General features: G+C 50.5%; 43 protein-coding genes and 1 pseudogene (1 of these 44 running past the window's edge). 23 read left to right on the top strand and 21 right to left on the bottom strand.

The window, feature by feature from the left end; all coding sequences use genetic code 11:
- Nucleotides 1-162 carry the final stretch of a sensor domain-containing diguanylate cyclase gene (locus tag WFP70_RS19335; RefSeq protein WP_337024117.1) on the top strand. Its footprint begins 1,410 nt before the window's first position, so the window shows 162 of its 1,572 coding nt (coding positions 1,411-1,572); its start codon lies off the left edge, out of view; the stop codon is at nt 160-162.
- Nucleotides 163-221: 59 nt separating this feature from the next.
- Here the strand turns inward: WFP70_RS19335 and bdcA are convergent, their stop codons facing one another.
- Nucleotides 222-935, bottom strand: coding sequence for an SDR family oxidoreductase (gene bdcA, locus WFP70_RS19340; RefSeq protein WP_337024118.1), 714 nt, complete (start codon nt 933-935; stop codon nt 222-224).
- 77 nt (nt 936-1,012) lie between these two features.
- Here bdcA and WFP70_RS19345 point away from each other — a divergent pair, with 77 nt between their 5' ends.
- The 3 genes from WFP70_RS19345 to fos all read left to right on the top strand — a co-directional run bounded on the left by WFP70_RS19345 (nt 1,013) and on the right by fos (nt 2,387).
- Nucleotides 1,013-1,603: a TetR/AcrR family transcriptional regulator gene (locus WFP70_RS19345; protein ID WP_337024119.1), complete on the top strand. Its 591-nt coding sequence runs from the start codon at nt 1,013-1,015 to the stop codon at nt 1,601-1,603.
- A 99-nt stretch (nt 1,604-1,702) separates the two neighbouring features.
- Nucleotides 1,703-1,912 (top strand): hypothetical protein, encoded by a 210-nt coding sequence (locus WFP70_RS19350; RefSeq protein ID WP_034827661.1) that lies wholly within the window; start codon nt 1,703-1,705, stop codon nt 1,910-1,912.
- Nucleotides 1,913-1,988: 76 nt separating this feature from the next.
- Entirely contained in the window at nt 1,989-2,387 is a 399-nt protein-coding gene (gene fos / locus WFP70_RS19355; RefSeq protein WP_058962481.1) for a fosfomycin resistance glutathione transferase, read from the top strand.
- 20 nt (nt 2,388-2,407) lie between these two features.
- On the opposite strand, the gene WFP70_RS19360 is transcribed toward fos, so the two are convergent.
- Nucleotides 2,408-3,652 carry a DUF2254 domain-containing protein gene (locus tag WFP70_RS19360; protein WP_337024120.1) on the bottom strand — a complete coding sequence of 415 codons (1,245 nt, stop codon included), beginning with the start codon at nt 3,650-3,652 and terminating at the stop codon, nt 2,408-2,410.
- A gap of 230 nt (nt 3,653-3,882) precedes the next feature.
- On the opposite strand from WFP70_RS19360, the gene WFP70_RS19365 reads away from it, so the two are divergent.
- The 4 genes from WFP70_RS19365 to WFP70_RS19380 all read left to right on the top strand — a co-directional run bounded on the left by WFP70_RS19365 (nt 3,883) and on the right by WFP70_RS19380 (nt 5,377).
- The gene (locus WFP70_RS19365; protein WP_337024121.1) at nt 3,883-4,158 is read left to right on the top strand and encodes a hypothetical protein; all 276 of its coding nucleotides are present in this window, start codon (nt 3,883-3,885) and stop codon (nt 4,156-4,158) included.
- Nucleotides 4,159-4,370: 212 nt separating this feature from the next.
- On the top strand, nt 4,371-4,616 hold the full coding sequence (gene ycgZ / locus WFP70_RS19370) for a regulatory protein YcgZ (protein WP_058962457.1): 246 nt from the start codon (nt 4,371-4,373) through the stop codon (nt 4,614-4,616).
- A gap of 117 nt (nt 4,617-4,733) precedes the next feature.
- Nucleotides 4,734-5,054 (top strand): hypothetical protein, encoded by a 321-nt coding sequence (locus WFP70_RS19375; protein ID WP_237449445.1) that lies wholly within the window; start codon nt 4,734-4,736, stop codon nt 5,052-5,054.
- A 59-nt stretch (nt 5,055-5,113) separates the two neighbouring features.
- On the top strand, nt 5,114-5,377 hold the full coding sequence (locus WFP70_RS19380; RefSeq protein WP_337024122.1) for a biofilm development regulator YmgB/AriR family protein: 264 nt from the start codon (nt 5,114-5,116) through the stop codon (nt 5,375-5,377).
- A 26-nt stretch (nt 5,378-5,403) separates the two neighbouring features.
- Here WFP70_RS19380 and WFP70_RS19385 read toward each other — a convergent pair whose 3' ends face one another.
- Complete coding sequence (locus tag WFP70_RS19385; RefSeq protein ID WP_337024123.1) at nt 5,404-5,604, bottom strand: hypothetical protein; 201 nt, start codon at nt 5,602-5,604, stop codon at nt 5,404-5,406.
- Nucleotides 5,605-6,078: 474 nt separating this feature from the next.
- Here WFP70_RS19385 and WFP70_RS19390 point away from each other — a divergent pair, with 474 nt between their 5' ends.
- Nucleotides 6,079-7,161 carry a hypothetical protein gene (locus tag WFP70_RS19390; RefSeq protein WP_337024124.1) on the top strand — a complete coding sequence of 361 codons (1,083 nt, stop codon included), beginning with the start codon at nt 6,079-6,081 and terminating at the stop codon, nt 7,159-7,161.
- A gap of 372 nt (nt 7,162-7,533) precedes the next feature.
- Here WFP70_RS19390 and WFP70_RS19395 read toward each other — a convergent pair whose 3' ends face one another.
- The 3 genes from WFP70_RS19395 to WFP70_RS19405 all read right to left on the bottom strand — a co-directional run bounded on the left by WFP70_RS19395 (nt 7,534) and on the right by WFP70_RS19405 (nt 10,128).
- A complete protein-coding gene (locus tag WFP70_RS19395; RefSeq protein ID WP_045816870.1) occupies nt 7,534-7,932 on the bottom strand; it encodes an H-NS family histone-like protein in 399 nt (132 codons plus the stop codon).
- A gap of 584 nt (nt 7,933-8,516) precedes the next feature.
- Nucleotides 8,517-9,713, bottom strand: coding sequence for a type II toxin-antitoxin system HipA family toxin (locus WFP70_RS19400; RefSeq protein WP_337024125.1), 1,197 nt, complete (start codon nt 9,711-9,713; stop codon nt 8,517-8,519).
- 58 nt (nt 9,714-9,771) lie between these two features.
- Nucleotides 9,772-10,128, bottom strand: a complete 357-nt coding sequence (locus WFP70_RS19405) for a helix-turn-helix domain-containing protein (RefSeq protein ID WP_337024126.1) — start codon at nt 10,126-10,128, stop codon at nt 9,772-9,774.
- Nucleotides 10,129-10,567: 439 nt separating this feature from the next.
- Between WFP70_RS19405 and WFP70_RS19410 the strand changes: the two genes are divergently transcribed.
- The 4 genes from WFP70_RS19410 (at nt 10,568) to WFP70_RS19425 (ending at nt 15,137) form a co-directional block, all read left to right on the top strand.
- Nucleotides 10,568-11,797, top strand: a complete 1,230-nt coding sequence (locus tag WFP70_RS19410) for an MFS transporter (protein ID WP_337024127.1) — start codon at nt 10,568-10,570, stop codon at nt 11,795-11,797.
- Between the two features lie 27 nt (nt 11,798-11,824).
- Complete coding sequence (locus WFP70_RS19415) at nt 11,825-12,889, top strand: sugar phosphate isomerase/epimerase family protein (RefSeq protein ID WP_337024128.1); 1,065 nt, start codon at nt 11,825-11,827, stop codon at nt 12,887-12,889.
- Entirely contained in the window at nt 12,886-14,037 is a 1,152-nt protein-coding gene (locus tag WFP70_RS19420; protein WP_337024129.1) for a Gfo/Idh/MocA family protein, read from the top strand. Before WFP70_RS19415 ends, WFP70_RS19420 begins: the two co-directional genes overlap by 4 nt.
- Before the next feature lie 119 nt (nt 14,038-14,156).
- The gene (locus tag WFP70_RS19425) at nt 14,157-15,137 is read left to right on the top strand and encodes a LacI family DNA-binding transcriptional regulator (protein WP_337024130.1); all 981 of its coding nucleotides are present in this window, start codon (nt 14,157-14,159) and stop codon (nt 15,135-15,137) included.
- A 4-nt stretch (nt 15,138-15,141) separates the two neighbouring features.
- Here WFP70_RS19425 and WFP70_RS19430 read toward each other — a convergent pair whose 3' ends face one another.
- From WFP70_RS19430 to WFP70_RS19450, 5 genes are all read right to left on the bottom strand, one after another.
- Nucleotides 15,142-15,987, bottom strand: coding sequence for a sugar phosphate isomerase/epimerase family protein (locus WFP70_RS19430; protein WP_442956360.1), 846 nt, complete (start codon nt 15,985-15,987; stop codon nt 15,142-15,144).
- Nucleotides 15,988-16,197: 210 nt separating this feature from the next.
- Nucleotides 16,198-17,943, bottom strand: coding sequence for an ABC transporter ATP-binding protein (locus WFP70_RS19435; RefSeq protein WP_337024131.1), 1,746 nt, complete (start codon nt 17,941-17,943; stop codon nt 16,198-16,200).
- The gene (locus WFP70_RS19440) at nt 17,940-19,655 is read right to left on the bottom strand and encodes an ABC transporter ATP-binding protein/permease (protein ID WP_337024132.1); all 1,716 of its coding nucleotides are present in this window, start codon (nt 19,653-19,655) and stop codon (nt 17,940-17,942) included. The genes WFP70_RS19435 and WFP70_RS19440 overlap by 4 nt, the downstream gene beginning before the upstream one ends.
- A gap of 46 nt (nt 19,656-19,701) precedes the next feature.
- Nucleotides 19,702-20,799 carry an ABC transporter substrate-binding protein gene (locus WFP70_RS19445; protein ID WP_337024133.1) on the bottom strand — a complete coding sequence of 366 codons (1,098 nt, stop codon included), beginning with the start codon at nt 20,797-20,799 and terminating at the stop codon, nt 19,702-19,704.
- A gap of 15 nt (nt 20,800-20,814) precedes the next feature.
- Nucleotides 20,815-22,941 carry a TonB-dependent siderophore receptor gene (locus WFP70_RS19450; RefSeq protein WP_337024134.1) on the bottom strand — a complete coding sequence of 709 codons (2,127 nt, stop codon included), beginning with the start codon at nt 22,939-22,941 and terminating at the stop codon, nt 20,815-20,817.
- 343 nt (nt 22,942-23,284) lie between these two features.
- Here WFP70_RS19450 and WFP70_RS19455 point away from each other — a divergent pair, with 343 nt between their 5' ends.
- The gene (locus WFP70_RS19455) at nt 23,285-24,127 is read left to right on the top strand and encodes a helix-turn-helix domain-containing protein (RefSeq protein ID WP_337024135.1); all 843 of its coding nucleotides are present in this window, start codon (nt 23,285-23,287) and stop codon (nt 24,125-24,127) included.
- Nucleotides 24,128-24,209: 82 nt separating this feature from the next.
- Here WFP70_RS19455 and WFP70_RS19460 read toward each other — a convergent pair whose 3' ends face one another.
- Together WFP70_RS19460 and WFP70_RS19465 are read right to left on the bottom strand one after the other, a co-directional pair.
- On the bottom strand, nt 24,210-24,497 hold the full coding sequence (locus tag WFP70_RS19460) for a DUF1330 domain-containing protein (protein WP_034827637.1): 288 nt from the start codon (nt 24,495-24,497) through the stop codon (nt 24,210-24,212).
- Nucleotides 24,497-25,177 (bottom strand): GntR family transcriptional regulator, encoded by a 681-nt coding sequence (locus tag WFP70_RS19465; RefSeq protein WP_337024136.1) that lies wholly within the window; start codon nt 25,175-25,177, stop codon nt 24,497-24,499. The genes WFP70_RS19460 and WFP70_RS19465 overlap by 1 nt, the downstream gene beginning before the upstream one ends.
- A 519-nt stretch (nt 25,178-25,696) precedes the next feature.
- Here WFP70_RS19465 and WFP70_RS19470 point away from each other — a divergent pair.
- From WFP70_RS19470 to WFP70_RS19495, 6 genes are all read left to right on the top strand, one after another.
- Nucleotides 25,697-26,299, top strand: coding sequence for an amino acid synthesis family protein (locus WFP70_RS19470; protein WP_034827626.1), 603 nt, complete (start codon nt 25,697-25,699; stop codon nt 26,297-26,299).
- Nucleotides 26,271-27,098 carry an alpha/beta fold hydrolase gene (locus WFP70_RS19475; RefSeq protein ID WP_337024137.1) on the top strand — a complete coding sequence of 276 codons (828 nt, stop codon included), beginning with the start codon at nt 26,271-26,273 and terminating at the stop codon, nt 27,096-27,098. Before WFP70_RS19470 ends, WFP70_RS19475 begins: the two co-directional genes overlap by 29 nt.
- 3 nt (nt 27,099-27,101) lie before the next feature.
- Nucleotides 27,102-28,043 (top strand): flavin reductase family protein, encoded by a 942-nt coding sequence (locus WFP70_RS19480; protein WP_337024138.1) that lies wholly within the window; start codon nt 27,102-27,104, stop codon nt 28,041-28,043.
- The gene (locus tag WFP70_RS19485) at nt 28,040-29,077 is read left to right on the top strand and encodes an LLM class flavin-dependent oxidoreductase (protein WP_034827619.1); all 1,038 of its coding nucleotides are present in this window, start codon (nt 28,040-28,042) and stop codon (nt 29,075-29,077) included. The genes WFP70_RS19480 and WFP70_RS19485 overlap by 4 nt, the downstream gene beginning before the upstream one ends.
- A gap of 11 nt (nt 29,078-29,088) precedes the next feature.
- Nucleotides 29,089-30,555, top strand: coding sequence for an aldehyde dehydrogenase (locus WFP70_RS19490; protein ID WP_337024139.1), 1,467 nt, complete (start codon nt 29,089-29,091; stop codon nt 30,553-30,555).
- A gap of 273 nt (nt 30,556-30,828) precedes the next feature.
- On the top strand, nt 30,829-32,229 hold the full coding sequence (locus WFP70_RS19495; RefSeq protein ID WP_337024140.1) for a purine-cytosine permease family protein: 1,401 nt from the start codon (nt 30,829-30,831) through the stop codon (nt 32,227-32,229).
- A 604-nt stretch (nt 32,230-32,833) separates the two neighbouring features.
- Here the strand turns inward: WFP70_RS19495 and WFP70_RS19500 are convergent.
- Both WFP70_RS19500 and umuD read right to left on the bottom strand, forming a co-directional pair.
- A pseudogene (locus WFP70_RS19500) lies at nt 32,834-33,090 on the bottom strand (Y-family DNA polymerase); the annotation flags it as partial.
- Nucleotide 33,091: 1 nt separating this feature from the next.
- Nucleotides 33,092-33,532 carry a translesion error-prone DNA polymerase V autoproteolytic subunit gene (umuD, locus tag WFP70_RS19505; protein ID WP_337024141.1) on the bottom strand — a complete coding sequence of 147 codons (441 nt, stop codon included), beginning with the start codon at nt 33,530-33,532 and terminating at the stop codon, nt 33,092-33,094.
- Nucleotides 33,533-35,027: 1,495 nt separating this feature from the next.
- Here umuD and WFP70_RS19510 point away from each other — a divergent pair.
- Nucleotides 35,028-35,198: a general stress protein gene (locus WFP70_RS19510; RefSeq protein WP_337024142.1), complete on the top strand. Its 171-nt coding sequence runs from the start codon at nt 35,028-35,030 to the stop codon at nt 35,196-35,198.
- A 64-nt stretch (nt 35,199-35,262) separates the two neighbouring features.
- On the opposite strand, the gene WFP70_RS19515 is transcribed toward WFP70_RS19510, so the two are convergent.
- Nucleotides 35,263-35,442 carry a hypothetical protein gene (locus WFP70_RS19515; protein ID WP_337024143.1) on the bottom strand — a complete coding sequence of 60 codons (180 nt, stop codon included), beginning with the start codon at nt 35,440-35,442 and terminating at the stop codon, nt 35,263-35,265.
- 166 nt (nt 35,443-35,608) lie between these two features.
- Nucleotides 35,609-35,794, bottom strand: a complete 186-nt coding sequence (locus tag WFP70_RS19520; RefSeq protein WP_337024153.1) for an SOS response-associated peptidase family protein — start codon at nt 35,792-35,794, stop codon at nt 35,609-35,611.
- 389 nt (nt 35,795-36,183) lie between these two features.
- Here WFP70_RS19520 and WFP70_RS19525 point away from each other — a divergent pair, with 389 nt between their 5' ends.
- Both WFP70_RS19525 and WFP70_RS19530 read left to right on the top strand, forming a co-directional pair.
- The gene (locus WFP70_RS19525; RefSeq protein WP_337024144.1) at nt 36,184-36,585 is read left to right on the top strand and encodes an SRPBCC domain-containing protein; all 402 of its coding nucleotides are present in this window, start codon (nt 36,184-36,186) and stop codon (nt 36,583-36,585) included.
- 8 nt (nt 36,586-36,593) lie between these two features.
- A complete protein-coding gene (locus WFP70_RS19530) occupies nt 36,594-38,147 on the top strand; it encodes a UbiD family decarboxylase (RefSeq protein WP_337024145.1) in 1,554 nt (517 codons plus the stop codon).
- A 397-nt stretch (nt 38,148-38,544) separates the two neighbouring features.
- On the opposite strand, the gene WFP70_RS19535 is transcribed toward WFP70_RS19530, so the two are convergent.
- The 4 genes from WFP70_RS19535 to WFP70_RS19550 all read right to left on the bottom strand — a co-directional run.
- Nucleotides 38,545-40,344 (bottom strand): tannase/feruloyl esterase family alpha/beta hydrolase, encoded by a 1,800-nt coding sequence (locus WFP70_RS19535; RefSeq protein ID WP_337024146.1) that lies wholly within the window; start codon nt 40,342-40,344, stop codon nt 38,545-38,547.
- A gap of 556 nt (nt 40,345-40,900) precedes the next feature.
- The gene (locus tag WFP70_RS19540; protein WP_337024147.1) at nt 40,901-41,338 is read right to left on the bottom strand and encodes a PTS sugar transporter subunit IIA; all 438 of its coding nucleotides are present in this window, start codon (nt 41,336-41,338) and stop codon (nt 40,901-40,903) included.
- Nucleotides 41,331-42,776 carry a sugar porter family MFS transporter gene (locus tag WFP70_RS19545; RefSeq protein WP_337024148.1) on the bottom strand — a complete coding sequence of 482 codons (1,446 nt, stop codon included), beginning with the start codon at nt 42,774-42,776 and terminating at the stop codon, nt 41,331-41,333. The genes WFP70_RS19540 and WFP70_RS19545 overlap by 8 nt, the downstream gene beginning before the upstream one ends.
- Nucleotides 42,777-42,891: 115 nt before the next feature.
- On the bottom strand, nt 42,892-43,099 hold a 208-nt coding region (locus WFP70_RS19550; RefSeq protein WP_337024149.1), incomplete at its 5' end, for a TIM barrel protein.

A 43,099-nucleotide genomic window follows, 5' to 3' on the forward strand; every position in this document is an offset into this window, starting at 1 on the left:
CGGGTGACGCTGAGCGCGGGATGTGCATCGCTGAACTCTGAGAGAGAAAATCGCTCGGCTCAGTTGTTGATCAGGCAGGCCGATATGGCGCTCTATTCCGCTAAGCAGGCGGGCAGAAATCAGGTGAAGAGCGATGAGTCATATCTGAACACTCACAGCTGAAAGAGCAAATGCAGCCAGGTTTTAGTGGGGCAACCTGGCTCAAATTCATAGATGACATCCTACGCGCCAAATCCGCCATCAATCGTGTGCATAGCGCCTGTCACGAATGATGCTTCCGGACCGGCAATCCAGGCAACCATTCCGGCCACTTCTTCAGGTTTACCGTGACGCTGAATGGCCATGAAACTGTGCATCAGCTCCTTCATCGGGCCGTCTGCCGGATTCATATCGGTGTCGACGGGACCCGGCTGGACGACATTCACCGTAATACCACGTGGTCCAAAGTCACGGGCCAGACCGCGCGCTAATCCCTGCAGGGCCGATTTACTGACGGCATAGGCTGCGCCGCCTGGCATTGGCATCCGGTCTCCGTTGACGGAACCAATGACGATAATGCGACCGCCTTGTGGCATCTGACGGGCGGCTTCCACCGCAGCGTGATAAGGTGCGTGAATGTTGATGCGGAATAAGTGATCTATGGCATCGCTTTCCAGCTCTAACGCATCACCAAAAATTGCCACGCCCGCATTCACCACCAGCACATCCAGAGGCCCGGAATCGCGTACCAGCTTAGTCACGGCATCGCGATCGGCGCTATCCGCCTGAACCGCTTTACTGCCTGTGTCTTCCGCCAGTTTTTCTGCCACTTCGCGCGAGCCGGCGTAACTGAACACCACCGCAGCACCCTCGGAGGCAAAACGCCGCACGATGGCCGCACCAATGCCCCGACTACCGCCCAACACCAGTACCGGTTTGTTAGTAAATACCGCCATTAGAGTGTCCTCAATTGTATTGTAGTGGTCATTACAATATTATTGAGTCAGTCAGGTTGTCAAAGGATTATGTAGTGATGACTACAAAAATTAGCCGTACGCCAGGCCGCCCACGCAAGTTTGATGCGGAACAGGCGGTATGCATTGCACAGAATTTGTTTCACTCGTGTGGTTACGACAAGGTGAGTGTGGGGGATTTGACCAAAGCCTTTGGCATCAATCCGCCCAGTTTTTATGCCGCCTTCGGCAGTAAACTCGGGCTTTATCGCGTGGTGCTGGATCGTTATGCCCAAAATGGCGCTATTGGTCTCAAGGCGCTATTGCGTCACGATCGCCCGGTGGCGGAGTGTCTCTCTGCGGTACTGGATGAAGCTGCAAGTCGCTATGCTGCCGATCCAGAAGCCACCGGATGTCTGGTGCTGGAAGGTATTCATTGCGACGATCTCTCCGCGCGTGAGGTTGCCTGCGGTTTTCATACGGCAGCCGAGAAGATGTTCCACGCCTATATTGCTGAACGCTATCCGGAACAGGCCGTGCGGATAACAGATTTTATGGTGACGATCATGTCGGGCTTGTCGGCTCGCTCACGGCAGGGCGCAAGCGTGGAGCGTTTACGGGAGACAGCACGCATGGCTGGTCAGATGCTGGCGCAGTTACTTCCGGTTTGAGGCGGTCACTGCTGTTGTTGCTGACGCAGTTAAGAAATGAATTTCCGTTTTCATGGCTCGGAAGTGTCTAATGCCTAAAAGGCAAAAAAGGAGACAGTAATGTCTGAGCAAAACAAATACGCGGAAGGAAAAGCCATTTGCAATGAGATCGGCGGCGCAGTGCTGGAAGTTCTGGGCAGAAAAAGCGAGTTCGCCGTTCAGTCGCTGATTGATGTCTTGCAGGAAGCGCAAAACGATGGTCATCACTATGATGCCGAGCGTGAGCAGGGCATGGAAATGGCGATAAGAATTCTGCAGAAGTTTGCTTAGCGACCCACGTGGCAGCCGCTTTCCATCTCATCGCCTGTGATAAATTAACCCTACAACTTCTTGTATTGAGTTCAATATGCTGACCGGTCTGAATCACATCACTTTAGCTGTAAGCAATGTCTCTGCGAGTTTCACCTTTTATGTTGAGACGCTGGGATTCACTCCCCGCGCACAATGGAAGAACGGCGCTTATCTCTCGATAGGTGAGCTTTGGCTGTGCCTCTCACTGGATGCCGTTTCCATCGGTAAAGATTACACGCACTATGCCTTCAGCATTGAAGATGAAGTGTTTGAAGCTTTTGCCGAAAGGCTGAAAGCTTCAGGCGTAAAAGAATGGAAGGTCAACAAAAGTGAGGGCAAATCACTCTATTTCCTCGATCCGGACGGCCACAAGCTGGAACTCCATGCCGGTGATCTGGAAAGCAGATTAAATGCATGCATGGCACAACCGTATGAGGACATGACGTTTTATTAGTCACTTGCCCATCCCTGACATTAAGGTTGATGAAGGCCTTTGGCCAACGTTCTGAGTCTCTCTATATCCGTCTCAATCGGTATAGCGGCACTGGCAAAGGCAATGGCTCGCTCCGCGTGACGCCTGGCGTCAGACCCATACCTGGCAGCATTAAATTGTGCCAATGCGATAAACGCTTTCTGCAGTCGAATTTGTACTTCAATCATGCCTGCACCGTCACGTGCAATAGCGGCAAACGCGTCATCGAACATATCCTGAATGGATGGTTTTTGCAGAAAGAGACGAGGAAAGCGGGTATCGCCAATGTCAGGTTGCACGCGCAAGCAAAAGAGCCTGACCAGTCTGCCAATAATATCAATGGCAGTCCCGGGATCGTTGACTGCCGGAGAGAGTGCTCGTGACGCAATCTCAGACAAAACGCACAACCCGAAGCGCGGGTCCTGATCAAACGAACGCTGCTGGTCAACTGTGAATGCATCTTTTACCGTTTCAGCAGCAAGACTTTTTGATGTCTTAAGCCAGGCCAGGGGAGTCGAGCAATGTATGAAGGCGCCTGGTTGAACCGCAATATACAGATAGATCCCTTGTGCTTCAGCGAAATCAGACAACATACTGAAATCAATATGTTGTAGATAACCCACTTCTTCAGCATAAACCGGTATCAATGAGTCCGGCAGTCCATCGGAGACATGCCAGGGAGAGCAGCCCATATAAGGGTCTTGTAACCGACTAACCAGCGCAGCCTGAGTGACCTCTTCGACACGTTGGGAAGTCTCTGCCATACGACCAAACTGCGCCAGATGCTGGATCCATCGCAACAACGTAATCACAATCATCACAATTACGACCAGCGTGACAAAGAATAGGATGACACGTCCTTGAGATCCGTAAGCCCCCATACTCAGTGCAACAATGCCCACCAGACTATAAAGAAAAGACCCGATGAACGTTGCCAGCACATTCTGCGTGGTCCGATCCTCTACAAGTAAACGCGTGGCGCGCGGCGTGACACTGCTGCTCGCTGTGTTATAGGCTGACACCATAATATTGAGTGAGAAGGTGGTGACCGCAAGCATGCTGGAAGCCAGAATACCCAGGATTTTATCCACGGCATCCGTGCCGATTAACCCGGTAATTCCTGAAGGAATAAAGGGTTTAATCACGATGGCGAGTAGGGCTGTCATCACCGCCAGAACAGCAAAGAGGGAACTTCTGAACCACAGTTTCCGCGTAAGCTGGCTCAGGATCCATTGTGTTTTTGTCATCGTGCTTTCCTTGTTATTGCAGGGTTCATCCACATAAATTCTTCATGGGTTTGTCAGTGTGCTCATCACTGACAGCAATGGCGTTAACGCCTGATAATGGCAAGAATATATTGCCTCTGGATAAACCCTGAATGGCGCATAAATTCTGCGCCAGGTTTAACCCAAATTTCTCATCAGCTACAATAGATCCTGAGGACTCAGCGTAAGCCCGATTCTCAGGAGGTAATACAATGGACAATTCAGATAAAATTTTAGGCGAGGCTGCTTATCAGATTCTTGCCCGCCGTGAAAAAATCAGTGTTATTCAATTAAATCAGGAACTGCATCGCATGGCCGACGAGGCTAATACGCCAGAGCGTAAACAAGCCGTTTTGGCTGCGATTGACTGGTTGAACGATTATCGGCAACCCTCGTCAGAAGATAAGCGCAGCAGCTCACCGTTACGGCGTCTGAGTGAAAGCTCTGACAGCATCACATTATTGCCAGTTGAAAATATTAAAAAGTAGCGAGAGTACTTAACTCAAATATTAAGATCCGCTCAAAATACTTGTCGTTACAGATGATTAAGATTTTTCTGTTTGGCGAATTCCCTCTTAGCCCACAGCACTTTTTGCAAAAAAATGGGCGCCTGACTTTTACTATATTTCTGTACAGATTTTGCAATAACTGTACAACTTTATCAGGCCATTTGCCTGACCCAACATGAGAGGGTTAACACATGCGTCAGAATGGATACACTCCGAACTCTTCAGAAGCTATTGCACAATATTTTAATAAAGCCTCTTTGCCTTCTCAGCAAGAAACATTGGGTCAGATCGTGGTAGAAATCCTGCGAGAGGGCAAGAATCTGAACCGTAAATCACTCTGCACCAAGTTACTTCGTCGTCTGGAAATTTCCTCTAACGCTGAAGAGGAACACCACTATCATCAGCTTATCGGACTGCTTTTCGATCGGGATGAGTGATTCAGTATTCAGGCCTAAGTTGTACAACATTACCGTTCTGAATTTTCATGGTATGAGAATGATTCCTGGCTCCGTGACAGAAATTGCAATTTGCAGTCTGTTTACAGCAGAATTGCCATGCAGATGCCGTTATCAGAGAAGTATATGAATAGAAGTGAACATCAGCAGTTAGTCGATGAAATTCTCGGTGAAGCCACACTGATTCTGCTCCAGCGAGCGGGGCCTGTTTCTTTCCGTGCACTCATCGAACAACTTCAGGTTATGGAAGACCAGTCAGATGATGCTGACAGGCGGCAATTGATCGCCCAGACCATTGTCGAGGTGAGAAAGAACATTGCCGAGGGAGAGCGGGCCAAACAACAACGAGCTGAGGGAATCAACTCAGTCCAGCACTTGTATACGGACTCGCATCACTCAGGTAATAACAGAAAGCACTGATTTTCACGTTGATTCTAATCGTGTTTAATCCATGACAACTTAAAGCTCGGAATCAAATCATGCATATTTCAGAAGACATTTTTTCTGCGCTTGCCGATCAGGAACTGGCTGAACGTTTCCGCAATGCGGGACCGGGTTTGAAAGATGAGGCGACAGTTTTAGGTGTCATCATCCGTAATGTGCTGGCATCTGAAGGACAGATAACGAACAAAGCCATTATCATCAGTTTAATTCGAGCACTTGAATCCGCTCAGGATGATTCGGAAGCCCTCATCTTGCGCCAGACCCTTGAAATTGTGGTGGGTGTCACTCCGGATGATTGATGCCTGATTTTTATAGCGAGCATGAATCAGTGCATCATTTTAGAAATTAAGCGGATAAGCGTTTCGTATTTCTCCTTTAAAACTGAATCCGCTTCATTATCTTTGAGTTTTTGCAGGGCTTGTGAAATCTCGTGCGGCTCTAAAGCTAAACCTTCCCGAATAAACGTTGACACAGTGCTCCCTAACAGCGCCAATATCTCTTGTGTGATCAGGCCATCATGCTTCACCGTAACTCCACGTTCTGTATAAAAATACAGTGTGGCATATCTGAACCCCTACCGATACCCTTAAATAATTGTGTTTCCAGCATTTCTTATTTTCAAATTGAAACTTGACACCACACGCTATTGTAAATAAAGAGTTTACTGGTTAATTACGCTGCGCTTATAAAGTTTATTCTCAACGTCTCTCATTCATGCATTTCTGGCAAAAATCGTCACTCTCTTAAAGATTAATGGATGCCATCATTTGACCCATCTAAACCTCCTTCCACTATGAACTCACCTTTTCCCCGTTGCTTCATGACTTTGTTTTCAACAAACAGATCGGGTGAAGTGTTATAAATTTTATTTGTACGATGAATAATAATGATTATCATTTACAGGGTTAAGGCTTAAAATTGCACGCATCATTAGCAAAGCCAAATTTACCCCTACAAAGAATGTGATGAATTCACACCCCATTTGATCGTTGGAGTGGTTATGAATGGAGATAAAAGCGCGCATCAGGGCGTAGCGAACTCACAGACGGACAGCCATTTTTCGCCCGCTACTACTGCCTCATCAAAATATGAAGATTGGCAACGGGCAGGGCATCAGGCTGCGCATCGATTACCGACGCCTGAAATGATTGCTTCACTGGCTGCTTTCCAGACGGAGAGCGAGTCAATGGCACCGTTAATGATCTGGCAACTGCTGCATGAACTCTCTTTTATCTCCGCTGAAGGTTGGCTGATTGCAGATGCGCGCCAGCGAGCAGGGATTGCCGACTGTTTTCAGTTTATGCTGGAAAAATGGCACGGCATTCTGGAGGAAGAAGGGATTGTGGAGCAGCGCGATCAGCGCTGGTTTGCTGGCGATTGTGCCCCGAGTCTGCCTTCCATCGAACAGCGTATCGACGATGCAAAAATTCGTCTGCGTCGTTGTCTCGATTGGCACGTTGAGGGAGAGGCTTTCCTCAACACATTATTCGCAGACCAGCACTCACTGTGTGAGGTGATGCGCTATCCCCAGTTGGCATCCATCCGATTATCACCGCACGAGAGCTGCCCCCTTTATCCAGCGATGCATCAAAAGAGCATGCTGGCGGATTACCTCGGCCAGATTACCGCCTCACTGCTACAAACGGCAATGCAGGGAAGTGATTGTCCACAGGTGCTGGAAATTAACGCAAGCACTGACCATGGTGACCTTCAACCATTGCGGGACTGGCCAGGTTGTCCATCGTCACAACTCGATGCCGTACTGGCAATCGACGTGCTTCACACAACTCAAGGCCTCGATGCCATGCTCCAGGGCATCTGGCATGCATTAAAACCCGAAGGTGTACTGATTGTGGTTGAACCCACACAAGATTCCTCGCTGAGGTGGATAACCGCCGCTGCAGTGCTGCAGCAGGCAACAGAAGGGCATAATTTGCCGTTCACGTTATCTCTTTCGCGTGAAGCCTGGCTGCAGACATTTGTGCACCACGGCTTTTGTCTGATGGGTGATTGGCCTCAGACGGGGACGCCACTTTCGTTTGCTGGTCATCAAGTGTTTATAGTGCAAAAGCCGGTTGAATGAGTGGTTGGTATGTTCGTGCTGCAATCAACCACTCTCCTGCCGCACATTGAGTCACATATTGGCTTTTATAAGGTTTTGAAAATAACAGTCTGGAATCGGATCGGGAATTTAACCTGGTTTTAAAGCGAGCTAAACCTGAGTAAGGCAGAACAATTTCAAGGCGGCGCACTCATTATTGTGCGTTATTAAAGTCAGGGACGGGCGATTTGATCATGACTATGACAATAGTTGATAGTTAACCCCGTCATTATCTTAATAAGGGGATTCCACGAAAGCGGGAGAGAGCGAAGATATCAATCAGTATTTAAGTTCTGGTGGGCGGAACACCCACCAAAAATGTTCGATAACTCAAATTAAACGGGGAAAGCCCGATTAGATAAGAAAATCATCGAGAGATTTGCCGGCATCAACAGCAGCTTTAATCACAGCGGGTGTGCGACCCTGACCGGTCCAGTGCTTCTCAACGCCTTCTTCCGTATATTTATATTTAGCCGGACGTGGAGCACGTTTAGCGCGAGTCTTACCCGTTGGCGTTAATGCGCCCAGCAGTTCGTTCGGGTCGATCCCGTCCTGCAGCAGCAGTTCACGATATTTAGCCAGTTTCTCTTCTTTTTCACGCACGGCGGCTTCGCTGGCGTTGTTTTCTTCACGGCGCTCTGACACAACAACAGTGAACTTTTCCAGCATTTCTTCCAGATCTGCAAGCTGCACTTCACGTGCCTGCGCGCGAAGCGTACGGATATTGTTTAACGCTTTAAGTGAATCACTCATGAACTTCTCCTGAATATTTTGTCGCTGAACGAAATAAATTAAGTGGTGCAGTTGATAACGAATTTAGGAAGAGTATATCGATGTTACTCTCTTTGCAGAAGTACAACACATCAAATATCAATAATAAAGCCCGTAAAGTGTCAATTTTTAGATATTTCTCAAAATTTCGGGGTGTGCCATGCGATGAGAAGTCGATAATTGCGCTTTGAACTCTATTTTAACCATCAGTGATTTTAGCGTTTGGTTATATTTTTAAGTATGTCGACGCAGAAAAACTTATGTTACCCGGTCACAATGATTGTCACGACCCTCGGTGCGGAGGAAGCTAACGTTAATGGCTACTTAATTAATGACCGGATAAAGCGTTCACTCGTGCAGATAACCTCACGATGCGTCACTGCAAATCATCTTAACGGTTTACAAGATAGCTATAATGGATAGGGGCTCAATTTTGCGTGGTGAGAGGTTACTCGTGTAAATTTCTGGCAGTGAATATCAAGCAAGCTAGATGTTTATATGCGTGTAAAAGCGCAATCATGAATCCATGGAGCGGTCAGATTGATGTCATTCCGCATCCTACGCTGTTAAAGCGCTCTAAGATTGGCTTGTATTTGCGCATCGATTGCTTTGATGACCGTAGCCGGAATCATATCTCCCAATGCGTTGGCGGTGTGAACAAATGTCCGGGCAACATCACTGACTTCCTCAATAATAAGATTCAGGTTTTTCTCGCTAATATCCACAGACTTGGCAGCCTTAAGCAATGCATTGCGAGAGATACTGCTGCCATAACCCACTACAGATGACTGGTGCTGGCCACCCGGACCGCTCTGAAAGGTCAGGTCGTACGCCGGTGAGACTTGCCACTCTTTATTTTCATTGAGTGTGAAAGCGAAATTCTTCGCGTGATCATCCTGGTTGTTCATGATGACGTTAAATACCATACGACGGGCCTGAACCTCACGCTGTTTTACTGAACGTGTCACCATCGCAGTTGCACGCAGAATATCGCTGTAATCAAGGCACGGCAGCCGAAAATCAGCTTGTAGCACTCCAGCCATGCTCAGAGTAGGGATCCGCATGCCATTGATACGATCAAAGCGTTTGACCCCAAAAGCGGACAAGCCATTCCCCAAGGCAAACCAGTGGCTTTCCGGAAAATCAATACCTGACATCCGTGCCATACGTGCATAGACTTCCTCCAGCGCACACACCCAGGATTCTTCCTGTGCGGCAGGGAATTTAATTAACCAGGGCTCGCAGCCTTCTGCAGGGTAAGAGCTCATCCTACCGCTGGCAGGATTAAACTCCAGCAACGCTTTAGGACGTGCTCCATGTGGTGAACCGCCCAGACGTACCAGTTCGGGTAATATATCGGAATCCAGGCCAGCCACTTCCACCTGAATTTCCCGCGCAAGAACAATCAAATCATCAATATTTTGCGCATTTCCTTGCTGGCCTGGCATATCTAATACCGGACGGTAGGTCAATCCACCCATGATGTTGCTGCCCAGCATTGCCAGCCGATCAAGTATGGACAAACGTGCGGGTTCGATACTGTTACGGCGTAACAGCCGATCCATCAATAAACGTCCCCAACCGTCGGGGAGCGAATCCGCGATAAAGCCCGGTATGCCTTCCTGATGACGTTCAAAATTTGCGTATGTTGTGTTAGCAAGTGGATGTAGCAGCGGCGAAAACTCAATGCCATGCTGAAGACTTTGCTCGGAATATTCGAACAGCCACTCGCCACGCTGCCTGCCTGCCGCCAGCACGCCCATGCTCCATTGTTCTCCCCAGCCTTCATACATGACTTCCAGGCGCTGAAGAGCCGAAAAACTAGGATTCATGGTTAAGGGGCCCTTGTTTGGAAGATGAAAGGGTTGATTTTTTTGAACTACGCTTCGTTGCTCTTTGCCGGCCTGGGGCGTTGAGCGCTTCAACCTGCGCAATGCTTAATGCGGGTGGCGTAAACAAATTCATCATTTCTCTTTCAAGACGAAGTGCAAACACGACCTTCATAAAGTTTTCAAGCGTCACTTTACCGTTATTTTCCAGCTTTTTCAGTGCGGAAACTGAAATCCCGGCGTTATCAGCCAATTCTTTCTGCAGCATATTGCGCTTAAGGCGATATGCTTTGAGACGCTGCCCAAGTTCAGCAATCATCTCAGATTCACTGAAGAGGTTAAGAGACATTTTAAAACCTCCTGGTATCATAAAATAAGATTATGAGCTCATTATAAGGCTTTTAAAGTATAAATTGTAGTGGCGTTGGTTAAGGGTATTTATAAAGCCTTTTAATGGCTAAAATCTTGTTTAAGGGCTTTTTAAATCACTATTAAAGCGGCTCACTACATTTCAGCCTCACATAAAAACCGTCTTAAGTAATAAACCGCTCAGATCCAAGCTTGACCTGTTTTGCGCCTGAAGTTGCTCGAGTGTTTTAAAAACCCAAAGAAACTCATCGTAATGCGACTCAGTCCTAATTTGATCAACGCCACCTCCCACACCAGCCATCAATCCTCTCTTTCCACCTAAGTAAAAAATTTGTGATCAACCACGATGATTTCCATTATGTAATCGATTACTTTTGTTTTCTCGCATTTTGTAATCGATTACTTTCTGGGGGTTGGATATGGTTGCTGCAACACAAGGCACCGCGCAAGACCAGGCAATACAGCGCATACTGGTTCCACGGCTGTCACTGATGATGTTTCTTCAGTTCTTTATCTGGGGCAGTTGGTCGGTCACGCTGGGATTGGTGATGACGCAGCACAACATGTCCTTGCTGATTGGCGATGCTTTCTCGGCGGGCCCGATTGCTTCCATTCTTTCGCCGTTTGTTCTCGGCATGCTGGTGGACCGATTTTTCCCTTCACAAAAAGTCCTGGCGGTGATGCATCTGGCCGGTGCAGTGATTTTGTGGTTTGTGCCTCAGGCGATGATTGCCGAGAACGGCGCGCTGCTGATCGGCTTACTGTTCGGTTACACGCTGTGCTACATGCCCACGCTGGCACTGACCAATAATATTGCCTTCCACAGTCTCGCCAGCAGCGAGAAGAGTTTCCCGGTAGTGCGCGTGTTCGGCACCATTGGCTGGATTGTCGCTGGCCTGTTCATCGGGTTCACGGGGATCGCCTCCAGTGTCAGCGTCTTCACGGTGGCGGCGATTTGTTCCGTGGCTCTGGCAATCTACAGCCTCACGCTGCCGCATACGCCCGCACCCGCTAAAGGTATGCCATTCAGACCGCGCGATCTGTTCTGTGCTGATGCGTTTGCCCTGCTGAAAATCCGTCACTTCTTCATTTTTTCGCTCTGCGCCACGCTGATTTCCATTCCGCTGGGCACTTACTACGCCTACACCGCTTCCTGGCTGGCCGACGCCGGTGTTGAAAACGTCAGCTCACTGATGTCCTTCGGCCAGATGTCTGAAATCTTCTTCATGCTGGTGATTCCGCTGCTGTTTCGCCGACTGGGCGTGAAATACATGCTGCTGGTCGGCATGTGCGCCTGGTTTGTGCGTTATGCACTGTTTGCCATGGGCATGGGCGAGGAGGGACGCGCGCTGATTTGGCTGGGGATTCTGCTGCACGGCGTCTGTTACGACTTCTTCTTTGTCGTCGGCTTCATCTACACCGATCGCATTGCGGGAGACAAAGTCAAAGGACAAGCGCAGAGCATGATTGTGATGTTCACCTACGGTATCGGCATGCTGCTGGGATCGCAGATTTCAGGTGCGCTGTATAACCATCTGGTCGCGGGTCAGGTATCGGCCGCCAGTTGGGGCATATTCTGGTGGATTCCGGCGATCGCGGCTGCCGTGATTGCCCTGTTGTTTATGTTCACATTTAAGTATCGCGATTGAGTTTTTGTTGTTACTGGAGGTGGTTTTTTGAAAACGTTAAAAGGTCCGGGCATTTTCCTTTCACAGTTTATCGGCGCTGATGCCCCGTTCAATTCACTGGACGGACTGGCGAAATGGGCATCCGCTTTGGGATTTCAGGCCTTGCAGATCCCGTGCAATCACCCGGCGATATTTGATCTGCAACGCGCAGCCACCAGCCAGACTTACTGCGATGAAGTGCTGGGATTGCTGAAGCAGTATGGCCTCAGCATCAGCGAGTTATCGACGCATCTGGAAGGGCAGTTGATTGCCGTGCATCCCGCGCATGATGCCGCTTTCGATAATTTTGCACCGTCACACCTACGCGGCAAGCGGGAAGCGCGCACGGCCTGGGCGATCGAGCAGGTTAAACATGCCGCCGCCGCCTCCAGCAAGCTGGGGCTGACTGCCCATGCCACCTTCTCCGGCTCGCTCGCCTGGCCCTATGTCTACCCGTGGCCGCCACACAACCCGCAGTTGCTGGATGAGGCCTTTAAGGAACTCGCCCGTCGCTGGCAGCCAGTGCTGGATGTGTATGATCAGCATGGCGTGAATGTGTGTTACGAATTACACCCAGGCGAGGACCTGCACGATGGCGCCACCTTTGAGCGTTTTCTTGAACAGGTAAAGCACCATTCTCGTTGCAATATCCTGTTTGATCCCAGCCATCTGCATCTTCAGCACATTGATTACCTGCAGTTCATCGATATCTATCATTCGCGTATCAAAGCCTTCCACGTCAAAGATGCGGAGTATCAGCGCAATGGCCGCAGCGGGGTGTATGGCGGCTATCAAAACTGGATCGATCGCGCCGGGCGTTTCCGTTCGCCAGGCGACGGGCAGATTGATTTCAAAAGCATCTTCAGCAAACTGGCGCAGTACGATTTCAACGGCTGGGCGGTACTGGAGTGGGAATGCTGCCTGAAAGATGCAGAAACCGGCGCACGGGAAGGGGCTGAGTTCATTCAACGCCACATCATTCCGGTCGCCGGCCGCGCCTTCGATGATTTTGCCGCGCAGGATGACAGCGGCAGTATCCGGGCGCAGCTCGGACTCAAGGAGGAACCTAAATGATTAATGTCGGGATTATCGGCAGCGGATTTATCGGCCCCGCGCACATTGAGGCTCTAAGGCGCCTTGGCAATATTAATGTTGTGGCACTGTGCGACTCCACGCTGGAGAAAGCACAAGCACAGGCGGCGCAATTGCACGTGCCGCACGCCTATGGTGACATTGTCACCTTTTTACAGCATCCAGACCTGCATGCTGTGCACAATTGCACGCCCAATCACCTTCATGCCGCCATCAATAAGCAGGTTTTACTCGCCGGTAAGCACCTGTTCTCGGAAAAACCACTTTGCATGACGATGGGTGAAGCGCGTGAATTAGTGGCACTGGCAGAACAGGCAGGCGTGGTCAACGGGGTCAGCTTTGTGTACCGACAGTTTGCGATGGTGCAGCAAGCCACGAGCATGGTGCGCAGCGGCGAAACGGGCCGCACCTTTGCCGTTCAGGGCAGCTACTTACAGGACTGGATGCTGGAAGAGACGGATTACAACTGGCGTGTGGAGGCCGACAAGGGCGGTGCATCGCGTGCAGTCGCGGATATCGGTTCTCACTGGTGCGACACCATACAGTTTGTCACTGGCCGCAAGATAGTGGCGGTGATGGCTGACCTCGCCATCGTCTGGCCCACTCGCAAAGCCAATCTGGCGGGTCAGGCCACCTTCAGCGCACAGACACAGCAGGCCCAGTATCAGGATTGTCCGGTGAATACGGAAGATCTGGGCTTTGTGCTGCTGCGTTTCGAAGATGGCAGTAAAGGCTGTTTGAGCGTGTCACAAGTGGCGGCGGGGCGCAAAAATCGCCTCTATATGGAGGTGAACGGCAGTCAGGCCTCGCTGGCGTGGGATCAGGAAGTGCCACAGCAGTTGTGGGTCGGTCATCGTCATCAGGCCAATCAAACCCTGACGGACGATGCAACATTGATGAACCGCGATGTTGCCGCCCGTGCCCGTTTTCCCGGCGGGCACATCGAAGGCTGGCCCGATGCTTTTCGCGCCATGATGCAGCAGTTTTATCAGGCGGTGGAGAAGGGCGAGATGCCGGCGCAAGATGAACGACACTTTGCTGACTTCAGCGACGGTACGCAGGTGATGGCCATCGTTGAGGCAATCGTACAAAGCCATCGCGATCAACGCTGGGTCGACGTCAGCATTTGATACACAGGCGCGTTCCGGCGCGCCTGATCTTCCGCATAAGCCACCCTGCCTAACTTATTGTCACGCGTCGATTTATGGTAGCCTGCAATTCAGAAACTGACGCAGGAAGTTGAGTCATCATGTCCATTCAGAAAATCGCGAAGCTGGCCGGTGTTTCCGTGGCCACGGTGTCACGCGTGCTTAATAACAGTGACACCGTAAAGGATAAAAACCGGGATAAGGTGCTGGAAGCCATTAAAGCCAGCAACTACCAGCCAAATCTGTTAGCCCGTCAGCTGCGCACCGCGCGGAGCTCCATGGTGCTGGTGCTGGTTTCTGATATCTCCAACCCGTTTTGCGCTGAAATTGTGAAAGGTATCGAAGAGCAGGCCGAGCAGAATGGTTATCGCATTCTGCTGTGTAACTCCGGATCGGACATCAATCGCTCCCGCTCAAGTCTGCAACTGCTGGCAGGCAAAATGGTGGATGGGGTGATCACCATGGATGCTTTCACCACGCTGACTGAACTGACACAGCTGATCGGCAACATGCCCTGGGTGCAGTGTGCCGAATACGCCGATGCCGGCGATATTTCCTGTGTGGGCATCGATGATGTCCATGCTTCGCGCCAGCTGGTGGCGCATCTGGTGGCCAGCGGACGCAAACGTATTGCCCTGATTAATCATGATTTGAGCTATAAGTACGCCCAACTGCGTCAGCAGGGCTATCAGCAGGAGCTGGAACAATGCGGTCTGTCATGGCAGGCGGTGAGTTACGCGAGTGAGCTGAGTTTTAACGCTGGCAAGCGCGCGATGGAAGCGTTACTCAGCGCAGATACGCAGCCTGATGCGGTATTTGCCGTCTCCGACACGCTGGCTGCCGGGGCGATGGCCGCTATCCAGGCCGCGGGACATCAGGTTCCGCAGGATATCGCTGTTGCGGGCTTTGACGGGTCGGAACTGGCTGAAATGATCTCTCCGCCTTTGACCACCATCGCGCAGCCCTCGCGCGATATCGGGCGGACCGCGTTCAGCCTGCTGCTACAGAAGATTGACGACCCGCAATCGCCAACTGAGCGCGTCATGATGGACTGGCGCCTGATCGTGCGCGCCAGTGCCTGATCGCTTAATGCGGCAGTTTTTCCAGCGCCGCACGCAGATTCTGATGTGAAGTGGTGATGATGCTCCAGGCATCCTTCGGCTTGTCGTGCTCGATGATAAACCACTTCACGCCGCTGGCTTTGGCGGCAGTGAGAATGGTTTTCCAGTCCAGCAAGCCTTCGCCCAGCGGCGCAAAATTCATCTCATCGTCGCGGATACCAATCGACGCATTATCCTTGGCGTGAATCGCATAGATCCGTCCCGGATACTCTTTCAAAAGGCGCGCCGGATCCTGACCGCCGCGTGAAACCCACGCCGCGTCCATCTCCAGTTTCAGATTTTCTGCCCGTGAATGATTGAAGATGATCTCCAGCGCGGTCACGCCATCGTACTTTTTCATTTCGAAATTATGATTGTGATAGGCGAGCTGCATGCCGTCTTTACGCAGTTTCGCGCCGAGTTTATCCAGGCGTTGTGCATAGTCTATCCATGCTTTGGTGCTGTCCGGGCGATCTTCCGGTTTGATCCACGGAACCACGATGGTGTGATTACCCACCGCTTTATTGAACGCCACGGTCTGTGCGTAGTCGCTCTCCAGTGCCGTTAATTGCACGTGGGATGAGGTGACGGTCAGGTGATTTTTATCCAGCAAGGATTTCAGCTCTTTGGCTGCCAGACCATGCGTGCCTACCAGCTCAACGTGCTCGAAGCCCGCTTTATGGGCCATGGCGAACTGTTCTGCCGGGGTGCCGACATTACGTAAGGTGTACATCTGCAGTCCAATTTCATCTTCAACACCTGCTGCTGACGCCTGCGAGGTCACAGCACTCACCATGGATAATATCCCGGCCAACACCATCAATTTTTTCATCTTAATTCAGCTCCTTATCATAAGTAATCGATTACAAATTAACTTAAAGTAATCGATTACAAAATTATGCGTACCGATTTTGTGATCTGTGTTCAGATTATGGGGTGATCAAATTCAAAGAGAATGGTGACGCCAGATTTTGAGGCGTCACCAGCGTCATCATGAGGGTGTACGTGCAACTGAACCTTACAGCAAACGATAGGCGAGTGCTTACTTTGTATGTTGATTCTCCAGCAATGCTGAAAGAGATGTGCCTTCAGCGGTTAACGCATCAAAGCTGCCCGCTGCTGCGATTCGTCCGTTGGCGAGCAGCAGAATGCGTTCGGCGGATTTGAGCATCGGGATACGATGCGCGATCATAATAAGGGTGCAGGTTTTAGGAAGAGACTCAAGGGCGGCAAGGATCATGCGCTCATTTTCCCCATCTAAACCGGCAGAGACTTCATCCAGTATTATCACCGGTGCGTCACTGACTAAAGCTCGTGCCAAAGCGATACGCTGACGCTGGCCTCCCGACAAGTTTTCGCCTCCTTTAGTGCAGATGGTTTGATAGCCCTGTGGCAATTTGCAGATGAATTCATTCGCACAGGCGGATTTCGCTGCCTGTTCAATCTGGCTAAAGGTGGCATCGGGGCGGCCCAGGCGAATGTTGTTCTCAATGGTATCGTTAAACAGCCAACTCTCCTGCGATACCCAGGCAATCTGCTGTCGCAACGTCTTCAGGCTAAATGCCGACAGGTCTGTGCCATTGAGTGACAGCGTGCCTGATGTCGGATCGTAGAAGCGCAGCAATAAATAGGCGAGGGTGGTCTTACCGCTGCCTGACATACCCGCGATGGCCACTCTTTCTCCCGGTTCAATGGTGAAGCTCAGGTTATTCAGCACTGGGGTATCGCTTTGCGGGTAACAAAAACTGACGTTGTTAAATTGCAGTCGATGCCCCTGAGGATTTATTGACGCCAGGCCGTCATGAACCTGTTCAGGTAACTGCTGGAGTAAAAAGATGCGCTCGGCACTGGCTCTCAATGCGCCCCATTGCCCGCCGACCTGCAAAACTTCCAGCAGAGGAACGATTGCCGCGGCGCCGATACTGAGGATAAACGGCAGCCAGGCGAGCGACAGTCCTGCGTCATGAGAGGAGTTAAGACTGGCCACAAGCAGTGCAATCAGTGAAAGCGCCATCAGGCCATCCCGCAATCCCTGCTCCAGTCCGTTACGCGCCCCGTATTTGCGTTGTGCGTTGTTTAATCTGGCGTTGGCCTGCTGCAACGTCATGCTGTAGCGACCTTCAGCACCAAACATCTGAATGTCTCTCCAGCCCTGTGCGAGTTCGGCAATATGGCTGTTTAACACGCTTTTGCTTTCTGCGACGGCTTTTCCCTGTTTTTTCGCCCATCGCGCCGAGAACAACGGCGCCAGGACAATCATCAACACACAAGGAAAAAAAATCACACACAGCCAGGGGCTCACGAACAGCAATATTACGAGGGCATTCCCAGGCATCAGAAACGCGGTGAGGTAGTCCACCAGCATGTGCGCATAAAAACGCTCCATCAGCTCGGCATCGCTGGTGGCTGTCGCCGCGATGTCCCCCATACGTTGCTTATGTGAACGTCCAGGCGAAGCGCGTGCGATGCCATCAAAGATGCTCATTTGCAGCGTTTCAATCAGTGCGAAGGCCAGGTCATGTGATAACCACGCCAGAGCCCAGCGGGCCAGGGCGGTCAGCACCACGCAGAAGGCCAGAACAGCGGTGAAGAACCACAAGGTATCGGGCGATGAACCGCTGAGCACCAGGGTGCAGATCCAGCCCGCGATAATCATGCAGGTGAAGGTTGTGCATTGCGCTACGATCCCTGCTGCCAGTGTGGAGAAGAGCCGAGACTGATGTGCCCTGAGGGGCGAAAGCAGCGCTCGCCAAAGTGATGGGGCAACGGGAGGCGTGTTGGTGTTCAAAGGATTGTCTCCTGCGATTGAAGCAGCGAAGCGTAATAGCCGTTTTCAAACCTCAGACGGGCGGGTGAACCCTGTTCGATGATGTCACCGTCCTGCAGCACCACGATGTGATCGGCTTGCGCAATGGTTTTCAGCCGATGTGCAATGCTAATGAGTGTGCAATGACCGCTGAGCGATGAGATGACCCGTTGGATGGCTGCCTCGTTGACCACATCAAGATTCGAGGTGATTTCATCCAGAATGAGAATGGGGGACTGTTTGAGTAGTGCGCGCGCGATAGCCAGTCGTTGCCGCTGCCCGCCGGACAACAGCCCGCCATTTTCACCCACCAGTGTATTCAGGCGCTGAGGCAGTGATTGAACCCATTCTGCCAGTTGCGCCTGCTGCAATGCCTGCCAGATTTCCGCTTCAGTGACGTCAGGGCGGCCCAGCCGTAAATTTTCAGCCAGGGTGCCGTCAATCAAGAAAACCTGCTGCGACACCCAGCTGATACGACGGCGAAATGCGGCAATCGAAAGCTCACTGATCGGCTCATCCCCCAAAAAAATCGCGCCTGATTGCGGTGCGATAAATCGGGTGATCAGCTGAAACAGCGTGCTCTTGCCCGACCCTGAAGGTCCGATAAAGGCGGTGTGGCGATTCTCTGCAATGGTCAGCGTCAGGTTGTTGAAAAGCGGCTGATGCTGGCCTGGCCAGCGATAAGTGATCGCCTTTAAATGCAGCGTGTTGCCAGCTGGCATCGGGTGGGGAAAGTCAGGGTCGTGGAGGGTGGCAGTGGAGGCGGCCAATTCCTGCATTGCCGGGCGCATCTCCTGCGCGGCCCACAAGGTATGGAATACCGTTTCCAGCTGAAGGATAGGGCGAAACGCCTCCCAGGTGATAAACAGCGTCAATAGCAACAGGGCGGGATCCACAGTACCCTGCATGGTGCGCCAGGCGTTGATGATAAGAAGCCCGGAAGTACCGAGTAGCGATACGAAGCGAGTGATACCGCCACGCATCATCGTCACTCGCAGGGCTGTCATGGATTCGCGGCGGAGTGATGCCGCGTGGTCTGCTATTTTGGCGCGAAAGCGTGGCACAGCATTACAGGCTTTGAGTGTCAGCATGCCGCGTAGCGCATCCATAAAATCCTCTGCAAACTGCTGCATGGCGGCAAATACACCCACAATATGCCGACGTTGCTGACGCATAAACAGATGATCCATCACCGGGCAGGCCACCAAAAAGAGCAGCATTATGGCGCCTGAGAGCAGGTCGAAACTGGCCAGGGTGATCACCGTGACGGCACCGCTGAGTAAAGCCAGTAGCAGTGCGGGCAGATAGCGGCTGTAAAATCCTTCCATCACTTCCACGCCCTCAACCAGCGTGGCCTGTAATTTTGCCGCTGAATGGTGTTGCATGATATCAAAGCCAGGTGTCAGCAGAGGGCGAAACAGCTGCAGACGCAAACGGGTGCGCACATTTGCAGCTAACTGCTCGGTTTGCATGGCCCTGAAACCCATCAACACGGCCCTGAGCAGTGCATTTCCCGCCAGCATCACAAGCAGCATCATGAGCGTAGTCGATGTAGATGCATTCAGCGCCATGATCGATTGCGTAAACAGCAGTGCCTGTAGCAGGTAGCTTACGGTAATCAAGATGCCTGACAGCAGGTTGAGTGTTAGCGCAGGAAGGATCTGCGCCGTCAGAAGCTTCGAGGGTGATTTCATCGTGGTTTCCCCGAGGGTAGCGCCAAACAGCGCTGCCCTGCAGTGCTTATTGCGCAGGTAGTGCCGTCCAGAATGTGCCCTTTAGCGGCACCGACAACCACTGGCTGGTTACGGTGTTTAGCGTCGCCTCAGGGTGCACATCAGCAAACAGCGCGGGATGAAACATTTTCGCCATGGCCTCGATCCCGACGAAATAGAGCGGGCTGTCGAAGAAGAATAACCAGACGCCACCCGTATGCCCGGCTTTCACCGCCGGTAAATGGGCGATTTCTGGCGCGGTCAGGAGGTGCTGACTGCTCTGGACGACCTGCTTTGCATCGGCTCCGGTGCCGATTTTTAATCCGTCGCGGCTCACGGCAGAGCCACCGCCCATCAGATAAAAATCAGGGTTACGTGACAGGATGTATTCAGGGTTCAGTTTGCCGATTGGCGCGCTCAGCATGTCGGCGCCAATGTTATGTCCACCTGCCGCAGCAATGAAATCGCTCATATTGCTGGGTCCCGAGGTAAAGCAGCAATCGCCTTTACCCGGATTGAGATGGAAAAATACCGAGGGACGCGTGCTGACATTCGCCAGGCGTTTTGCAACCTCATCCATATGCTGTTGCCAGAACGCGATCACCTGATCGGCCTGCGCCTCCTGACCGAGTAACTGACCGAGCATCTTCAGGCTTGGCACGGTGTTCACCAGCGGTTTGCGGAAGAAATCAACAAACACATAGGGGATGTGGGCCGCATCCAGAGCATCGAGTCCCGGTGGAATCGGTCCATACAGGGTGAAGATCACCAGATCCGGTTTAGCCGCGATTGTCGCCTCCATTGAAAAGGTACCGCTGTTCATGGTGCCCAGCACCGGTATGTGGCTGGCCGCGGGATACTGTTTTTTTATCGCCTCCCAGGTAGCCGGTGAGTAGCGCTGGAGATCGTCTCCCCAGCCCACCAGATTATGGAAAGGATCTTTCTCCAGCAGCGCCAGCGTAATGATGTGGCGACTCTCTCCCAGCACCACGCGTTTTGCTGGTTCAGGCAGAGTCACTTGACGCTGCAGCATATCGGTGACTGTAATCGTTGCCCACGCTGAAGAAGCACTGCACATCAGGCAGAGTGCGCACAGCCACATTATCAGGTTGGATTTTCTCATCATGATGTTTTCCTTAACTTACCAGCGATAGGACAGGGTGGCGCTTAACGAGCGGTCATAACCGGTGGTGCACGTGGTGGTTGAGCAACTGACCCAATAATGTTTGTTAAGCAGGTTATTGGCGTTAAGTGCCACATTCAGCCCATTAAGATGGGCATTGATCTGACCCAGGTCGTAGTGAATGGCGGCATCAACCACGGTGTAGTCCGGTACTTTGATGGTGTTGTTGGTGTCAGCCCAGGTCGAGCCGACATAGCGCACACCCGCGCCTAAGCCCAATGAAGCCAGCGGGCCACTCGCGACGGTGTAATTGCTCCACAGAGAGGCCATATGCTCGGGCATGGCGGTGGGCGTTTTGCCCTGTGCACCGGCCACTGTGGTCTTGCTGGTCTCAAGATTGTTCCAGCTGTAACTGGCAATCAGTTTCCAGTCATCGGTGAGGTTGGCGGTGGCTGAGGCTTCGATCCCTTTCGAGGTAACCTGTCCGGTCTGAATTTTGTTCAACGTATTGTCGGGATCGGTGGTCTGCACGTTGTCCTGCGTCAGGTCGAACCATGCCAGCGTAAACAGTGCGTCAATCTGTTCTGGCTGATACTTCACACCGACTTCCCACTGTTTTCCGGTGGTGGGTTTGTAGGCGTCACCATAGAAATTGGTGCCCAGCACTGGCGCAAATGAGGTGGCATAACTGACATAAGGTGCCACCCCGATATCCGTTATCCAGCTTAAGCCTGCCCGCCAGGTGAAGCGCTGATCGTCCTGCGAAGTGTAAGTGTCGTTGAGACGGTTTTTGGTGTTCACCGAAGCCCAGTCCTGACGCGCAGAGAGGTCGAGGTTCAGATGCTGGAACAACGCGAGGCTGTTAGAGAGGTAAACGCCGGTTTCGTTAGCATTCTGCTGCGTGCAGGTATAGGGCGAGGTCGTCGGGAAGCGACCATTGCCGGTCGGCTGGTAAATATCAATGCTGCTGGCCCGGCCATAGTTCAGATAGTAATCCTCCCCGGTGTGGCGGAACGACACGCCTGCGACGCTGGAGCCGTGTACGGGTCCAGCATCCCATTCGGTCTTGAGGTTGTTATCGGTGGCGAAGATTTTCCCCTTGATACCGAACTCATAGGCCACGCGATTCAGGGTGCGCATGTCCGCCGCCAGCGACGCGCCTGAAAGCGTTTGCGTCATCAGGTCGGTTTCGGTGTAACGGCTGGCGGAATGGAAGGTCCAACGGTCGCCAAAATGGTGGTCAAGTTCGTAACCCAGATTGCTCTGGGTCATATGGTTATCGAGATTGGTTCCATCAAGATAACTGTTGCGGTTGACCTGCCCGTTAGGGTTGCTGAGTAAGGTGCCATATAGCGGCAGGTAAGGGCGTGGTGGGCCAAATTTATTGCGGCTAACCGAGGCCAATACGGTCAATGAGGTGTCTGCATCGGGGCGCCAGGTCAAGGAAGGCGCCAGGTACAGGGTGTCATCCGGGACGTTGTTGAACTGGGTATTGCTGTCACGCCCTACACCCACCACGCGATAGAGCAGTGTTTTATCATCGTTAAGCGGCCCGGAGGTGTCGAACTGGCCCTGCATGCGGCCATGACTGCCGGTCTGAATGGCCACTTCATGTTGTGCATTTAACGTGGGACGCTTGCTGATGGCGTTGATAATACCGCCTGGCGATCCTGCGCCGTAAAGGAAACCATTGGGGCCACGCAGCACGTCCAGTTGTTCCAATCCGTAAGGTTCGTAGCGGACGTAGGACTGCTGAGTGGTGGATCGCAATCCATCCAGCAAGGTCCCGTTCAGTGTTGAATCAAAACCACGGATGTTGAAGTAGTCAAAGCGGGACGAGATCGCAGAGGTTGAGGCATACACTCCCGGTGTGTATTGCAGGGCCTGGGTGGTGCTCTGCACATTACGATCGTCCATTTCGCTGCGGGTGATCACCGATACTGACTGAGGCGTGGCGAGAATGGATTCATTGGTGCGGCTTGCCGTAGTGCTGGTCTGTGCAACGTAGCCTTTTTCTGGTGCCGTTTTGCTGTCTGCCGTGACTTGCAAGGTATCTTCTGCCAGCGCGCAATGGGCATTAATTAACAGCGCAAGGCAGGTAAGGGGCGTGGTCCAGCGCGCCCAATTTTTATTATTGTTTTCCAAGATATTCTCCACAATAGAAGCGACTTTTTTGTCGGCTAAAAGTGTGTCAGTGAGAATGTGGACAGACAATCAGCAACACTTTCGCTTGCCGAACTCTTTCTTTAGAAAAAAATGCAAAATGAAACTTCCCGGTGTGGCCGGGAAGTCAATTTAGGGTCGGTGCTGATTCTGCTGCCAACTAGCGGTTTGCGTCTCGATATACCCATGGACAGGCATTTACAAAACGCTTACATTGAGAATGATAATCAATATCACTCATATCACAGTAGGGTTAAAGATGGATTCTCAGAAGCTTTCCGCCAGAAAGAGCAAACTTAGCCAGGGAGGTGATGGCGGAGTACAGATGTTGTTGCGAGGTGATATTTCACTCACCAGCGGCAGCGTTAACCCGCAGCGGGCGATCTGGCAGGATGAGCAGCTGTTTGTGGGGCTGAAAATCATCATCATTGAAAGTGGTGAATTGCTGTGCCGTTTCCCTCAGCAGGCTGAGCGGCATATCAAAGGCCCGGCACTTTGTGCTGTCTGGAGTCAGGACTTAGCGCACGCAAGTCAGTGCTTACTGCCTGGTGCTGATTTGAATTACACCGCCGTGAATATCTCTACGCACTCGTTGAGCCAGCATCTTTGCGCCGACTCCATCAACACACTGACTGCAGGCATGCAGCTCGATTTATCCGCAAATCCTGGCATGCGTATTCAGGCAACGCCAAAATGCCTGAACGGCCTGAGAGCTCAACTGTTTACCAACCCGCTGCAAGGTGTTGCACGACAGTTGTATATGACGGGCAAAGCGCTGGAGATCGTCGCTCACACGCTGGATAGTCTGGTCAGTGAAGACAAAACGTTGCAGCAATCAACATTACGCCTAAGCGCGTGCGATATTGCCCGGCTGCATGATGTGAAAAACTTGCTCGCTGAGCACATCGACTCACCTCCCTCCATTCGTGATCTCAGCGCTAAAGTTGGCCTGAACACGCGTAAACTCACCGCCGGGTTCCGACGCCTGTTTAATCAGAGCATCTACGGCTATTTGCAAACGCTGCGACTCGAAACCGCCTGGCGTATGTTGTCGACGGGGGAAGCCAGCGTCTCTTCAGTGGCCTATCAAGTCGGTTATTCGCCCGCCCATTTCTCCGTCGCTTTCCGCAAAAAATATGGCTTTGCACCTAAGGATATGCGGGGCTGAAGCGGGGCAGAGCGATCTGATTGCTTAGCTTTTTAAACTGAGGAATTGAGCGGCAAATCAACTCTGGGGAGTAGGTCCAATTCTACGCCAGCCCATCCACAATGGTGATCATGGCTGTTGCCACGTTCTCACGCTGCTTTTTGGCTAACTGATACTCGTCAGAATGATAGCAGTCCAGCGCCGTTTGATAATCGGGGAATTCAATGATCACATGCTTCTTAAATTCATCACCCTCAAGTGAGGTGGCATTTTCACCGCGAGCGATAAATTTCGCCTGATATTTTTTAAACGCAAGCGGTGCCAGCTCAATATAATTCTGGTACTGCTGTGCATCCTCAATATTGACGTGGGCGATCCAATAAGCAGACATTATTTTTCCTCGGCGGTCAGAATAGATTTAGCCAGCGTGGCCGCTTCTGAAAGATGCTGTTTGACAGCCTCTTTCGCTTTTTCGGCATTATTTTCTTCAATCGCTTCATAAATTCGCGACATACGTTCAAAACCCGCCACCTGACGCTCCGGACTGCGCAGGGTCAGTGCGCGCAGTCGACTAATACGACTATTCAGGCGCTGGACGATTTCCCACGCAATATGATGTTTTGCAATGGAAAAGAGTGCTTCATAAAAGGCCTGAGACGCTTCAACGCGTTCAATATCATCATGATCGTGCGAGGCTTTAGCAATGCGCAGGAGTTTCTTGTGCAGATTCTTTTTATCACTGCTGGTGGCTAATTTTGCGCAATCCTTCGCCGCTTCGGATTCCAGCAGGATACGAATATCGTAAATCTGCTCGGCCACTTCCCAGGTTAATATCGCCACAATCGGGCCTTTTTTCGGCAGGTTTTCAATTAAACCTTCCGCTTCCAGATAGCGAATGACTTCGCGCACCACGGTACGGCTTACACCTAATTCATCACACAGTGAGCGTTCAACCAAACGGTCGCCAGCTTTAAAGTATCCCGAGATAATGGCCTGACGAACTTTGGCCAGTGCCAGTTCACGTAGCGTCACCGGCGTATTTTCAATTTTTAGGGAATGACTCGCATCCATAATCGTCTCTTCGTTGAAATTTAAAAATTCAGCCTGAAGTCAATGTCATGTCCTGCAAGCGTTTTAACTATTAGCACTGTTTCCGTTCTGAAAGCAACGCCGCCTTTACTCTCTTTGCTACCACCGCCTATCGACTTCTCACCGACCCGCCCGTTGAAATCAGCGTTAGCTCACAGTTTCATCATGCGGTCTGAGCACGAAATAAAAATATCCTTGAGGAATAATCAAAACTTCGTGAATTCATGCCGTTATGAAAAGACTGCCAAGATAATTCGTGTGATTTTTATGACCTCAATCACACTCATCCCGCTTCTCAAACCGCCGGTGACACATTGCCTTTTTGATCCCCATCCCCCCAGTCATGGCGGGGTTTTGCGTCGCTTAAGCATAGCAAAAACGCCGGAAAAATTTAATACCGTATGTTGGTATACCAACTTTTGACATGCCAGAAATCTCAGTGTTATATCACTCCCCGACACACCAGATTAACAAACCGTTAACTTGAATGAGGTTCTGACCATGCATCCAGATATACGCAAGACGTTCGTTACCACCGAGACCATTTACTCCGACGGCGGCAAAGCGGCGACGACACCGCTGGTGATGATTGCGGCGGCTGCCGTGGTGAAGAATCCGTGGGCAGGTGAGGGGTTCGTGGAAGATCTCGCCCCTAAGATTCGTGAAATGGCACCCGTGTTGGGCGAGTTACTGACCGGGTTAATCGTGAAAGAAGCGGGCGGCGGCGACAAGGTTGTGGCTTATGGCAAAAGCGCCGTCGTTGGTCTGAACGGCGAACTGGAACACGCGTCAGCGCTGATTCACACCCTGCATTTCGGTAACCATTATCGCTCAGCGGTAAAGGGTAAAACCTATCTGGCCTTTAACAACACCCGCGGTCCAGCCAATACGCCCATTCTGGTGCCGATGATGGGCACTGATGACGAAGGCACGCGTGAGCACTACCTCACCATGCAGTTCAACATCAACGATGCGCCATTCAGCGATGAGATTGTGATCGCGTTGGGCGCGGCACTGGGCGGCCGTCCGCATCATCGTATCGGCAACCGTTACCTTGACCTGAAAGAGTTAGGCCATGACCAGAAAAACCCAGCAGCTATCTGAGTTAGGTCTCCAGGTGAGTTACCTGGAGGCTGGACAAGGCACGCCGCTGGTGTTGGTCCACGGCGTCGGCATGAACGCTGACGCCTGGTTCCCGCAAATGGACGTGCTGAGTCGCTATTTCCGCGTGATCGCGGTGGATATGCCGGGCCATGGCGAAAGCAGCGGTTTTCGCCATCCCGCCACCCTGAAAGATTACGTGCAGTGGCTGGCCCTGTTCCTGAAGACACAACCGGAATCCAGCTTTGCCGTGGCCGGACACTCAATGGGGGCGTTGATTACTGCCGGGATTGCCATCGATTATCCCCAGTTGGTGAATCACGCGATTGTGATGAGCGGCGTGTTTAAACGTAACGACTCTGCACGCAACGCCGTGTTGCAGCGGGCACAAGAGCTGGCCAGCGGTAATGTGCGGCTCGATGCCCCGCTGGATCGCTGGTTCAGTGATGATCACCACGAACAGCCCCTGCGTAAAAAAGTGGGCGCGTGGTTGCAGCAGGTGAATCTCGACGGCTATGCCCGCGCCTATCAGGCGTTTGCGGCCGGAGATCGCTTTTATTCAGAACGCTGGAACGAAATGCAATGTCCGGTGTTGGTGATGACCGGTGAACTGGATGCCAATTCGAATCCAGACATGACGCGCCAGATGGCCCAGGCCGCGCGCCAGGGGCAGGCGGTGGTGGTCGCTAACGCTAAACACATGTTGAATCTGACGGATGCCGACCGTGTGAACGAAGAGATTTTATCGTTCCTCAATCCGGTTGCTGCTGCCGTCACGCAAAAAGAGCCTGTAAAGGAGTAACTTATGGACGCAGATAAACGCAGACAGTTACGCGACGCCTTTGGCGCCTTCATGACCGGTGTCACTGTGGTCACCACCAACGATGCGCAGGGGCAGCCGATTGGTTTCACCGCCAATTCGTTTTCTTCGGTATCGCTCGATCCCGCGCTGCTGCTGGTGAGCATCGATAAGCGCTCCGCCAATTTCGACAACTTCACTCAGTGCCCGCACTTCGCTATTAACATCCTGGCGGAGCAGCAGAAAGAGACGTCGAACATCTTCGCGCAGAAGATTGCCGATCGCTTCTCATTGGTGAAGTGGCGTAAAGGGGAGTTCAACACGCCGCTGCTGGATGACAGCTCCGCCTGGTTTGAATGCGCGATGCATCAGGTGGTGGATGCCGGTGACCACGCGATCCTGATCGGCAAAGTTGAGCAGTTCGATTCCTGCGGCACCCCGGGGCTGGGCTACTATCGCGGCGCGTACTTCACGCCTTATCAGAATGCCGAGTCTCTGATTGCCGGGCCTAATGTGGTGGTCAGTGCGTTGATTGAGTCTGCGGGTCAGGCGCTGGTGGTGAAGAAAGAGAATGGTTATGGCCTGCCGTCGCAAACGGTGAATAACCGCAGCGTCAGTGAAACCCTGAAACAGGTGTTCGATGGACTCAACATCGAAGCCAGCCCGGGTTTTGTCTACTCCATCTGGGAAGACCGCCAGAAGAAACAGCAGCATATCGTGTTCCTCTGCGCGCAACCGACCGGCAGCACCTTGCCAGCGGTACAGCAGGGCGAATGGGTGGATGTCCACGCGCTGGCGCAACTGCCGGTACCGGACAGCGCGTTGAAATCGCTGGTGGATCGTTTCATCCGTGAAAATGCAGTGGGCAATTACGGCCTTTATTATGGCGATGAAGTTGAAGGCTCAGTGCGCCACTTCTTTGCTCCGTCGCATCAGGAGGTGGTATGAAACTTTCCCTGTTCCTGCACATGGAGCGCGTGTCAGCGGATGACGCGCAGGACCAGCTGTACGATGAAATGATGGAACTGTGTGAAATCGCGGATAAAGGCGGTTTGCACGCCATCTGGACCGGCGAACACCACGGTATGAACTTCACCATTGCGCCGAACCCGTTTATCAACCTGGTGGATATTGCCAGCCGCACGCAAAACGTCCGACTCGGCACCGGCACCATTATTGCGCCGTTTACCCATCCGATCCGCCTGGCGGGCGAAGCGGCAATGACAGACTTGATCACCAAAGGGCGTCTGGATCTCGGGATTGCACGCGGTGCGTACTCCTATGAATACGAGCGTTTGATGCCGGGAATGGATGCCTGGGAAGCGGGCCAGCGTATGCGAGAGCTGGTTCCGGCAGTGAAAGCGTTGTGGAAAGGGGATTACGAACACAAGGGTGAGTTCTGGAATTTCCCGTCTACGACGTCATCGCCACAGCCTAAACAGCAGCCGCATCCGCCGATCTGGGTCGCCGCCCGCGATCCGAACAGTCATGAGTTTGCGGTGAAGAACGGTTGCAACGTGCAATGTACGCCGTTGCATCAGGGGGAAGAGGAGATCACGCGCCTGATCACCACCTTTAAAGATGCCTGCCGTGAATACGCACCCGATCAGCCGCTGAAGATCATGCTGCTGCAGCATGGATTCGTCGCGGAGGATGAGGCAGATGCGCAGCAAGCCGCTGTTGAGCTCAATCGTTTTTATAACTACTTCGGCGCCTGGTTTAAGAACGAGCGCCCGGTTGAGCAAGGCCTGATTAAGCCGCTGACGGAAGAAGAGATCGCGGCGAACACTTATTACAGCGTGGAAGGGATGCGAAAAAACCTGGCGATCGGTAATCCTGACCAGGTGATCGCGCGCCTGAAAAACTATGAGGCGATGGGCTACGATGAGTACGCCTTGTGGCTGGACAGCGGTATGACCTTCGAGCGCAAAAAAGCCTCGCTGGAACGCTTTATTCAACACGTTGCACCTGCATTTCACTAAGCGGAGACGTCATGGAATCCTTCAAACTCTATATCGATGGCCAATTTGACGCAGGTGCAGCGAGTTTTACCTCGCTGAACCCGGCCACCGCTGAGCCGTGGGCCAATATAGCCGAAGCGCGCAGCGAGCAAACCGACCGCGCGGTCCAGGCGGCGGCTCGTGCTTTTGAATCTGACGTGTGGCGTGGATTAACCGCCGGTGCGCGCGGCAAATTGCTGTTGAAGCTGGCCGATTTGATTGAACGTGACGCGCCAAAACTGGCACGCCTGGAAACGCTCGATACCGGCAAAATCATCCGTGAAACCCAGGCGCAGATAGCTTACGTGGCAGAATACTATCGCTTCTATGCCGGACTGGCCGACAAGATGGATGGCGCCACGCTCAGCATCGACAAAGCCGATATGGAAACCTGGATCAAGCGCGAGCCGGTGGGGGTGGTTGCGGCCATTATTCCCTGGAACAGTCAGCTGTTTCTCTCCGCGGTGAAAATCGGGCCTGCCATCGCGGCCGGCTGTACGGTGGTGGTGAAAGCGGCAGAAGTTGCTCCGACGCCACTACTGGCCTTTGCGGAGTTGGTGCATGAGGCCGGTTTCCCGGCTGGCGTCATCAACGTGATCACCGGATTTGCTGAAGGATGTGGCACGGTGCTGACACAGCATCCGCTGGTTGATCACATTGCCTTTACCGGCGGAGCTGATACCGCGCGCCATATTATTCGCAACAGTGCAGAAAACCTGGCCAGTACCTCACTGGAATTAGGCGGAAAATCACCGTTTATCGTGTTTGCCGATGCCGATTTAGAAAGTGCAGCCAATGCGCAGGTGGCGGCCATCTTCTCCGCCTCAGGACAGAGCTGTGTGGCGGGCTCGCGTCTGTTGGTGGATGAGCAGATTAAAGATGCCTTTATTGAAAAGCTCACCAGCAAAGTGCGTGGGATTGTGATTGGCTGCCCGCAACAGCAGGAAACCCAGTTTGGCCCACTTTGTAGCGAGCGGCAGAAAAGCAATATCGAGCAGGTAGTGAGTCGCAGTATTGAGCAGGGTGCGCGTCTGGTGATCGGCAATCAGCCGATTGATTGCCCTGGTTTCTATTATCCGCCCACAATTCTCGATTGCAGCGCCGTACCGAATGCAGAAAGCGTGGTGCAGGAATTATTTGGACCGGTGTTGTCGGTGCTGACGTTTAAAGATGAAGCCGACGCGATTCGTTTAGCCAACGGCACAGAGTATGGTCTGGCGGCAGGCGTATTCACCCAGAACCTGACACGCGCCCATCGCGTCACGCGTAAGTTGCGCAGCGGCGTGGTCTGGCTGAATACTTATCGCGTGGTTTCACCGCTGGCGCCATTTGGCGGCTATGGTAAGTCTGGCTTTGGTCGCGAAGGCGGCATTGACGCGGCGCTGGAATACACCACGACGAAAACCGTGTGGCTGCGCACCAGCGATGAGCCGATTAGCGATCCCTTTATTATGCGCTGAGGGGTTAAGGTGCGCTGACATGCGCACCTTGCGGGAATCTGGTTTGCATTTATCAATGCGCGCTCTGCCAGAAATAACGTTGGAAATTTCAGCGTCGTTATTTATGACGACCGTCACAGGTACAGTTGTTAAGCATTAAATAGCACCGGGAGTCTTACCGCCAATTCTTTAATAAGAAGACGAAAAACCATTCGTCGGGATGGCTGTGGCTTTTTTTCGCGAGGAAGGTTTTACCCACATTAAAAAACAATCCCATTTTGAGAATTGGAGGGTATGGTGAATACACAACCACGTCAGAGTCAAATTATAGAAAATAAGTCAGTGGATTATGTCCCGGAATCGGAACGCCACGGTAAATCGCACAGTTTATTTACCTTGTGGTTCTGTACCAACATTGCACCGTTGGCGGTAGTCAGCGGCGCGATTGCCACCGAAACGTTTCATCTGAATGTTATTTCCGCGTTAACCGCGATTATTGCCGGTCATCTGTTTGGCGGGATCTTCCTTGCGTTAACCTCTGCGCAAGGGCCCAAAGTCGGCATTCCTCAAATGGTGCAGAGCCGCGCGCAATTTGGTCGCTACGGTTCGCTGCTGGTGATTAGCTTTACGACGGTGATTTATCTCGGGTTCTTTATCTCGAATATTTCGCTATCCGGTAAAGTCATCAACAACGTCTTTCCGTCGATGCCGGTAAGCAGTGCCACGGTCGTTGGCGCTATTCTTGCCACCGCCATTGGTATCGTCGGTTATCATTTTATCCATCGCATCAATAAAGTCGGTGCATGGATCATGGGTGCGGCGCTGATTTTGGGGCTGGCGCTGATGGTGTCACAGCCCTTACCGGCAGACTTTTGGTCTCGCGGCAGCATGAGCGCAGCAGGGTGGTTTGGCACTTTCTGCATAGGTGCGGTATGGCAAATCAGCTTCTCTCCCTATACCTCTGACTACTCGCGCTATCTGCCCGCCAATGTCGGTATTGCACGCCCGTTTATAGCCACTTACTTAGGCGCCTGCGGCGGTACCATTCTGGCCTTTATCTTCGGCATGATGGCGGTCAATATCGCACCGACAAGCGATGCGATGATGTCAGTGCGCCACGCCACTGGCTGGCTCGGACCGATTCTGATGGTGCTGTTCCTAGTCAATATTATCTGCCACAACTCAATGAATCTGTATGGCGCGGTATTATCACTGATCACCGCTGTGCAGACGTTCCGTCCACACTGGACGCCGGGTGCAGCGGTGCGTTTAGTGGTGTCATCGCTGGTATTAATGGGAAGCGTGTTAGTCGCGCTGGCGGCCTCGCAGAACTTTGTTTCGTTCTTTATTAACTTGATTCTGGCATTGATTGCGGTATTGATTCCGTGGATTGTGATTAATCTACTGGATTTTTATTATGTGAATAAGCAAAAGTATGACGTTGAAGCGATATTTCGTGCAGACGGCGGACGTTATGGATTGCTCAATACCCAGGCATTGCTGGTCTATTTCGCTGGAATCTTAGTGCAAGTGCCCTTTGTTGAAAATGCATTCTTTTCCGGTCCCTATGCGAATTTAATTCCGGGTGTGGATATTTCATGGATTATCAGTTTCGTGGTGACGAGTATAGCTTATCCGATATTTCATCGGAAAAATGAGTCCAGTCTGGTGAGCACCAGGAAAAGTAAGGCGTGAAGAGTAATACCCTAGAGTGAGGGCGTTATCGAGCTATTTGCGGGAGAAATCTCCCTCGGGTTACTCGAAAACGTTTAGTGAAACGCTATTTATTTTGCAGACCGGCATTCATGATGCCGGTCTCTGTAAAAGTTGGGGAAATTTCTACTACAGGCGTTACCAAGGCACTGTTTGCTCAGCACGATACCATCTTAAGTGTATTGGGAGCCCGAGCGTCATATTGATTTCAACAACTTGGCTGCAGCTTCAATTATGTTCTGCGTACCTTAACGCGTTAACACACCGAGTGAAGGCTTTTTCATTTCTAAACTATTCACAAGTTTCGCCCGCGGGCTGGCATGTCAATAATGATTCACTGCGTTTATAACTGCACTGCATCAGCGACAGTAAGCCGCTGAACTAGTGATATCCTTTTAGCCCACAACGCTGACATCGCTAGCAGTTTAGTAGTGCAGAGCTTGGCCCATCCTTATGCTGGTTCAGGCCTTTACATGCACGCGGATTCTAAGCGAAATTCTCATTCGGACGTGCTCTAACTCCATAGAGGAACAATCACGGACGCTTTCATCTACTAAATAGACCTTAGTCGCGGTGCCATTTTTCATACATGGCATTACCCGGGTACTCATGGATCACTATAAAGCGTAATTACTTAAAAATGTGAATTTTCTCAGGAAACTGTTGATTCTTTATTTTGAACCACGGGTCACCCATCTTCACGTATTTCTTCGCCTCTTTACTGCGTGCAATGACGCAGCCATCGCTATTTGACAGGATGGCCACCGGCTCGTTACGCAGGTCAGGCCGGAATACCTTTTCGGCGCTGGCGTAAAAGCTGTTTACGTCAATCAATCCGAACATGTCAGTTTCGCCCGCGAGGCGTATGAACGAAATGCGCCACCACGCCGAAAATTTCAAGCGTGTCCGGATCGGGAGTAATAACCGGATAGGCGGGATTCATGGGCTGGAGTACCGGTCCTTTGGGCGTAATCAGAAGACGTTTGACCGTAAACTCACCGTACAGCTCGGCAATAACGACATCGCCATGTTCAGGTTTTAGCGAGCGGTCAACAATCAGCAGATCGCCGTCATACAGACCAATGTCCTGCATGCTGTTGCCCTGCGCGCGCAAAAAAAAGGTGCTTGCCTTGTGAGCGATTAAATACTGGTTTAAATCAAGTTCCTGCTCCGCATAGTCCTGGCAGGGGGAAGGAAACCCGCACGGTACACGTTCCAGGAAAAGGGGCCTGAAGCTGGGCGGCGGAGTGTTCGCCGGTTTAATCAACTCGAAGGCGTTAAACACTGTAAAATTCCCGTCAAAATAGCTGTATGTATTTACAGTATTATTGGCTGGCTTTGAGAGCAATGCAAGACGGCACGGGTCACACATTGCAGTTAACGAAATACGCCCATTGATTTGTAATGGTTTATAGCGAAATGACAGCTCATATTTTCATCAAAACTTTACGGGCAGCGCCGAGTAAGGGCTGCAGAAGACTATCCACAGCTTTGCGCATCGGATGTGCAGAGAAGTTGTGGATAAAGGCCTCTCCGGAACTTGCGGGTCGTCAGCCTATGTCATCTTACCGGGGCCTGAGCCGGTAAATTAGTGGTGAATCCGTTTAACGATGTTATGCCGCATCGTCTTTTTTCTGGTTTTGAATAATAACGCGTCGCAGCGGATTTTAAACGGATAACTTATCCGGGTGCGAAGCGAGGGGGAAGGGGATGATATCTCCCTGAGAGGGTCCGAAATATCTCAGCGAAGTTGGTGTTACGTCGTGGGCGAAACCACTGCCGAAGTATAAATGAGAATATATCGCATTGCTGGCGTGGCATTGTGTCCCATAATGTGCAGTACATAACGCTGCGGGATATGCCCGGTGCGACAGGCCCTGACAGAGCTGCGGATACGATAGATGAAAGAATGCGGAATGGCATCGCTCTTACCATGGAGAAAGAATGCGTAAACTTTGCCGGCACTGCCGGGCGCAGCTCAGCAGGGAAGAATACTTTTGCTTTTATGACAGCTGCATGCCGTGCGAGGAATATCGTCAGACGAAAAATGACGAGCTGACTCTGCCCGTCAAGTCCCCACTGTGAGTCTTCTATACAATGCTGTTTATGGGGCGCCGTGCGCGCTTTAAATGTGCTGCCTGGCTGCGTGCGACCGGTCTGATGTGAACATGATTCGATGTCTGCTTTGACGGAAAGCGGATGTTGAACAAAGAATTAGTAATATTTTCAAAGTGCCTGTTATTTCTTTTGCTACCTAATTATTTAATGTTGCATACAGGTATCGTGTCATATATAAAGCAACGCACAATGCCGGGTGGAACACGCTGAAATCCAAAATCATGCGCACCCCGTTGTTTTGGCGGCCAGCAGCAGTCTTCGGATTGCTGCTGGTTATCTAATTATTCTGCTTCATATTCACTTTTTTCCGCTAAATATAATCAGTTCACCTTACGCTACGGTTATAGCTGCCATAAATTTACTCCTTTGTGGATTTAAAAAAAATCCAATAAATCATTAAATTAACTGGTTTTATTAACTCTTTACTTAGACAGGCATTAAAACCTGCAACGTTTTGTGCCCGCCTCTGCGGTTTTTGCCTGAGATTCGGCGAGGTTTTCACTTGTTACCAAGCCGGCAAAATTTAATTTTGAATGATTCATTTTCGCTTCGCTTATTCTCCCTGGTCTTGTGTAGTTTCTATTAAATACTACCGCTTCGCTTCATTAACATTTGACTGCAGACTAAAGTTAAAACGTAACCTAACCGGAACGGGAGTGATTATGTCTGAGCAAAAGATCAATACCGGCAATTTCGCGCAGAACCGGCAGCGGGCTGTTGAAGCGGGTCGTAAGGGAGGGCAGGTGAGCAGCGGCAATTTCCGTAATGACCCAGAGCGGGCAGCTGAAGCGGGTCGTAAAGGGGGGCTGATAAGCCGCCGGAATAAGCAGTAAGTGAGAATACCGTTCACGCCCCCGACGGGGTAGGATTTGAGAGCTGATGAGTTTTGAATGAATTTCATGCCTTAAAGGGGCGTGTATGAACACCGAAATCACAAACTTTTATATTTTCAGCGTTAATGAGGAAGATGGCTGTAGCTTTCTTCATCGGGCTCACTGCCACTTGGTACCAGGCATGAATAATCGAATTTTCATGGGATCGTTCTACACGCCGCTCCACGCCTGGCAGTATTTTCATGTCCAGAATCCGGACAGGCGAGCGGCATCCTGTCTTATCTGTATGAAAAGTAGCTGAGCTATATCTTTTCAATCAGCTCTTTACCCTGATGACGTGGCGTATTTACCTCCATAGATACGGGGTGCGATGAGAATACGCTTTCCGGTAAGACGGCGTCATGCGCGATTTATTCCGCGCGTTCAGGCGTGGTATCACCATTGGGCCACTCCCTAACAGCTGACGCCTTCAGCACCAGCGGCCTGCGGTCATGAATGTCCAGCATGCCCTTGTTACTGGCTGCGGTGACAATCAGAAAACCTTCATGCCCGTGCGGATCGTCATAGGGCGCTTTGCCGATGGCGGCAAAAAACAGCGGCTCATGCGTTTTGTGATAGCTGAGCTGGCAGTTGAGTTAATGCTACGCTATCTCCCGGATAAATCTCTATTTGCTAATTGAAACAGCTCATAAGGTCATCCCTCAGCCATGGCGGGCCGCAGCGTTTAAGATAGTTATGGAATTCCGAACATAGTGGGATATTCATATTTGATGTAATAAATAATGGGAGGATCATTACATCGCAAAACAATTCAGTTCGGCAATGCGCCTTTTATGCACTTATTACAGAAAAGTTCTAATTTGCACTTTGTAACAATGGCTTGCGCATGCGTAACGGTCGTCGCTCGGATCCCACCTATACTTTTTCCTGATTCAGTAATTCTTTTCACTCAGGTCCGTTAGGGCCTTGTTGCATAAGGTTAGTCATGATCACACTTCACCATGCTATCAAGATTGCCTCACCGCGTGCTGCAGTTTACACCGCTCTGACGGACATCGGCCAGATGGCCGCGTGGCACGCCGGTAAAGTCGAAGGCGACATCGCCGAAGGCAAGCTACTAACACTGCGTCCGAAAAACGACATTCATTTTAGCTGGCGTACTGAGAAACTAGAGATCAACACACACATTGTGCAAACCTCAGTGCTTGAAACCGGTAGTCAGTCAGGAAAAACCCTTACTTTCACGCTTTCCGACCTGCCGGACGGACGCACATTGGTACGGCTGACGCACGGCGAATGGGAGCAGGACGATAGCCATCTGCCGTTTTGCAACACATTTTGGGGCGAAGTGCTTTTTCAGCTGAAAACTTTTTTGGAAACTGATTAAGGAGAATCATGATGCCGCAAAAAAAACCAGATACCTACCGCGTCGTCAAACCGGGCGAACCCCACCCGCAGGGCTGGGACGTACCGCCGGTTAACGATCTTCGTTCGGCAATTGCCCTGCTTAAGACTCTGCCAGGTCAATATATTGAGACTGACCGCGAAGTTGATCCCATTGCTGAACTCGCGGGCGTTTATCGGCACATCGGTGCGGGCGGTACAGTAATGCGACCGACACGCATTGGTCCCGCAATTACATTCAATAAAATCAAAGGATTCCCTGACGCACGCGTGCTTGTGGGTGTAATGGCAAGCCGCGAGCGGGTTAGTGCGTTGTTAGGAGCGCCGGTACGAGAGTTAGGGATTCAGATGGCAGAAGCACGGAGGAACGTCACGCCGCCAGTGATCGTGGAGCAGGCGCCGTGTCAGGAAGTGATTTATCGCGCTGAAGATAAGGGTTTTGATCTACGCAAAATTTTGCCTGCGCCAACCAATACTAGCGAAGACGCCGGCCCTTACTTCTGTATGGGTCTTGTGCTCGGCAGCGATCCCGATGACTGCGATAACGTTGACGTTACTATCCACCGCCTCTGCGTGCAGAGCAAAGACGAACTTTCTATTTTCTTTGCTCCTGGGCGCCACATTGACGCATTTCGTCAAAAAGCTGAGGCTGCGGGCAAGCCGCTGGCGGTATCGATCAATATGGGACTGGATCCTGCCATCTACATTGGCGCGGAGTTTGAAGCCCCGACCACACCGTTTGGTTTTAATGAGTTATGTGTTGCGGGTGGGCTGCGCGGGCAACCGGTTGAACTGGTTGAGTGCCTCAGCGTCAAACAGCGTGCTATCGCCCGTGCAGAGATTGTGATTGAGGGGGAGATCATGCCAAACGTGCGTGTTGCGGAAGATCAGAACACTCATACTGGTAAGGCGATGCCAGAATTTCCCGGATATACCGGTGAAGCGAATTCTTCACTCCCAGTCATCAAGGTTAAGGCAATCACAACGCGGAAAAATCCAATTCTGCAAACTCTAGTGGGGCCAGGAGAAGAGCACGTCAGTCTGGCGGGCATTCCTACTGAAGCGAGTATTCATATCGAATGTGAAGACGCATTGCCGGGACTGGTAAAAAATGTTTATGCTCACAGCGCTGGCGGCGGTAAGTTTCTGGCTGTGCTACAAGTAAAAAAACGCAATTCCGGCGATGATGGGATGACACGTCAGGCTGCATTAATTGCGCTGGCGGTCTACCGTGAATTGAAGAATGTGATTCTTGTGGATGAAGATGTCGACCTATTTGATACCGACGACGTGCTTTGGGCAATGCAGACACGCTATGTCGGCGATCTTGATACGGTTTTTGTTCCGGGTGTAGCAGGTCACGTGCTGGATCCCTCCCAGCAGCCGTTTTACGATCCGCGCCTAACCGCAAAGGGCACAACAAGTAAAACGATATTTGACTGTACCGTACCTTACCACCTGAAGGAGCACTTTGTTCGTGCGCAATTCAAAGAGGTTGATCCCAGCTTATGGGCGCCAGAGCTGTTTACTAATAAAGAGGGTTAAAACGCGTAAAAGCCCGGGAAACTCAACGTGTCCACTTGGAACGTTATACGGACACGTTGTGTAGGCAGCTACAGATATTGCAGATCGACAATGCCTGTGAAAAAAATCATGGTGTAAATTGTGAGGCAACATTATTTAAGCGCATTCTACAGTAAGTAAAAAATTGAACTCTACATTTACATAATATATCCAACCTAAATAACCCTTACTTTAAATTAATTATGAATATCCTGATAGTGTGATGATTCAATGAAATTCATCACCACAATGTCAATAGAATAATTCAAGATAATTAAGTTTTACTGGCATTGATATAGCTGAAAGATAATTTATTTTTTGCTTTGGAGAGTACTGCACAACCTCGACTGCAGGCTAGCCTGCAGTCGAGGTTGTATTATCACTGAGCAGTCAGTTTACCACCAATAACCATATATTTTTTCTGATTGTCTGGGCCAACCATTTCGCTGATTGGTTTATTTAATTTAAGTGTTTCGCCGTCGTTCATTATTACCGATCGGTAACTTCCAGGGTTATTAGGATCTCCTATGCCTTTGTATTTAGCAATATAGGGATAACGAAAAATGGGCCGAGAATAAATTGTTTTTAATGCAGGCGCAGCCACTGGTATGCTGGGCTTTTGCATACCATGAAATTGTAATGAGGCATTTTTGGGCGGTCTTGAATCCAATGGATTATGTATCGGCGGCAATCCTTGCATGCCTGGCATGTTGGGGCTTTTTTCAGTTTTCCCGGCATAGATTATTTGTGGCGCAATGCCCTGTTCAGTCCATTGCATTAATGCGGTTAGTAAATCGACCTGATCAGGGCCCTCTCCATTTCCACAGTGAGCAACACCGGGCAACATAAATAGTCTAAGGAAGCTGTCTACATTATCAGCGCCCATAAATTTTTGCACACCTTCGAAGTAAGCTATCGTACCGGCGGGAGAGATAGAATCATCTGCAAGACCATGCCAAACAATAAGCTTACCGCCATTGTCTCTGAATGGTTTCAAATCCGTGTTAGTAGCGTTATATAGAGGAGCTAGTTCAGAAACTTTGGAAAAATTTTGGCTGTTAAACGCGAAATCCCCTATCTTGTTCAACGCCTGTTTGCCACCAGGAAACAAAACATACTCTAGTGCTGGCAAAGCCATCATTTCAGATAATGAGTGGCCTCTTGATGTCTCAGGTACTGGCCAGCGTAGCTCTGATCCAATAGGCAATCCATCCGGCACGTATTGCTGCCCGTTCTGACCATTGGCGCCTCGATAGAGCCTTTCAACAACATCCAGTTCTTCTGAAGTCAGACAATCGCTTTTGTTGAGTTGTTCAGGCTTACACTGTTTAATCCAGTTGCGAGAGAATCTACATGCAAAAGGATTTTGCAATACGCCGTCTTGTAAGCCGGATAAAGCTGAACAGTGTTCAACGGCCGCTTGATGAATGAGGGGGAGCTGTCTCTGGAGCAAAATTGCCGAACCATCAGCCCGAAGATTTGCTGCAACATTCCAGCCGTGAAAAAAAGAATTTTGCATTGAGAACCAAGCTGCCGGCGCGCCGGCGCTGATGCCGTTAAAGTCATGTGGGTAGCGCTGAGCTTCAATGAGTGCTTCGCGCCCACCATCTGAACAACCCATAAAATATGCATATTTTTGCTGCTGCCCGTAATAGGCCTTAATTAACGCCTTGGTAAACTGAGCAGTAACGTGATTCGCTCGATAAGCAAAGTCGATTCGTTTCTGTGGATTTTCTGCCCATGATGCATCCATCATACTTCCAGAATGCCCCATATTGGATGCGGCGACAGCAAATTCTCCATTCATTGCGGGTATGCAGCCACTGGCATTTGAGAGGCCGAGGTTAATATTGCCACATAATCCACCGCAGCCTACTTGCAAAATTCTCTGCGTCCACTTTGCCTGAGGTAACGCTACTTCAACGCCTATTTCAGGTGACAGTGTAGCGCTGATTTTGCAGAAGGTACCCTGTTGGGTAGTCAGCAGGGTGGCACTAGTGATGTTTACATTTGCATCAATTCCTTTACCAAATTTCTGGGTACCAAGCTGAGCACAGGATAAGACCGGTTTTATCGTGGCCAATGATTGTGCAAACGAAGCAGTAGGTAACAATGCCAGAAACAGGATTGAGGTAAACATTACCTTTATAAAATTCCCGAAAGAAATGGAAAAATTCATTGTGTTCTCTCTAATGATGTTCATTATCAATCTTACCATTTTTTTTAAATTGACTGGTTAACCTAGTGTTAGGATAATGCTTGCAAATTGAAAATAAATTATCGCACAGTTATTGTTGTACTAATTAGCGAGTTGAAAAATAAATAGCTAAATTACCTTATTCTCAGCCCGAATTATTCCCTAACTTTTATCGCACGAACTCCTAAACTGACTTCATTTTCCATATGAGAAGGTTACATATATAGTAGTATAATTTAACCTTCGCAAACGTGTTGAGAGAAAGTGAGGAATGTAATAAACGCTCCGGTCATGCTCCTCTTAGGTGAGGCGGTGTTCTTTGATAGCGTAGTTAAGTAGAATGGGATAGGAATCATGAGCAGAGCCTGAAATATTATATCAAAAATAAATAAGAGCAGGCTTTTAGTTTTAAAATTGTCAGTGCGACTTAGGGATATTCCAACTTAATGCGGGCGAGGCATAATTATCATCAATTATTAATAAAACCGGACCAGCTGCCAACTAGTCCGGGTTAACTAATTTTGTCAGATTGATAGCTTTAAGGAACACCTCTGTTCAGGATGCGTAAAAAGTCTTCTTTGCCCGTTATGATAGATAATGCATTTGCAATAATTTCATCACTGAAAATAGATGCTATTTCTCTGAGTACATCAATGTGCTCTTTTTCTCGTGCAATGACTCCAATAGCAATGAACATAACATTGCTACGATCCCATCTGACCCCATCAGGGAACTGGAATATCTCAATGCCTGTGTTGAGAATTATTCCCGTTGCTGATTTTGGCAAGTGGGGTAAGGTAATACCATTTCCGAGAAAGGTTGAAACTTGATTTTCTCTCTCATTGAGGAAAGTGATGCATTCACGGTCAACATAACCTTTGTCATGAAAAGCTTTGCCTACCATAGAGATCACATCTGATTTATTTCTGGCTTTACAGTCAAGATGTATGTTGTCTTCAGTAATATTCTCAATCATGCTTTGGTTCCTTTGCAATTCCAGCTACTGAGATGTTTACTCTTTCGGGCGCTGATAATTCCATCTCAAGCTGTTCAAGTGATTTATTCGACGTTTCCGGTACTGAGGTTTTCACAAAAATAATTGCAAGATAGTTGATAACAGCAAAAATTAAAAATACAGAGCCAAGTCCAATTTTCGCTTCAAGAAGTGGAAAGAGGTAGCTCACAATCGAGTTTGTTACCCATAGGAAGAAAACGGCAATACCCATGGCGAATCCACGATATTTCAACGGGAACAACTCGGCCAGTACGACCCATGTCAAAAAGCCCATAGTACATTGCATAACGCCAGTAAAGAGCGCACCAAGTAACCAAATTGCGGTTGCTTTGATATCGCCAACCAGGAAATAGTCAGCAGCAGCAATAATTAGGTGCAGGGTGGCCATTGCAAAAAAACCAAAAGTAATCAGTGATTTTCGTTTGAAGCGGTCAACGAGATATAATACACCAATCAACATCCCCCCGACTGAAAAAACACCATTTAGAACATTGCACACAAGAGCTGTCTGCTCTGAGAAACCTGCCTGTTTGAGAATATCTGTACCATAGTAAAGAATAACATTCACACCTGTGGTTTGCTGAAGTGCGGCCCAGACCACCCCAACAATAATCAGTTTTAGCAACCATGGTGTGCTAAGTATTGTTTTAAAATAACTCTGAGAATGTATCTTATTAGACTTCTCATATTTTAGCATTTTAATAATATCATCGATTTCTTTTTCCGCTCTTGCAGCAGGGCGTACTTGTTTCATAATCGCAAGTGCTTCTGCATGGCGTCCTTTACTGGCTAACCAGCGCGGACTTTCAGGCGCACGCAACATGCCTACAAGTAGACAAACAGCCGGTATAGCCTGCACCGCTAGCATATATCGCCATACTTCTGGTAAATGACCCCAAAAATAACCAATAACTGCATTTATTGAATATGCAAGGAACATACCAATAATAATAGCTACTTCATTTATTCCCGTAAGTTTCCCCCTCATTTCGGTCGGAGCAACTTCTGATATAAAGGTAGGAGCAGTAACTGAAGCCCCCCCTACGGCATAACCGAGTATAAATCGGGCAGCGAGCAGTAAAACTATATTTGGAGCAACTGCGGAAAGCAGGGCGCCCAGCAGAAAGAAAATTGAAAGAAATAATAAGTATTTTCTGCGACCGAAATAGTCCGCAAACAGGCCGCCACAAATCCCGCCAATTGCAGCACCCAGTAATAGCACGCTCATGACAAGCCCTTCAGTAGCTGCGGTTAGCTGCATACTGCTTTTCAATGAAGTGAACGCCCCATTGATTACTCCTGTATCATAACCAAAAAGTAAACCACCGAAGGTGACGGCAAGAGTAACCTGATGTAATCGTTTTCTCTGTGTCTGATTGAGATTCATAGCCAATGACATGATCTTCACCTTTTATTTTTTGATAATCGGATAAATAATATTTTTTTATGACCCCTCCATGGGTCTTTTCGTCATTTTTCAGTAACGCATCCATCGGTTCTATCAGAAATTATTTCTACAGCGTCAATTCTTTTTTGAACGCCTGAAGCGCCTCAGTCGAGTCCCCGGACGCCCATCCTTCCAGCGCGACCACGCCCGTGTAGCCGATTTCGCTCAGCGCGCGCGCCACGGCCGGATAGTTAATTTCACCGGTACCCGGCTCTTTACGCCCCGGTACGTCCGCGACCTGCACCTCGCCGATGTGCTGGCCGCAGCGGCGGATG

The sequence above is a fragment of the Pantoea sp. USMM079 genome, from assembly GCF_037153115.1.
GTDB lineage: Bacteria > Pseudomonadota > Gammaproteobacteria > Enterobacterales > Enterobacteriaceae > Pantoea > Pantoea communis.

What these genes read in the sequence shown, in the direction of transcription:
- bdcA (WP_337024118.1), bottom strand. Translation starts at nt 935, where the DNA reads ATGGCGGTATTTACTAACAAACCGGTACTGGTGTTGGGCGGTAGTCGG.
- WFP70_RS19345 (WP_337024119.1), top strand. Translation starts at nt 1,013, where the DNA reads ATGACTACAAAAATTAGCCGTACGCCAGGCCGCCCACGCAAGTTTGAT.
- WFP70_RS19350 (WP_034827661.1), top strand. Translation starts at nt 1,703, where the DNA reads ATGTCTGAGCAAAACAAATACGCGGAAGGAAAAGCCATTTGCAATGAG.
- fos (WP_058962481.1), top strand. Translation starts at nt 1,989, where the DNA reads ATGCTGACCGGTCTGAATCACATCACTTTAGCTGTAAGCAATGTCTCT.
- WFP70_RS19360 (WP_337024120.1), bottom strand. Translation starts at nt 3,652, where the DNA reads ATGACAAAAACACAATGGATCCTGAGCCAGCTTACGCGGAAACTGTGG.
- WFP70_RS19365 (WP_337024121.1), top strand. Translation starts at nt 3,883, where the DNA reads ATGGACAATTCAGATAAAATTTTAGGCGAGGCTGCTTATCAGATTCTT.
- ycgZ (WP_058962457.1), top strand. Translation starts at nt 4,371, where the DNA reads ATGCGTCAGAATGGATACACTCCGAACTCTTCAGAAGCTATTGCACAA.
- WFP70_RS19375 (WP_237449445.1), top strand. Translation starts at nt 4,734, where the DNA reads ATGCAGATGCCGTTATCAGAGAAGTATATGAATAGAAGTGAACATCAG.
- WFP70_RS19380 (WP_337024122.1), top strand. Translation starts at nt 5,114, where the DNA reads ATGCATATTTCAGAAGACATTTTTTCTGCGCTTGCCGATCAGGAACTG.
- WFP70_RS19390 (WP_337024124.1), top strand. Translation starts at nt 6,079, where the DNA reads ATGAATGGAGATAAAAGCGCGCATCAGGGCGTAGCGAACTCACAGACG.
- WFP70_RS19395 (WP_045816870.1), bottom strand. Translation starts at nt 7,932, where the DNA reads ATGAGTGATTCACTTAAAGCGTTAAACAATATCCGTACGCTTCGCGCG.
- WFP70_RS19400 (WP_337024125.1), bottom strand. Translation starts at nt 9,713, where the DNA reads ATGGGCGTGCTGGCGGCAGGCAGGCAGCGTGGCGAGTGGCTGTTCGAA.
- WFP70_RS19405 (WP_337024126.1), bottom strand. Translation starts at nt 10,128, where the DNA reads ATGTCTCTTAACCTCTTCAGTGAATCTGAGATGATTGCTGAACTTGGG.
- WFP70_RS19410 (WP_337024127.1), top strand. Translation starts at nt 10,568, where the DNA reads ATGGTTGCTGCAACACAAGGCACCGCGCAAGACCAGGCAATACAGCGC.
- WFP70_RS19420 (WP_337024129.1), top strand. Translation starts at nt 12,886, where the DNA reads ATGATTAATGTCGGGATTATCGGCAGCGGATTTATCGGCCCCGCGCAC.
- WFP70_RS19425 (WP_337024130.1), top strand. Translation starts at nt 14,157, where the DNA reads ATGTCCATTCAGAAAATCGCGAAGCTGGCCGGTGTTTCCGTGGCCACG.
- WFP70_RS19430 (WP_442956360.1), bottom strand. Translation starts at nt 15,987, where the DNA reads ATGAAAAAATTGATGGTGTTGGCCGGGATATTATCCATGGTGAGTGCT.
- WFP70_RS19440 (WP_337024132.1), bottom strand. Translation starts at nt 19,655, where the DNA reads ATGAAATCACCCTCGAAGCTTCTGACGGCGCAGATCCTTCCTGCGCTA.
- WFP70_RS19445 (WP_337024133.1), bottom strand. Translation starts at nt 20,799, where the DNA reads ATGATGAGAAAATCCAACCTGATAATGTGGCTGTGCGCACTCTGCCTG.
- WFP70_RS19455 (WP_337024135.1), top strand. Translation starts at nt 23,285, where the DNA reads ATGTTGTTGCGAGGTGATATTTCACTCACCAGCGGCAGCGTTAACCCG.
- WFP70_RS19460 (WP_034827637.1), bottom strand. Translation starts at nt 24,497, where the DNA reads ATGTCTGCTTATTGGATCGCCCACGTCAATATTGAGGATGCACAGCAG.
- WFP70_RS19465 (WP_337024136.1), bottom strand. Translation starts at nt 25,177, where the DNA reads ATGGATGCGAGTCATTCCCTAAAAATTGAAAATACGCCGGTGACGCTA.
- WFP70_RS19470 (WP_034827626.1), top strand. Translation starts at nt 25,697, where the DNA reads ATGCATCCAGATATACGCAAGACGTTCGTTACCACCGAGACCATTTAC.
- WFP70_RS19475 (WP_337024137.1), top strand. Translation starts at nt 26,271, where the DNA reads ATGACCAGAAAAACCCAGCAGCTATCTGAGTTAGGTCTCCAGGTGAGT.
- WFP70_RS19480 (WP_337024138.1), top strand. Translation starts at nt 27,102, where the DNA reads ATGGACGCAGATAAACGCAGACAGTTACGCGACGCCTTTGGCGCCTTC.
- WFP70_RS19485 (WP_034827619.1), top strand. Translation starts at nt 28,040, where the DNA reads ATGAAACTTTCCCTGTTCCTGCACATGGAGCGCGTGTCAGCGGATGAC.
- WFP70_RS19490 (WP_337024139.1), top strand. Translation starts at nt 29,089, where the DNA reads ATGGAATCCTTCAAACTCTATATCGATGGCCAATTTGACGCAGGTGCA.
- WFP70_RS19495 (WP_337024140.1), top strand. Translation starts at nt 30,829, where the DNA reads ATGGTGAATACACAACCACGTCAGAGTCAAATTATAGAAAATAAGTCA.
- WFP70_RS19510 (WP_337024142.1), top strand. Translation starts at nt 35,028, where the DNA reads ATGTCTGAGCAAAAGATCAATACCGGCAATTTCGCGCAGAACCGGCAG.
- WFP70_RS19515 (WP_337024143.1), bottom strand. Translation starts at nt 35,442, where the DNA reads ATGAAAATACTGCCAGGCGTGGAGCGGCGTGTAGAACGATCCCATGAA.
- WFP70_RS19525 (WP_337024144.1), top strand. Translation starts at nt 36,184, where the DNA reads ATGATCACACTTCACCATGCTATCAAGATTGCCTCACCGCGTGCTGCA.
- WFP70_RS19530 (WP_337024145.1), top strand. Translation starts at nt 36,594, where the DNA reads ATGATGCCGCAAAAAAAACCAGATACCTACCGCGTCGTCAAACCGGGC.
- WFP70_RS19535 (WP_337024146.1), bottom strand. Translation starts at nt 40,344, where the DNA reads ATGAATTTTTCCATTTCTTTCGGGAATTTTATAAAGGTAATGTTTACC.
- WFP70_RS19540 (WP_337024147.1), bottom strand. Translation starts at nt 41,338, where the DNA reads ATGATTGAGAATATTACTGAAGACAACATACATCTTGACTGTAAAGCC.
- WFP70_RS19545 (WP_337024148.1), bottom strand. Translation starts at nt 42,776, where the DNA reads ATGTCATTGGCTATGAATCTCAATCAGACACAGAGAAAACGATTACAT.